At 68.5% G+C, this 56429-nt stretch carries 50 protein-coding genes (2 of these 50 running past the window's edge); 26 read left to right on the top strand and 24 right to left on the bottom strand.

Annotated elements, in window-relative coordinates; all coding sequences use genetic code 11:
• The 5 genes from rodA to N911_RS0111505 form a co-directional block, all read right to left on the bottom strand.
• On the bottom strand, positions 1 to 327 hold the 5' end (the start) of the coding sequence (gene rodA, locus N911_RS0111525) for a rod shape-determining protein RodA (protein WP_029897286.1). Its footprint begins 789 nt before the window's first position; the window shows 327 of its 1116 coding nt (coding positions 1-327); its start codon is at positions 325 to 327; its stop codon lies off the left edge, out of view.
• The gene (mrdA, locus tag N911_RS0111520; RefSeq protein WP_051694239.1) at positions 327 to 2219 is read right to left on the bottom strand and encodes a penicillin-binding protein 2; all 1893 of its coding nucleotides are present in this window, start codon (positions 2217 to 2219) and stop codon (positions 327 to 329) included. Before mrdA ends, rodA begins: the two co-directional genes overlap by 1 nt.
• Positions 2197 to 2673 carry a hypothetical protein gene (locus N911_RS0111515; RefSeq protein ID WP_029897282.1) on the bottom strand — a complete coding sequence of 159 codons (477 nt, stop codon included), beginning with the start codon at positions 2671 to 2673 and terminating at the stop codon, positions 2197 to 2199. Before N911_RS0111515 ends, mrdA begins: the two co-directional genes overlap by 23 nt.
• A gap of 1 nt (position 2674) precedes the next feature.
• Complete coding sequence (mreC, locus tag N911_RS0111510; protein ID WP_051694237.1) at positions 2675 to 3595, bottom strand: rod shape-determining protein MreC; 921 nt, start codon at positions 3593 to 3595, stop codon at positions 2675 to 2677.
• A gap of 66 nt (positions 3596 to 3661) precedes the next feature.
• Positions 3662 to 4702 (bottom strand): rod shape-determining protein, encoded by a 1041-nt coding sequence (locus N911_RS0111505; protein ID WP_029897278.1) that lies wholly within the window; start codon positions 4700 to 4702, stop codon positions 3662 to 3664.
• Positions 4703 to 4823: 121 nt separating this feature from the next.
• Here N911_RS0111505 and mnmL point away from each other — a divergent pair, with 121 nt between their 5' ends.
• Both mnmL and N911_RS0111495 read left to right on the top strand, forming a co-directional pair.
• The gene (mnmL, locus tag N911_RS0111500; protein ID WP_029897276.1) at positions 4824 to 5771 is read left to right on the top strand and encodes a tRNA modification radical SAM protein MnmL/YtqA; all 948 of its coding nucleotides are present in this window, start codon (positions 4824 to 4826) and stop codon (positions 5769 to 5771) included.
• 11 nt (positions 5772 to 5782) lie between these two features.
• The gene (locus N911_RS0111495) at positions 5783 to 6250 is read left to right on the top strand and encodes a methylated-DNA--[protein]-cysteine S-methyltransferase (RefSeq protein WP_029897274.1); all 468 of its coding nucleotides are present in this window, start codon (positions 5783 to 5785) and stop codon (positions 6248 to 6250) included.
• An 84-nt stretch (positions 6251 to 6334) separates the two neighbouring features.
• Here N911_RS0111495 and sppA read toward each other — a convergent pair whose 3' ends face one another.
• From sppA to rimO, 3 genes are all read right to left on the bottom strand, one after another.
• On the bottom strand, positions 6335 to 7174 hold the full coding sequence (gene sppA / locus N911_RS0111490) for a signal peptide peptidase SppA (protein ID WP_237559948.1): 840 nt from the start codon (positions 7172 to 7174) through the stop codon (positions 6335 to 6337).
• A gap of 31 nt (positions 7175 to 7205) precedes the next feature.
• The gene (locus N911_RS0111485) at positions 7206 to 9065 is read right to left on the bottom strand and encodes a 30S ribosomal protein S1 (RefSeq protein WP_051694235.1); all 1860 of its coding nucleotides are present in this window, start codon (positions 9063 to 9065) and stop codon (positions 7206 to 7208) included.
• A gap of 111 nt (positions 9066 to 9176) precedes the next feature.
• Positions 9177 to 10481, bottom strand: coding sequence for a 30S ribosomal protein S12 methylthiotransferase RimO (gene rimO, locus N911_RS0111480; RefSeq protein ID WP_029897267.1), 1305 nt, complete (start codon positions 10479 to 10481; stop codon positions 9177 to 9179).
• 85 nt (positions 10482 to 10566) lie between these two features.
• Between rimO and N911_RS0111475 the strand changes: the two genes are divergently transcribed.
• A complete protein-coding gene (locus N911_RS0111475; RefSeq protein WP_051694351.1) occupies positions 10567 to 12072 on the top strand; it encodes a two-component system sensor histidine kinase NtrB in 1506 nt (501 codons plus the stop codon).
• A 3-nt stretch (positions 12073 to 12075) separates the two neighbouring features.
• On the opposite strand, the gene N911_RS0111470 is transcribed toward N911_RS0111475, so the two are convergent.
• A complete protein-coding gene (locus N911_RS0111470; RefSeq protein WP_029897262.1) occupies positions 12076 to 12798 on the bottom strand; it encodes a hypothetical protein in 723 nt (240 codons plus the stop codon).
• 152 nt (positions 12799 to 12950) lie between these two features.
• On the opposite strand from N911_RS0111470, the gene N911_RS0111465 reads away from it, so the two are divergent.
• Positions 12951 to 13565: an XTP/dITP diphosphatase gene (locus N911_RS0111465; RefSeq protein ID WP_029897260.1), complete on the top strand. Its 615-nt coding sequence runs from the start codon at positions 12951 to 12953 to the stop codon at positions 13563 to 13565.
• 16 nt (positions 13566 to 13581) lie between these two features.
• The gene (gene glmS, locus N911_RS0111460) at positions 13582 to 15408 is read left to right on the top strand and encodes a glutamine--fructose-6-phosphate transaminase (isomerizing) (protein ID WP_029897259.1); all 1827 of its coding nucleotides are present in this window, start codon (positions 13582 to 13584) and stop codon (positions 15406 to 15408) included.
• An 83-nt stretch (positions 15409 to 15491) separates the two neighbouring features.
• Here the strand turns inward: glmS and N911_RS0111455 are convergent, their stop codons facing one another.
• The gene (locus N911_RS0111455; protein ID WP_029897257.1) at positions 15492 to 15854 is read right to left on the bottom strand and encodes a hypothetical protein; all 363 of its coding nucleotides are present in this window, start codon (positions 15852 to 15854) and stop codon (positions 15492 to 15494) included.
• Between the two features lie 248 nt (positions 15855 to 16102).
• Between N911_RS0111455 and N911_RS0111450 the strand changes: the two genes are divergently transcribed.
• From N911_RS0111450 to N911_RS0111440, 3 genes are all read left to right on the top strand, one after another.
• Positions 16103 to 17848 (top strand): N-acetylmuramoyl-L-alanine amidase, encoded by a 1746-nt coding sequence (locus N911_RS0111450; protein ID WP_029897255.1) that lies wholly within the window; start codon positions 16103 to 16105, stop codon positions 17846 to 17848.
• 183 nt (positions 17849 to 18031) lie between these two features.
• Positions 18032 to 18610, top strand: a complete 579-nt coding sequence (locus N911_RS0111445; RefSeq protein WP_029897252.1) for a DedA family protein — start codon at positions 18032 to 18034, stop codon at positions 18608 to 18610.
• Complete coding sequence (locus N911_RS0111440) at positions 18597 to 19679, top strand: ATP-grasp domain-containing protein (RefSeq protein WP_051694234.1); 1083 nt, start codon at positions 18597 to 18599, stop codon at positions 19677 to 19679. Before N911_RS0111445 ends, N911_RS0111440 begins: the two co-directional genes overlap by 14 nt.
• On the opposite strand, the gene N911_RS17645 is transcribed toward N911_RS0111440, so the two are convergent.
• Positions 19676 to 21307, bottom strand: coding sequence for a GAF domain-containing sensor histidine kinase (locus N911_RS17645; protein ID WP_051694232.1), 1632 nt, complete (start codon positions 21305 to 21307; stop codon positions 19676 to 19678). The genes N911_RS0111440 and N911_RS17645 overlap by 4 nt on opposite strands.
• Before the next feature lie 128 nt (positions 21308 to 21435).
• On the opposite strand from N911_RS17645, the gene N911_RS0111430 reads away from it, so the two are divergent.
• Both N911_RS0111430 and N911_RS18480 read left to right on the top strand, forming a co-directional pair.
• Positions 21436 to 22230 (top strand): SDR family NAD(P)-dependent oxidoreductase, encoded by a 795-nt coding sequence (locus tag N911_RS0111430; protein ID WP_029897247.1) that lies wholly within the window; start codon positions 21436 to 21438, stop codon positions 22228 to 22230.
• Positions 22227 to 22385, top strand: coding sequence for a hypothetical protein (locus tag N911_RS18480; protein WP_161781624.1), 159 nt, complete (start codon positions 22227 to 22229; stop codon positions 22383 to 22385). Before N911_RS0111430 ends, N911_RS18480 begins: the two co-directional genes overlap by 4 nt.
• Here the strand turns inward: N911_RS18480 and N911_RS0111420 are convergent.
• Complete coding sequence (locus N911_RS0111420; RefSeq protein ID WP_029897245.1) at positions 22382 to 23275, bottom strand: DMT family transporter; 894 nt, start codon at positions 23273 to 23275, stop codon at positions 22382 to 22384. The genes N911_RS18480 and N911_RS0111420 overlap by 4 nt on opposite strands.
• A 77-nt stretch (positions 23276 to 23352) precedes the next feature.
• Positions 23353 to 24240 (bottom strand): DMT family transporter, encoded by an 888-nt coding sequence (locus N911_RS0111415; RefSeq protein WP_029897243.1) that lies wholly within the window; start codon positions 24238 to 24240, stop codon positions 23353 to 23355.
• Positions 24241 to 24354: 114 nt separating this feature from the next.
• On the opposite strand from N911_RS0111415, the gene zupT reads away from it, so the two are divergent.
• From zupT to N911_RS0111385, 6 genes are all read left to right on the top strand, one after another.
• Positions 24355 to 25164 (top strand): zinc transporter ZupT, encoded by an 810-nt coding sequence (gene zupT, locus N911_RS0111410; protein ID WP_029897241.1) that lies wholly within the window; start codon positions 24355 to 24357, stop codon positions 25162 to 25164.
• A gap of 199 nt (positions 25165 to 25363) precedes the next feature.
• The gene (locus N911_RS0111405) at positions 25364 to 25597 is read left to right on the top strand and encodes a phage regulatory CII family protein (RefSeq protein ID WP_029897239.1); all 234 of its coding nucleotides are present in this window, start codon (positions 25364 to 25366) and stop codon (positions 25595 to 25597) included.
• Positions 25598 to 25771: 174 nt separating this feature from the next.
• Entirely contained in the window at positions 25772 to 27712 is a 1941-nt protein-coding gene (locus N911_RS0111400; RefSeq protein WP_035104724.1) for a polysaccharide biosynthesis protein, read from the top strand.
• Positions 27709 to 28623 carry an NAD-dependent epimerase/dehydratase family protein gene (locus N911_RS0111395; RefSeq protein ID WP_029897236.1) on the top strand — a complete coding sequence of 305 codons (915 nt, stop codon included), beginning with the start codon at positions 27709 to 27711 and terminating at the stop codon, positions 28621 to 28623. Before N911_RS0111400 ends, N911_RS0111395 begins: the two co-directional genes overlap by 4 nt.
• A gap of 87 nt (positions 28624 to 28710) precedes the next feature.
• On the top strand, positions 28711 to 30012 hold the full coding sequence (locus N911_RS0111390; protein ID WP_029897234.1) for a cyclic di-GMP phosphodiesterase: 1302 nt from the start codon (positions 28711 to 28713) through the stop codon (positions 30010 to 30012).
• 89 nt (positions 30013 to 30101) lie between these two features.
• On the top strand, positions 30102 to 30968 hold the full coding sequence (locus N911_RS0111385; RefSeq protein ID WP_029897232.1) for a hypothetical protein: 867 nt from the start codon (positions 30102 to 30104) through the stop codon (positions 30966 to 30968).
• Between the two features lie 485 nt (positions 30969 to 31453).
• Here the strand turns inward: N911_RS0111385 and N911_RS0111380 are convergent, their stop codons facing one another.
• The 5 genes from N911_RS0111380 to rlmD form a co-directional block, all read right to left on the bottom strand.
• Entirely contained in the window at positions 31454 to 32089 is a 636-nt protein-coding gene (locus N911_RS0111380) for an ABC-type transport auxiliary lipoprotein family protein (RefSeq protein ID WP_029897230.1), read from the bottom strand.
• Entirely contained in the window at positions 32086 to 33051 is a 966-nt protein-coding gene (locus N911_RS16985) for an MlaD family protein (RefSeq protein WP_035104722.1), read from the bottom strand. The genes N911_RS0111380 and N911_RS16985 overlap by 4 nt, the downstream gene beginning before the upstream one ends.
• Before the next feature lie 3 nt (positions 33052 to 33054).
• Positions 33055 to 33831: an ABC transporter ATP-binding protein gene (locus tag N911_RS0111370; RefSeq protein WP_029897227.1), complete on the bottom strand. Its 777-nt coding sequence runs from the start codon at positions 33829 to 33831 to the stop codon at positions 33055 to 33057.
• A 2-nt stretch (positions 33832 to 33833) separates the two neighbouring features.
• On the bottom strand, positions 33834 to 34952 hold the full coding sequence (locus N911_RS0111365) for an ABC transporter permease (RefSeq protein ID WP_029897226.1): 1119 nt from the start codon (positions 34950 to 34952) through the stop codon (positions 33834 to 33836).
• Between the two features lie 61 nt (positions 34953 to 35013).
• The gene (gene rlmD, locus N911_RS0111360; RefSeq protein WP_029897224.1) at positions 35014 to 36378 is read right to left on the bottom strand and encodes a 23S rRNA (uracil(1939)-C(5))-methyltransferase RlmD; all 1365 of its coding nucleotides are present in this window, start codon (positions 36376 to 36378) and stop codon (positions 35014 to 35016) included.
• 17 nt (positions 36379 to 36395) lie between these two features.
• Here rlmD and N911_RS0111355 point away from each other — a divergent pair, with 17 nt between their 5' ends.
• Positions 36396 to 36704 carry a hypothetical protein gene (locus N911_RS0111355; protein ID WP_029897222.1) on the top strand — a complete coding sequence of 103 codons (309 nt, stop codon included), beginning with the start codon at positions 36396 to 36398 and terminating at the stop codon, positions 36702 to 36704.
• On the opposite strand, the gene N911_RS0111350 is transcribed toward N911_RS0111355, so the two are convergent.
• Positions 36705 to 37973 carry a glycosyltransferase family 2 protein gene (locus N911_RS0111350; protein WP_051694231.1) on the bottom strand — a complete coding sequence of 423 codons (1269 nt, stop codon included), beginning with the start codon at positions 37971 to 37973 and terminating at the stop codon, positions 36705 to 36707.
• A gap of 43 nt (positions 37974 to 38016) precedes the next feature.
• Here N911_RS0111350 and N911_RS0111345 point away from each other — a divergent pair, with 43 nt between their 5' ends.
• From N911_RS0111345 to N911_RS0111330, 4 genes are all read left to right on the top strand, one after another.
• Complete coding sequence (locus N911_RS0111345) at positions 38017 to 40581, top strand: cobyric acid synthase (protein WP_029897218.1); 2565 nt, start codon at positions 38017 to 38019, stop codon at positions 40579 to 40581.
• A 58-nt stretch (positions 40582 to 40639) separates the two neighbouring features.
• Complete coding sequence (locus tag N911_RS0111340) at positions 40640 to 41305, top strand: ABC transporter ATP-binding protein (protein ID WP_029897216.1); 666 nt, start codon at positions 40640 to 40642, stop codon at positions 41303 to 41305.
• A complete protein-coding gene (locus N911_RS0111335) occupies positions 41302 to 42081 on the top strand; it encodes an ABC transporter permease (RefSeq protein WP_029897214.1) in 780 nt (259 codons plus the stop codon). Before N911_RS0111340 ends, N911_RS0111335 begins: the two co-directional genes overlap by 4 nt.
• Positions 42082 to 42164: 83 nt before the next feature.
• Positions 42165 to 42401 (top strand): hypothetical protein, encoded by a 237-nt coding sequence (locus N911_RS0111330; RefSeq protein ID WP_029897212.1) that lies wholly within the window; start codon positions 42165 to 42167, stop codon positions 42399 to 42401.
• Between the two features lie 164 nt (positions 42402 to 42565).
• Here the strand turns inward: N911_RS0111330 and N911_RS0111325 are convergent, their stop codons facing one another.
• From N911_RS0111325 to N911_RS0111310, 4 genes are all read right to left on the bottom strand, one after another.
• Positions 42566 to 43477 (bottom strand): AMIN domain-containing protein, encoded by a 912-nt coding sequence (locus N911_RS0111325; protein ID WP_029897211.1) that lies wholly within the window; start codon positions 43475 to 43477, stop codon positions 42566 to 42568.
• Positions 43478 to 43602: 125 nt separating this feature from the next.
• Positions 43603 to 44937 carry a ferredoxin reductase family protein gene (locus tag N911_RS0111320; RefSeq protein ID WP_029897210.1) on the bottom strand — a complete coding sequence of 445 codons (1335 nt, stop codon included), beginning with the start codon at positions 44935 to 44937 and terminating at the stop codon, positions 43603 to 43605.
• A complete protein-coding gene (locus tag N911_RS16980; protein ID WP_029897209.1) occupies positions 44934 to 45338 on the bottom strand; it encodes a hypothetical protein in 405 nt (134 codons plus the stop codon). Before N911_RS16980 ends, N911_RS0111320 begins: the two co-directional genes overlap by 4 nt.
• Before the next feature lie 13 nt (positions 45339 to 45351).
• A complete protein-coding gene (locus tag N911_RS0111310; RefSeq protein WP_029897208.1) occupies positions 45352 to 48063 on the bottom strand; it encodes a glycoside hydrolase family 15 protein in 2712 nt (903 codons plus the stop codon).
• 224 nt (positions 48064 to 48287) lie between these two features.
• On the opposite strand from N911_RS0111310, the gene N911_RS0111305 reads away from it, so the two are divergent.
• The 5 genes from N911_RS0111305 to N911_RS0111285 are packed head-to-tail and all read left to right on the top strand — an operon-like array spanning position 48288 to position 55736.
• Positions 48288 to 48902 carry a (2Fe-2S)-binding protein gene (locus tag N911_RS0111305; protein ID WP_029897206.1) on the top strand — a complete coding sequence of 205 codons (615 nt, stop codon included), beginning with the start codon at positions 48288 to 48290 and terminating at the stop codon, positions 48900 to 48902.
• Between the two features lie 3 nt (positions 48903 to 48905).
• A complete protein-coding gene (locus tag N911_RS0111300; RefSeq protein ID WP_029897204.1) occupies positions 48906 to 51260 on the top strand; it encodes a xanthine dehydrogenase family protein molybdopterin-binding subunit in 2355 nt (784 codons plus the stop codon).
• Entirely contained in the window at positions 51257 to 52240 is a 984-nt protein-coding gene (locus tag N911_RS0111295) for an FAD binding domain-containing protein (protein WP_029897202.1), read from the top strand. Before N911_RS0111300 ends, N911_RS0111295 begins: the two co-directional genes overlap by 4 nt.
• The gene (locus N911_RS0111290) at positions 52241 to 53359 is read left to right on the top strand and encodes an XdhC family protein (protein ID WP_029897200.1); all 1119 of its coding nucleotides are present in this window, start codon (positions 52241 to 52243) and stop codon (positions 53357 to 53359) included. It abuts the gene before it with no gap.
• A 52-nt stretch (positions 53360 to 53411) separates the two neighbouring features.
• Positions 53412 to 55736 carry a PAS domain-containing hybrid sensor histidine kinase/response regulator gene (locus N911_RS0111285; RefSeq protein ID WP_051694229.1) on the top strand — a complete coding sequence of 775 codons (2325 nt, stop codon included), beginning with the start codon at positions 53412 to 53414 and terminating at the stop codon, positions 55734 to 55736.
• 79 nt (positions 55737 to 55815) lie between these two features.
• Here the strand turns inward: N911_RS0111285 and N911_RS0111280 are convergent, their stop codons facing one another.
• Positions 55816 to 56429 carry the final stretch of a HAMP domain-containing methyl-accepting chemotaxis protein gene (locus N911_RS0111280; RefSeq protein ID WP_029897196.1) on the bottom strand. It continues 1405 nt past the right edge of the window, so 614 of the gene's 2019 nt are visible here — the last part of the coding sequence; the start codon falls outside the window, past its right edge; the stop codon is at positions 55816 to 55818.

Raw genomic sequence — 56429 nt, 5'->3', positions numbered from 1 at the left:
GCCCAGGGATATCCACCGCTGGGAGCCGCCCGCCACCTTGCCCATGAAGAGCACGTACAGAAGCAGCGCCACGGTGAGCCAATACAGCGGCCAGGAGAGCACCTTCAGATGGCGGTAGTCGAGGATGACGAAGGCCAGCATGCCGCCCAGTCCCACCAGCCCCCAGACAAGCTGCTTCTGGTAGTAGGGGGAGACGGACAGCCCGGCCTCCAGCCGGAAGCCCGAGGCGGAATAGAGGTTCAGCACCCCCAGGCCGAAGAGCACGGCGGTCAGGCCCAGCAGCGTCCAGTTGACGTGCAGAAGCAGCCTGCGGTCGATGGGAGTCATCAGCCCTGGCCTCCCGCTTCCTCATCCGGATCTTCCCGATCCACCCGCAGCACCTCCGGGGGGTCGGGGGTCACGTAGGGCCAGGTGGGCCCCATGGCCGCGCCCTCGTCATACAGAAAACGGTACATGGCCTTGGCCACGGGCAGGGAGGACTCGCTGCCGTGGCCGCCGTGCTCCACCATGACCACGATGACCACGGCCCGACCGTCCTTGATTCCCCAGGTGGCCACCCAGGAGTGGTCACGGAAGCGGTACTTGATCTCCTCGGTCTCCGCCCCCCGGTCCTCCTCCTTGAGCCGCACCACCTGGGCTGTGCCGGTCTTGCCGCCGATGACCGCGCCATCCATCTCCAGCCTGCGGCAGGTGCCGCGCGGCGACTCCACCGTGTCCCGCATGATGTCGAGGATGGCCAGGCGCTGTCTCCTGTCCAGCGGAACGGAGCCGCTCTTTTCCGGCTCGCCCCCGGCCAGCAGCCTGGGGCGGAGCAGGTCGCCGCCGTTGATGAGCCCGCCCAGGAAGCGGGCCACCTGCAGCGGCGTGACCAGGGTGTAGCCCTGGCCGATGGCCATGTTCAGGTTCTCGCCGCCCTGCCAGCGCTGGCCGAACCGTTTTCGCTTCCACTCCCGCGAGGGAATGAGTCCGCTGCGCTCATGCGGCAGGGAGATGCCAGTCCTTTCGCCGAAGCCGCAGGCCTTGGCGAATTCCTCGATGCGGTCCACGCCCAGCCTGTGGCCCCATTCGTAGAAATAGACGTCGCAGGACTGCACCAGGGCCTGCTCCAGGTCCATGTGGCCGTGGCCCCGCTTCTTCCAGCAGCGGAACACCCGCCGCCCCAGGCGGTAGTGGCCCGGGCAGTAGACGGTCTCCCCCGGGTCCATCTTTTCCGCCCACATGGCCGCCCCGGCCATGATCAGCTTAAAGACCGAACCCGGCGGGTAGGCGGACTGGATGACCCGGTTCTGCATGGGATGGCGGGGGTCGTCGCGCAGCTCGGCCCACTGTTTGGTGGAAAGGCCGGTGGCGAAATCGTTGTTGTTGTAGGAGGGGTTGGTGACCAGGGCCAGAACCTGCCCGGAGAACGGTTCCAGGGCCACCACGGATCCGGTGTGGTTGCCGGAACGCAGCAGGTCGGTGGCCTTGCGCTGCAGGTCCAGGTCGATGGACAGGGTCAGGTTCCTGCCCGCCCGGGGCGGCTTGACCACCAGATCGTTGAGCCCGCGGCCGGAGGCGTCCACCTCCATCTGCCGCAGCCCCTTGGTGCCGCGCAACCGGTCCTCCAGCACGTATTCCAGGCCCTGCTTGCCCACGGTGTCGCCCAGGTCCAGCTCCGGCCGCTCCTCGAGTTCCTTTTCATCCGCCTCGGCCACGTAGCCCAGCACGTGGGCCAGCAGCTCGCCCTGGGGATAGTGGCGCTTGGGCCGGACCACGATCTCCAGGCCCGGCCAGCGCAGGGCCAGGGCCTCCACGCGGGCCAGGGTGTCGAAAGCCAGGTCCGGGGCCAGCACCATGGTCTCGAAGGGCTTCACGCGGCGGCGGAGGCGGTCGTACTTCTCCCGCAATTCGGCCCGGGGGACGCCGGTCAGCCTGGAGACCTGCCCCAGGGTGGCCTCAAGATCCTCCACGTCCTCGCGCACCAGTCCCAGGGCGTAGGCTGGTTCGTTGACCGCTGTCAGACGGCCGTCGCGGTCGCGGATGAGGCCGCGCGGGGCGTACATGGGCTCCTGCCGCAGGCGGTTGTCCATGGCCTTTTCCGCGTAGTACGCGCCCTTGTGCACCTGCAGGTACCACAAGCGCAGGGCGAAGACGCAGAACAGGCCCACGATGAGGACCTGCAGCAGCACCAGCCCCTGGCGGGGCGCGCTGTTGGCGTCAGATTGGAACCGTGCGAGCACTCCGTTTTTCCCCGTACTTGGCGAACAGCCTGGACAGGACCAGCCATTCCACCGGCGTGAGCACCGCCTGCATGAACCCCAGGCGCAGCAGGCGTTCCACCGGCGCCACCGCGTCCTGGAGGGTGGCCATGGTCAGGTTCAGACCGGCCATGACCAGGGCGTAGCCCACGCCCAGCAGACAGACGAAAAGAAGATTCTTGGCCTCGAACAGCCACCGCCCGACGGCGTACATGATGCCCAGCGAAGCGTAGAGCAGGATGACCGTGCCGAAGGCCAGGCTGCCCATGCCCTCCTGCACCAGCACCCAGGCCAGGGCCAGCCACAGGGTCCTGCCCGGACGCTGTTCCTGCAGGCTGACGATGAGCCCGGCGGCCAGGAAGTCAAGGCCCGGGGCGAAGTGCTGCGCCCAGACCCCGGCCACGGTGAAAGCCAGCCAGAAGAGCCAGGAGCGCACGTCAGCCCCCGTCCGCGGCCGGGAGGAGGGCTTCGCCCCCCGCGGTAGCGTTGCCGGGAGCCGTGGCGTTGGCGGATCCCACGCCGGCCACCTCCGGCGGCAGCCGCAGCAGCAGCAGCACCTCCTCCAGGTCGCGCAGGTCCACCACCGGCTCGGCCGAAACGTCCTGGAAGAGGGAGATGTCCGAACGCCGGATGCCCGTCACCCGGGCCACCGGCAACCCCTTGGGGTAGATGTCCGCCAGGCCGGAGGTGACGAGCACCTCCCCCTCGGCCAGGGGCTCGTTGAGGGGCACGTAGCGCACCCGCAGCGGCTCGCCCGGCCCCTGCCCCACCAGGATGCCGGTGGTGCGGGACTTTCGCCCGGCCACGGCCACCCGCGAGTTGGGGTCGGAAAGCAGCAGCAGGGTGGAGAAGTGCGGCGCGGTGCGCAGCACCCGCCCCACAACGCCGGTTGGCGTGATGGCCGGCTGGTCCAGGTCGGCCCGTTCGGCCGAGCCCCGGTCCACCAGCATGGTCTCCAGGCTGCCCACCGGGCCCAGCTTGTGCGCGATGACCCGCGCTCCCAGGCTCTCCCAGCGCGGCGGCGGCCGAAAGCGCAAAAGCCGCTCCAGCCGTTCCACCCGCTCCTTGGACTCCCGCAGGCGCACGTTTTCCAGCACCAGCTCGTCCACCCTGTCCTTGAGGCGCTCGTTCTCCCCCTCCACGCCCACCAGGTGCACGTAGCGGTCCCACAGGGCCAGCGACTCGCGGTGGACCCATTTGCCCGGGGCGAGGACCACGCCGGTGAACTCCAGGCCGGTGTTGCCGGCCAACTCGTCCAGAACGCCGCTCTTGAGGTTCCAGGTGTAGAGCGTGAGGTAGGCGAGAAGCAGAACCAGAAAGAGGAAGATCAGGCGCTTGATTCCGAAGCCGCCCTTCATGCGCGACCGCCCCGGGAGCCTTGGCGGGTATGGGAGGTGGCGGGCACGAGCATCTCCATCAGCGGCCTAGTCGATGGTGACTTCCTTGTAGATGTCGATGTTGTCCAGCGCCTTGCCCGAACCCAGCACCACCGCCGAGAGGGGGTCGTCCACCACCACGATGGGCAGGTGCGTCTCCTCGCGCAGGAGCTGGTCCAGTCCCTTGAGCAGCGCACCGCCGCCGGTGATGACGATGCCCTGGTCCACGATGTCCGCGGCCAGTTCCGGCGGGGTCTGCTCCAGGGCGATGCGGCAGCCCTGGACGATGGACTCCACCTGCTCGGAGATGGCCTTGCGCACCTCCTCGGAGGTGATGGCGATGTTCTGCGGGATGCCCGAGACCAGGTCGCGGCCTTTGACCTCCATCTCCTCCACTTCATCGGAGGGGTAGGCGGAGCCAATCTGGATCTTGATCTGCTCGGCGGTGGATTCGCCGATGAGCATGTTGTACTTGCGCTTGACGTACTGCATGATGGCCTCGTCCATCTTGTCGCCGCCCACGCGGACGGACTTGGAATAGACGATGCCGGAGAGGGAGATGACGGCCACCTCGGTGGTGCCGCCGCCGATGTCCACCACCATGTTGGAAGTGGGCTCGGTGATTGGCAGGTCCGCGCCGATGGCCGCGGCCATGGGTTCCTCGATGAGGTAGACCTCGCGGGCGCCCGCGCTCTGGGCGCTCTCCTTTACGGCCCGCTTCTCCACCTGGGTGATGCCCGTGGGCACGCAGATGATGATGCGGGGGCGCACCAGCCGCCGGGAGTTGTGCACCTTGGAAATGAAATGGCGCAGCATGGCCTCGGTGACCTCGAAGTCGGCGATCACGCCGTCCTTCATGGGTCGGATGGCCACGATGTTGCCCGGCGTGCGGCCGAGCATCCGCTTGGCGTCCGTGCCCACGGCCAGGACCTTGTTGCCGCCGCGGGCGTCTTTTTTCACGGCCACCACGCTGGGCTCGCGCAGCATGATGCCGCGGCCCTTGACGTAGACCAGGGTGTTGGCGGTGCCCAGGTCAATGGCCAAATCATTGGAAAAGTAGCCTAAGGCTTTGTCGACGATCTTCGGCATGGGGGGATAGCCGCTCCTTGGGGAAAGTCGCGCTTGGAACGCGGTTCGGCTGGTGGTAGCAAATACCGGTACCACCCGCAACAGAAATGGACATGCAAATCCCCCGCCAGGGCGGGCAATCATGAACAGATACCATACCCTCTCCGTCCACTTCCGCAACAAATTCGGGCACCGCGTGCAAAAAATCCCCCTGGACGCCGCCTCTTCCTGTCCAAATCGCGACGGGACGATTTCCACAGGAGGCTGCGTTTTCTGCAATCCCAGCGGCTCCGGCACCGGCCGGGGCGACGAATCCCTGACGCACCAGTGGAACGCCTGGCGGGAACGGTACGAGCGGAAATTCGGCCCCGGCAAGGCCGGGTACCTAGCCTATTTCCAAAGTTTTTCCAACACCTACGGCCCGCCGGAACGATTGGCCGCCATGCTGGACGAGGCGGCCACGCTGCCCGGCTGCATGGGCGTGGCCGTGGGCACCAGGCCGGACTGCCTGGACCCGGAAAAAATCGACCTGCTGGCCGAGGCGCCGTTTGCCGAAAAATGGCTGGAGCTTGGCCTGCAGTCGGCCAACGATTCGACGCTTGAGCGCATCAACCGGGGCCACGGCGCGGCCTCTTTCGCGGAAGCCGCGCGGGCGGCGGCCGAGGCCGGACTGGGGGTATGCGCCCACATGGTCGCCGGGCTGCCGGGCGAAGGAGAGGCTGAGTTTCTGGAGACCATCAGTTTCCTGGCCTCCCTGCCCGTGGCCGGGGTGAAGCTGCACTCCTGCTACGTGGCCCGGGGGACGCCCCTGGCCGAATGGTGGCGGGAGGGCCGCTACACCCCGCTCGAGCGGGACGAGTACGCGGCCATGGCCGCCCGCGCCCTGACCCTGCTGCCGCCGGAGGTGGTGGTGCAGCGGCTTACCGGCGACCCGGCCCCGGACGAATTGCTGGCTCCGGATTGGGCGGCGGACAAGGGCAAGACCATGCGAGCCATCCAGGAGCTTCTGCGCGAGCGGAGTCTGTGGCAGGGAAAGAAGAACGGCGCGCCCGGCGGACCGCCCCCCTGGTTCCAACCCGAGGCGCGCTGAGCGGAGGAGTGATGTACGAATACCTCGTGGCCCCGCCCCTGGCCCTGACCTTGGTCTGGGAGGACGGGCGGCTGGCCTCCATCAGCCTTGAATGGTCCGGCGGCCGCCCCCGCCGCGCGCCGAGCACCGAGGCGGGCGGACGGCTTCTGGACGCCCTGCGTGACTATGTGGACGGGCGGGCCTGCAGGTGGCCCGACCTGCCCCTTGCCTGGGAACGGCTGACGCCCTTCCAGGAAAAGATTCTGCGCGCCCTGGCCGCCACCGAGGCGGGCCGCACCCTGACCTACGGGGAGTTGGCCGCCCGGTGCGGCAGCCCCGGAGCCGCCCGGGCCGTGGGCCGGGTCATGGCCACCAATCCCTGGCCCCTGGTAGTCCCCTGTCACAGGGTGGTGGGCTCCAGCGGGCTGACCGGCTTCGGCCCCGGACTGGCCATGAAGCAATGGCTGCTGGGCCTGGAGCGGGATTTGGCCTCTCGCTAGGCCGCTTTGCCTTCCACCATTCCGCACGAAAAAACCCCGCGCACCTGGGTACGCGGGGTTTACAAGCAGGTGTAACGTCCGGCTCTATCTGGCGGTGAGGCGCAGGCCCCCGCCCTCCGAAAGCTCCAGTGACAGCTCGCCGAGAATGCGGCGCAACAGCCCGGCGGACTCCTCGGGCGGCCCCTTCAGCACGGGGACGCCGGGGCCCACCTGGGCCTGGGAGCGAACCCAGGCCGCGGCGTCGCGCAGGCCGCCAAGCTGGTCGACCAGCCCCAGCTCCTTGGCTTGGCGGCCGGTGTAGGCCTGCCCCCGGGCCAGCTTCTCAACCTCCCCCCGCTCCATGCCCCTGGCCTCGGACACGTCGCCCACGAACTGGTCGTGGATGTCCATGACCATGCGAGTCAGCATCTCGCGCTGGCGGTCGGTCAACGATTCGTAGGGAGACCCGGCGGTTTTGTAGGGGCCGGAGGCGATGACGCGCATGGACACGCCCAGCTTGTCCAGCAGTCCCTTGATGTCCGGCAACTCCGCCTTGACCCCAATGGAACCTGTCAGGCTGCCCGGATTGGCGAAAACGCGCGACCCGCCGCAGGCCACGTAGTAGCCGCCCGAGGCGGCCACCGAGGCCATGGACACGGCCGTGGGCTTCTCCTTGGACAGGCGGCGCACGGCCCGGAATATCTCCTGGGAGGGAGCCACCACGCCGCCGGGCGAGTTGACGCGCACCACCACGCCCTTGACCGTGTCGTCGCGGGCCAGGCGGGCGATCCAGTCCACCACGTCCTCGGAGGAGGTGATCATGCCCTCCACGCGGACCAGGCCTATCTTCTCCGAGGCCATGCGCTCCATGCCGCCGAAGAGCCACAAACGCACAAGGGCCGTGGCCCCCGTAAGGAGGACCACGGCCACAAGAATAAGCGCCACCCCAAACAGGAAGGGGTGGCGCTGACTGAAGCTAGGCTTGCTCGTCGTCATCCGTCTGGGTGGACCCCTCGGACTCCGGAGCTTCCGGCACTTCCTCGGGCTCGGGTTCGGACGGTTGCTCAACGGTCTCGGGCTCGCCCGCCTGGCTGAGCTGCTGCTGCATCACGTCGCCCAGGGTGAAGCCGCCTTCGGAGGGGCCGCGGCCACCGCCGCCACCACCGCCGCCGCGGAACTCGCGGGGACGCTTGCGCTCCTCCTCGTCCTTGAGCTGCTTGATGGACAGCCCCAGGCGGCGCTCGTCGGCGGAGACGTGGATGACCTTGGCGGTGATGGTCACGCCCTCCTTGAACATCTCGGAGGGGTCCTTGATCTTCTTACTGGAGATCTCGGAGACGTGGACCAGACCCTCGATGCCTTCCTCGACTTCGACGAAGAGGCCGAAGTCGGTGATGTTGGTCACAGTGCCCTCGACGGTGGCGCCCACGGGGTAGTTGTCGGGCACCTTGTTCCAGGGGTCCTCGTGCAGCTGCTTGATGCCCAGGGTGAACTTCTCGTTCTCCTTGTCCACGGTGAGCACCTTGGCCTGCACGGTGTCGCCCACCTGGTACATCTCGGAGGGGTGGCGGATCTTCTTGGTCCAGGAGATGTCGGACACGTGGATGAGGCCGTCGATGCCGTCCTCGATGCCGATGAAGAGGCCGAACTCGGTGATGTTCTTGACCGCGCCCTCGAGGATGGTGCCCTCGGGGTACTTCTCGGCCACCACGTCCCAGGGGTTGGGCTTGACCTGTTTCATGCCCAGGGAGATGCGCTTCTTGTCCTGGTCAACGCCGAGGATGACCACCTCGACCTCTTCCCCGGCGGAAACCATCTGCGAGGGATGGCGCAGCTTGCGGGTCCAGCTCATCTCGGAGATGTGCACCAGGCCCTCGACGCCGGGCTCCAGTTCCACGAAGGCGCCGTAGTCCACCAGGTTGGTGACTTTGCCGGTGAAGCGGGCCCCCTCGGGGTACTTTTCGGCGATGTTCTCCCAGGGGTCGGGCACGAGCTGTTTCATGCCCAGGGAGACCTTGTTGGAATCGCGGTCGAAGGAGAGGATCTTCAGCTCCAGCTCGTCGCCGAGGGAGACCATCTCCTTGGGATGCTTGATGCGCTTCCAGGACATGTCCGTGATGTGCAGCAGGCCGTCGAGGCCGCCGAGATCCACGAACACGCCGTATTCGGTGATATTCTTGACCTTGCCTTCGACCACCTGGCCCTCGTCGATGGTCTCCAGGAGCTGCTTTCGCATCTCCTCGCGCTGCTCTTCCAGCAGCACGCGGCGGGAGACGATGACGTTGGAGCGGCGGCGGTTGATCTTGAGCACCCGGAACTCGAACTCCTGGCCGACCAGGGCGTCCATGTCCGGCACGGGGCGCAGGTCCACGTGGGAGCCGGGCAGGAAGGCCTCGATGCCGTCCAGATCCACGGTGTATCCGCCTTTGACGCGCCGCACGATCTTGCCGGTGATGATCTCTTCGCGCTCCTGGACTTCCTCCAGCTTGTCGAAGAGCTTCATGCGTTTGGCGCGCTCGCGGGAGAGGGTGATGGTGCCCTCGGACTCGTTCTTGTTGAGGACGAAGACATCGACCTGGTCGCCCACCTCGACGGTGACGTTGCCCTCGCCGTCGGTGAACTCCGATACGGACAGTTGTCCTTCGGACTTGAAGTTGACGTCTACCAGCACGTGGTCTTTGCCCACGCGCACGATTTCACCCCGGACGATACTGCCCTCTTCGAGTTCGCCGAAGTCGGCGTTGAGGTAGTCCTCCAGGGCAGATTCAAAATTAACTTCTTCAAGTTCCATGTCAGCCGATGCCTTTGTGTCGTTTTGCTGTTGCGAAACAGTCATTTGGGTTTCCTCCAATCGACTCCTCAGCCGAAAATTTTTCTGGCCCTAGCACAGGGCAGGGGGGTTGGCAACCGTTGAACCCCCGTGAGACGTGGTTTTTTCCGCTTTTCCTCACTCCGCCAGGGCGACAAGATCGTAGGTTTTTGCCTCATCGATCCGCGCCCGAACCATAGCGCCCGGGCGCACGCCCGGCCCGCTTATCCAGGTTACGCCGTCCGCCTCCGGGGCCTGGAACCAGCAGCGTCCCACGTGCAGCCCGGGCCACTCCGGAGAGGGCTCGTCCACCACCACGTCCTGGGCGGTACCCACAAGCTCCCCGAGTATCTCCTCCGAAATCCCCGCCTGCAGGGACATCAGTTCCTCCCGCCGTGCCTCGGCCGTCTCCCTGTCCACCCGTCCGGACAGCTCCGCCGCCGGCGTGCCGTCCTCGGGCTCGAAGACGAAGACCCCCATATGATGGAAGCGCGTCTCGGCCACGAAATCGCGCAGCGTCCGGAAAGCGTCCTCCGTCTCGCCGGGATAGCCGGTGATGAGACTGGTGCGCAGCGCCGCGTCCGGAAAACGGGCGCGGATGCGCTCCACCACCCTGCGGGGGTCGCGCGCGAAGGGCCGCCCCATGGCCGATAGAACGTCGGCATGGGCGTGCTGCAACGGAACGTCGAAGTACGGTGCGAGGGGCGGTCCTACTTGGGACAGCCTGGAGAGGAACCCGTCGGTCAGACCGGCGGGGTAGAGATACATGAGGCGTAATCGGTCGAGTCCCTGAAGCCCGGCCAGGGATTCCACAAGGTCGGCCAGGCGCGCTTCCGAGCATAGGTCTCTTCCGTAGGATGTCAAGTCCTGCGCCACCAGGACCAGTTCGGCCGCACCCTGTTCCAGCATGGAGCGGGCCTCGGCCAGCAACTCCTCGGGCGGCCTGGAGCGAAGCGGGCCGCGGATGTCCGGTATGGTGCAGAAGGCGCAGCGCTGCGGGCAGCCCTCGGCGATCTTGAGGTAGGCGTAGCCCGGTCCGGTGGAGAGAAGCCGCCCAGCCGCGCCGGACCCGGCCCGGCCCAGCGCCTCGAGGACCATTTCCGGCCAGCGGTGGCGCTCGGAGAGGTCCAGCCACAAATCCACCTCGGGCAGCTCGGCGGCCAGGTCCCCGGCGCCGTAGCGGGCCACCAGGCAGCCCGCCGCGGCCACCAGCGCGCCGCCCCCGCCCTCGCGGGCGGCCTCGGCCGCCTCGATGATGGTCTGGGCCGACTCCTCCACCGCCGGGGCGATGAAACCGCAGGTGTTGATGAAAATCAGTTCGGCCCCGGCCGGGTCGTCCACCGGGGCGAAACGCCCCGGCCCCAGCCCGCCGAGGAAGGCTTCCGTGTCCACCCTGGTCTTGGGGCAGCCCAGGGAGACTGTGTAGATTTTGATTCGCTCCATGAAGGCCTCCGCCTACCCCATCCGGCGCGGTCTGAAAAGAGCCTCCCCTTGCATTTCGGTTATCGCGCGGCTACATCCAATATATATGTGCGCCCAACCGCTCACCGTCCTGGGGCCGGAAAAGGCTTACCGGGCCGCCCTGGCCGGGTCCGGCCCCGAGTTCGAGCAGGCGCTTCGCTTTCTGCACAACGGCGCCGGCGAGGACGTCCCTTTGCGCCTGGTGGCCGTGGCCTGCCCCGGCGGCAGCCTGCCCGAACACGTTTCCCCCTCCGGCCTGGACGTCTACCCGGACGCCCTGTCCATGCTGGCCGGCCAGCCCGGGCTGGACGTCATTCTGGACTTCGAGTCCGACCCTGCCGATCGCGCCCTGCGCCAGCAGGCCCCGGACGAGGTTCTGGTTTTCGGCCCTTCGGAGAGCCTCTTCCTGCTCACCCTGCTGGACCCGGAAACGGTCTGCCGCACCTGCCGCACCGACCTCACCCGCACCAAGCACCTGCTGAACACGGTCATCGACGAGCTGCGCGAGGACGTGCTGCTTCTGGACACCGAGGGACGCATTGTGGACTGCAACCGCAACGTCTGGGAACGGCGGGGACGCAAGCGCGAGGACTACGTGGGCTATTACTTCTGGGAGGCGCTGGAGGAGGAGGAGAACCTCTGCCGCGCGCCGGAGTACGACTGCCCCTTCGGCAAGACCGTGCACACGGGCAAGAAGTCGGAGTCGCTCTACACCATGGTGGACGACGACGGAAAGCTGCACTACTACCGCGTCTACACCTACCCGGTGCGCAACGACCTGGGCCAGCTGACCCACGTGGCCGAGATGCGCCGCGACATCACCCGCCGCACCCACATGGAGCAGCGGCTGCAGCAGTCGGAGCGGCTGGCCAGCATCGGCGAGCTGTCCACCTACATCGCCCACGAGATCCGCAACCCGCTCTTCACCATCGCCGGGTTCGCCAACTCCCTGCAGCGCAACGGCAACCTGGACGAACAGGCGGCCGAGAAGGTCTCCATCATCCTCAAGGAGTCCCAGCGCCTGGACGCCATCCTCAAGTCGCTGCTCAACTTCACCCGTCCCACAGAAGGCGAGACCGGCCGCATGGACGTCAACCAGCTGGTGCGCGACACCCTGGAGATCATGTCCATGAACGCGAGGCAACTGAAGATCCACACCGAGTTCCTGCCCCAGGAGGACCTGCCCCTGGCCAAGGGCGACCCGGAGATGGTCAAGCAGAGCCTCATCAACCTGGTCAAGAACGCCAAGGAAGCCATGCCCGAGGGCGGCGAGCTGACCCTGCGCACATACCTGCGCCGCGGCTACGTGGCCGTGGAGGTGACGGACACCGGGGTGGGCATTCCGGCGGAAAACCTGCCCAAGGTATTCAACCCCTTCTTCTCCACCAAGGACAAGGGCGCGGGGCTGGGCCTGGCCATGACCAAGAAGATCCTCGACGACTTGGGCGGCGACGTGCAGATAGAGAGCGTGGAGGGGGAGGGGACCACGGTGCGGCTGCTGCTGCCTCCGCTTCTGGGCGACGACGACGAGCCAGCCGGGGCGCTGGAGGGGAAGGACGAGGACGAGGAGTAGCCTCTACCCCTCGCGGCCCATCTTCATCTCGAACTGCATCTTGCGCGGCAGGACCTCCTGGTCCAGCCACAGGCGCACCCCCCTGCCGTCCCAGGCGTCGTCGTCCTCGATGGGCGGCAGTCCCTCCTGATTGAAGGTCTTGGCGATCTCCTCCGGTTTTTGGCCCTGGCGATAGAGTGTGTACAGGCGCAGCAGCACCCGCTCGCGATAGGCCTGTTTCTCGTCCAGGGAAAGACCCTCGGACTTCTTCTTGGCGGCCAGTTCCTCGGCGGTCATATCCGCCAGCCTGGGGCCGGACGACTCCACTTGCCCGCCCTCCCCGGCCTCCTCGGACGCTGGCTGGGGAGGAGGCGGCGATGCGCCCGCCTTGGAGGCGCGCTTCTCGGCCCGCTGTTCGGCCGGGGTCTGTTCGCCCTCGGCCAACAGCCGGGCCGGCCCCACCTCCAGCTCGTCCTCCACCATCTTGCGGATGGACTCCTCGTCGAAGGAACCCGCGATCTTGGTCTTGTCCTGCTTGGCCGCCAGCACCAGGGCGGCGGAGACGATGCAGGAGGTGGGGGTGTCCGGATGCTTGACTTTGAGCCGCAGCAGCGCCTTGTACCCCTCGGCCGTGAGGTTGAGGGTCACGGACTTGGCATCGGCGGCGCCGCCCTCCTGGATGGTCTCCTTCTCCGGTCCGACTTCCTCTGGGTCCACCACCTGGCCCCGGCGCAACAGCTTGGGCATGTCCGGCTCCTGAAAACGGCTTGGTCGCGGCCATCCCGCCGCGTGTGGCGGCGCTTCAGGCCCTCCTTCCACAAGCCCACTATTCCAGAAGATGTTGCGAGCGGCAATCTTTCCCGCTACCCTTCGCGGATTGCCACGCAAAGGAGCTTTCGTTGTCCCGAATCGTTCTGGCCACCCGCAATAAAGGCAAGATTTCCGAACTCCGCGACCTGCTCTCCGGCTCGCGCATCGAGGTGCTCAGCCTGGACGACTTCCCCGGCGCCCCCGAGGTGGCGGAGGACGGGGAGACCTTCGAGGAGAATGCCCTGAAGAAGGCCCGCGAGATGAGCGCCTACACCGGCCTGGCCGCCGTGGCCGACGACTCCGGCCTGGAGGTGGACGCCCTGGGCGGCGCGCCCGGCGTGCATTCCGCCCGCTACGCCGGGGAGCAGGGCGACGACGAGGCCAACAACGCCAAGCTCCTGCGGGAGTTGTCCGGCGTGCCCGAGCAGGAGCGCGCGGCCCGCTTCGTCTGCGTCATGGCCGCGGCCGCGCCCAACGGGGCCGAGGCCCTGGCCCGGGGCGAGTGGGAGGGGCGCATCGCCTTCCAGCCCCAGGGCGAGGGCGGCTTCGGCTACGACCCCCTGTTCATCGACCCGGAGCTGGGCAAGGCCTCGGCCGAGCTGGCGCCCGGTGAAAAGAACGCCCGTTCCCACCGGGGCCGGGCTTTGAACTTGCTGCTGGAAACCTGGGCGGACTTCTGGAAACGCGCCGGTCAACAAGACTGAAACAAGGACTGAGCATATGTGCGGCATCATCGGATACACCGGGCACCGCCCGGCCGTGCCCGTCTGCATCGAGGGGCTGCGGCGCCTGGAATACCGGGGCTACGACTCGGCCGGCGTGACCTTCGCCCAGCAGGGGCGGCTGGAGGTCATCAAGGAGTCGGGCAAGCTGGCCGAGCTGGAAAGGGCGCTGGAGAAGGCGGGCAACGTCTACAACGCCACCACCGCCCTGGCCCACACCCGCTGGGCCACCCACGGCGTACCCAACCAGGCCAACGCCCACCCCCACCTGGACGGCGGGGAGCGCGTGGCCCTGGTGCACAACGGCATCATCGAGAATTTCCAGTCCCTGCGGCAGGAGCTGGCCGACAAGGGCTACACCTTCCGCTCGGACACGGACTCCGAGGTGCTGGTGCAGCTGCTCTCCGAGGGGCTGCACCACCACGGCTCCATGAAGGAGGCCCTGTCCTGGACCCTGGGCCGGGCCGAGGGGGCCTTCGCCATCGTGGTCCTCTCCCTGGACCGCCCCGGACGGCTGTGGGGGGCGCGCCAGCACAGCCCCCTGGTAATGGGGCTTGGCGTGGGCGAGAACTTCCTGGCCTCGGACATCCCCGCTTTCCTGCCCTACACCCGAGAGGTGGTCTTTCTGGAGGAAGGGGAGCTGGTGGAGATCGACGCCTCCTCCTGGCGCGTCTACGACCTGGAGACCCTTAAGGTCCGCGACAAGGAGCCGCAGACCATCACCTGGGACGTGCAGGCGGCCCAGAAGGGCGGCTACAAGCATTTCATGCTCAAGGAGATCTTCGAGCAGCCGCGGGTCATCCGCGACTGCCTCACCGGCCGCCTGGACGCGGCCGCGGGCGAGGTGCGGCTGGAGGAGCTGGACGACCTGCCCGATCCGGAGCGCATCACCGTGGTGGCCTGCGGCACCTCCTACTACGCCGGACTGTGGGGCAAGCACATCATCGAAAAGCTGGCCCGCGTGCCCGTGGACGTGACCATCGCCTCGGAGTTCCGCTACTCCGACCCCATCGTGGGACCGGGGGACATGGTGCTGGCCATCTCCCAGTCCGGCGAGACCGCGGACACCCTGGCGGGCATGCGGCTGGCGCGGGAACGCGGGGCCAAGGTGCTGGGGCTGTGCAACGTGGTCGGCTCCTCGGTGGCGCGGGAGTCGGACGCGGTCATCTACACCCAGGCCGGGCCGGAAATCTCCGTGGCCTCCACCAAGGCCATGTGCTCGCAGCTGACGCTTTTGCTGTGCATCGCCCTGCGGCTGGCGCGCCGCCTGGGGCGGTTCTCGGACGAGGACATGGAGACCGCGGCCAAGGCCCTGGACGAGCTGCCCGGCACCCTGGACGACGCCCTGCCGGAGATGCGCGAGACCGCCCAGAAGTATTCCCGCCTCTATTCCGAGGCGGCCAACTTCCTCTACCTGGGCCGGGGCTGGGCCTACCCCATGGCCCTGGAAGGCGCGCTGAAGCTCAAGGAAATCAGCTACATCCACGCCGAGGGCTACGCCGCCGGGGAGATGAAGCACGGCCCCATCGCCCTCATCGACCCCAAGTTCCCAACCTTCGCCCTGGCCATGGCGGACGAGCTGTTCCCCAAGGTCAAGTCCAACCTCATCGAGGTGCAGGCGCGCGGCGGCAAGATCATCGCCCTGACCAACCCCGGCCTGGACCTGGAGGTGGACCACCCCTGGCCCCTGCCCCACGTCTGGGGCCCGCTGAACGTCTTCATGGCCCTGCCCGCCCTGCAGCTCTTTGCCTACGAACTGGCCGACTACCTGGGCAAAGACGTGGACCAGCCCCGCAACCTGGCCAAGTCCGTTACCGTGGAATAAGACGGAGTTACTCAAGCAACCACGAGAAAGGGCCTCCCCGGAATTCCGGGGAGGCCCTTTTTTCGTGGCGCTTTCAGCGGTTTTCAGCTCTTGGCGGGCACATCCACTTCCTTGTCCATGACGAAGATGCGGTCCTCCTCGAAGTCCGCCGGGGCGCCCATGGTGCGCATGCCTTCGCCGGGAGCGGCCCAGCAGTCGCGATAGTATTTCAGCGCCTCCTCCTTGAAGGCCTCCTCGTCGAACAGGGCCACGGACACTTCGGACAAGGCCACTTTCAGCGGGGCCTTCTGGAACTCGGTGCCCACCTTCTGCATGACGTCCACCGAATCCTCCACCTTGCCCTTCTCCGTTTCCGCCTCGTAGAAGACGGTGGAGACCATCTCCTCGGTGTCTCGCTGGTATTTCAAGGGATAGAGGGTGCAGCGGGTAAAGCGGACGGTAGCCATTGCGCCTCCTTGGTGCGTGAATGCGTCGATTTTCTCGCTTGCCTGCACCATTCCTTCTGCCCCTGGCCCGCGTCCGGGCACAGGGGAGAAAGGGAGAAGAAATCGGGGAGCGGACACCACGGACGAGGCGATTGACTCCCCATGACGACGGGAATACAGTTTCCACAACGCCTTGCGGCCTTGACCCGGGCCGCGCGAGGCCTTACCGGGTTGGTGTTTCGCCCCGAACCGCCGACCCCTGGACTGACATGCTCGGCACACGAACCTTTTTTCCGCACCGCGCCGCGGCCGCCATGGCCGTCCTGCTGCTGGCCCTGTGCCTGGCCGCCCCGGCCCAGGCCGGGCTGGCACAGGACTTCGGCCGCGCCTATCGAGACTTCCACGCCCTGCGCAAGGACGACTCCCGGGGCAAGTACCGCTCCAACTGGAACAAGATCGAGCGGCAGTTCACCTCGGTGTACAAGGCCTCGCCGCGCGGGCCCTACGCGCCCAAGGCGCTGTACTACATCGCCCGCGTCTACGAGGAGCTGGGCCAACGCAGCGGGCTGGACGCGGACAACATCAAGGCCACGGAATACTACCAGCGTGTCGTTTCCCACTTCCCGGACCACTCCTGGTCCGACGACTGCCTGCTGCGCCGCGCCAAGATAAACCTCAACAGGCTGGACCGCCCGGACCGCGCCTACGCCGACCTCCTGCTCATCGACCACCGCTACGAGAAGGGGGACATGCACGACAAGGCCGCGGCCATGCTGCGCGAGCTGGACCTCAAGGCCGCGGAGTCCTCCCCGGCCAAGAAGACGGCCGTGTCCTCCGGGGCCACGCCCAAGACCGCCACCAAGCCCGCGGACAAAAAGCCGGGCACATCCTATCTGGAGCAGGTGCGCTTCCGCTCCTCGGACGACTACACCCGCGTGGTCCTGGACCTCGATTCCGAGGCCAAGTTCAAGTACCAGATGCTCAAGCCCTCGGAGGAGGTCAACCGGCCCCACCGGCTCTACATCGACCTTCTTGGCTCCCGGCTGGGCCAGGACGTCTCCCACGAAATCTCCGTGGCCGACGGCATCCTGCGCCGCATCCGCTCCGGCCAGTACACCCACGAGACGGCCCGCGTGGTGCTCGATTTCAACGATTTCGAGGACTACAAGATTTTCCACCTCTACAACCCGTATCGGGTGGTGGTGGACGTCTACGCCCCGGACAAGACTTCCAGGCTGGCCCAGTCCCTGCCCCGGAACAAGAAGGGCAAGGAAGGCTACTCCGCGCCCAAGGGCAGCGAGAAGCACATGGGCGAACTGGTGGAGCAGCTGGGGCTGACCATCGACACCATCATGATCGACCCCGGCCACGGCGGAAAGGACCCCGGGGCCATCGCCCACGGCCTCAAGGAAAAGGACATCACCCTGAAGATGGCCAAGATCCTGGGGCGCAAGCTGAAGAAGGAGGGCTTCAAGGTCCTCTACACCCGCAGCACGGACAAGTTCATCCCCCTGGAGGAGCGAACCGCCATGGCCAACGTGCAGAAGGCGGACCTCTTCATCTCCCTGCACTGCAACGCCATCGACAACCGCTCCGTGCACGGCCTTGAGGTCTACTCCCTGAACCTTGCCCGCACCAAGTCCGCCGTGCGCGTGGCCGCGCGGGAGAACGCCGTCTCCACCAAGCGCATCTCCGATTTGCAGGTTATCCTCACCGACCTCATGCTCAACTCCAAGACCCGGGAATCCAAGGACTTGGCTTCGGACGTGCAATCCTCCATCGTCAGCAACGTTGGCCGGGAGTACCCCATCAAGAACCGCGACACCCGCGAGGCGCCCTTCTACGTGCTCATGGGCGCCAAGATGCCGGCCATCCTGGTGGAGGCGGGCTTCATGACCAACAGGACCGAGGCCCGCCGCCTGAACAACACCCACTACCTGGGCTATCTCACCGAGGGCATCGTCAAGGGCGTCAAGGCGTACAAGAAGCAGATTTCCCGCTACGCCAGCCTCTAAGCCCGCACGGGTTGCCCTCCTGCGCCAAAAAGGGCACACCCCGCCTGTCGCCAGACAGCCAAACCGCCCCCGCGCCGGGCAACAGGTCCGTCCGTCCATGCCACGCAGCCAAATACGCCTCTTCGCCCATCCCCGGCCGCTCCGTCATGGAAGCGACGCCGGCGGCGTGCTACGGGCCGCCTGATGCTGCAGGAGTTCATCGCCTACCTGGCCACTCTGGCCGACCTGCCGGTGGTGCAGGCCCTGTTGGCCGGGGCCGCCTCCCTGGTGCTGGAGGACCCGGTCACGCTGGCCTGCGGGCTGCTGGTGGCCGGGGGGTCCATGTCCCCGTGGGCCGCGGCCCTGGGGCTGACCGTGGGGCTGGCCGTGGGCGACCTGGGGCTGTACATGCTGGGCCGCTACCCCGGCCGCATGCTCTCCAAGCGCATCCTGGAAAGGCCCCGCTTTGAGAAGTCGCGGCAATGGCTCTCCCGCAACCTGATCACGGCCGTTCTCACCGCCCGCTGCATCCCCGGCATGCGTTTCCCCACCTACGTGGCCGCCGGGCTGGCCCGCGCGCCGGTGTGGAAATTCGCCCTGGTGGCCGTGGGCGCCTCCGCCCTGTGGACCCTGACCATCCTCTACCTCACCGTGCGCCTGGGAGCGGCCGTGGGCGAGTACCTGGGGCCGTGGCGCTGGGTGGCCGGAGTGGGGCTGGTGGTGCTGGCGGCCGGGGTGCAGATTTGCATCTCCCGCCGCAGGAGGGACCTTGGCGGCGAATAAGCCCGGACGCACCGCCTCCCTCTTCGAGTTCTGGCCGCCGTGGCTGTTCTACGCACCGGTGGCTGCCTGGTGCTGCCTGCTGGCCCTGCGCCACCGGGGAGCCACCCTGCCCGCCCTGGCCGACCCCCTGGTGACGCCCCTGGGCGGGCTGGTGGGCGAGAGCAAGGCGGCCATCCTGGACATGGTGCGCGGCGAGGCCAGAAAGCTGCTGCTGCCCTACGCCCTGGTGGACCTGCCCGACGCCTCACCGACCCGGCGGCTGGACCGCTGCCTGGCGGCCATGGACTTGGCCGGGCTCGACTTCCCGGTGGTGGCCAAGCCGGACGTGGGCGAACGCGGGGCAGGTGTGCGGCCCGTGGCCAGCGAGACCGAACTGGCGGACTACCTCGGGGACTTTCCCGGGGAGCCGGGCCGGGGGCTGCTGCTGCAGCGCCTCTCCAGCCACCCCGGGGAGGCCGGGGTTTTCTGGGCCCGTCCCCCGGGCGCTGAGCGCGGCTACCTTCTCTCCATCACCGGCAAGGAGTTTCCCTGCGTCACCGGGGACGGCCGGGACACCCTGGAAACCCTCATCCGCGCCCACCCGCGCTTCAAGGCCGCCGGGCCCATCTACCTGGAACGCTTCGCCGGCCGCCTTGACGACGTGCCGGGCGAGGGAGAGCGCGTCCCCCTGGTCTTCGCGGGGAACCACTGCCGGGGCGCGGTCTTTCGCGACGCGGCCGACCTGGCCACCCCGGAGCTTCTGCTCGCGGTGGAAGGGATCTGCTCCTCCATGGAGGAGTTCCACTTCGGGCGGGTGGATGTGCGCGCCCCTGACCGGGAATCCCTGGCGCGGGGAGAAAACCTGGAAGTGGTGGAGATCAACGCTTTGGGCAGCGAGGCCACCCACGTCTGGGACCCGGACATGAGCCTGCCGCGCGCTTGGCGCGACCTGTGCCGCCAGTGGTCCCTGGCCTGGGAGATTGGCGCTGCCAACCGCGACCGGGGGTTCCGGGCGCCTCCCCTGCTGCCGTCCCTCCGGGGAATCTTCTCCGCCCTGCGCGGCCGTCCGACCTGCCCGCCCACCCGCTAGCCGCGGGCCAGGGGCAGATCGAAGATAAAGGCCGCCCCCTCGCCCTCCACGCCTTCCGCGCGCAGGTCGCCGCCGTGCCGTTGCACGATGCGGCGGCAGATGGCCAGCCCCATGCCCGTGCCTTCTTTCTCGCTGCCATGCAGCCGCATGAAGGGCAGCAGAATGCGCTCCGCCCGATCCTGGGGGAAGCCCAGGCCGGTGTCCGAAACAGTGAACACGGCCCGGCCGTCGGACTCCCCGGCGCTTACTTTCACCCGCATGGGAGCGTCCTCCCGCCGGTATTTCAAGGCGTTGCCCACCAAGTTCTGGAAGAGCCGCCGCAGCTGGTCCGGGTCCGCCTCCACCAGGGGCAAGGGGGAGACGGCGATCTCGGCTCCGGCCTCCTCCACTGTCAGCGAGAGGTCCTCCAGGGCCTCGGCCAGAATCCCGGCGGAGTCGACCGCCTGATGCACCCGCCGCCGGGTGGACACCCGCGACAACTCCAAAAGGGAGGAGAGCATGCCCTGCATGCGGTCCACGGCCGAGTGCATGATCTCCACGGCTTGCCGCCCCTCACCGCTCAAGCCGGTCTCGTCCAGCAGAATGTCGCCGAACCCGGCGATCTTGCGCAGGGGCTCGGCCAGGTCGTGCGAGGCCACGTAGGCGAACTCGTCCAGTTCGCGGTTGGAGCGCACAAGCTCCTGGTTGCGGCGCTCCAGCTCCCGCTCCAGCCGCACCTGGGCGGTGATGTCGCGCACGGTGGCTATGAGATAAGTCTGCCCGTCCACCTCCATGGAGCCGCCCCGCACGTCGGCCTGAAAAACACCTCCGTCCTTGCGCCCGCCCACGCCCTTGTCGCGGAACACCTCGCCCCGCAGCACGGTCTCGCGAAATTCCTCGAAAAGGTTGCCGCTGTCCGGGTGGATGAAGTCCGAGGGCTCCATGGCCAGCAGTTCCTCGCAGGTGTAGCCGTGCATGGCGCAGCCCGCCTCGTTGACGTCCACCAGGCCGCCCCGGTTGTCGTAGACGAATATCCCGTCCTGCATGTTCTCGAACAGGGCGGTCAGGTAGGTGGAGACTTCCCGGGACCGCTTGCGCTCCTCGGCCAGACCGCGCCGCAGCGACTGCTGCCGCAGGGCCAAGGCCAGCAGCTCCGCGGCCAGCTCCAGGGTGCGGACCTCCTCGCGCGCAAATGACGCTGGCTCGGCGGAGTCCAGGCTGAGCAGGCCCAGCTTGTCCGCAGAATGGTAGAGGGGGGCGTCCACCATGGCCCGTATGCCGCCTTTCCTGGTGGCATGCCGCAGCGGGGCCACCATGGGCTCGTTCTCCACGTCGCCGATAAGCACCACGGCGTTGTTGCGCAGGGCGTCCAGGTAGTCGGGCGCGGCCGACAGGTCGGTATCCTGCCCGGCCAGGTCGGGCATGCCTTGCGGGCCGCTGGAATACAGCGGCCGCAGCTTGCCCGCCTCGTCCACCACCGAGTAGGCCGCCCTGTAGGCGGGAAAGGCACCGGCGAGACGGTCCACGGTCAGTTCCACGGCCTTTTCCGACTCCAGGCCCACCACGATGCTCGTGGCGATGTCCAGGAGCACGTTGGCCGAGCAGGTGGAGCAGCCGGTCAGGGGATGGCGGGAAACCAGATCGCGCATACCCGACCGCTACGCACTCCCGCACGCACCGGGCAATGATATTTCCCGCCCCTCCCCTTTCCGCCCTTGGGGCGGGTGCGCGGGCGGATTGAATCTGGTAGGCTGTCGGGAAAACCCACGGAGGGCGCATGGATCTGCGACTGCAAGGCAAGCTGGCGGTGGTCACCGGCTCCACCAAGGGCATCGGCCTGGCCACGGCCAGGCTTCTGGACCAGGAGGGCGCGCGGGTGGTCATCAACGGCCGCTCCCGCGAGAGCGTGGACCAGGCGCTGACATCCTTCGGCAAGCACGCCAGTGGCGTGCCCGCGGACCTGTCCACGGCCGAGGGGTGCGCGGATTTCGTCAGCCACGTCAAGGCGCTGGGGCGGCCGGACATCCTGGTCAACAACATGGGCATCTTCGAGCCCAAGGACTTCTTCGACATCCCGGACGAGGACTGGGAACGCTTCTTCCGGACCAACGTCATGAGCGGAGTGCGGCTGGCCCGCGCCTTCATGCCCGCCATGCTGGAGCGCGGCTGGGGGCGGATCGTCTTTCTCTCCTCGGAGAGCGCGGTGAACATTCCCGAGGAGATGATCCACTACGGCATGACCAAGACCGCGTATCTGTCCATCGCGCGCGGCCTGGCCCAACTGGCCACGGGAACGGACGTCACCGTCAACTCGGTGCTGCCCGGCCCCACTTGGTCCGAGGGCGTGGGCGGCTTCGTTACCGAGCTGGCCGAGGGAGAGGACATGGACGTGGAGGAGTTCAAGGAGGAGGTCTTTTTCGAGGAGGCCCGGCCCACCTCCATCCTCCAGCGCTTCACCCGGCCCGAGGAGATCGCCTCCATGATCGTCTACCTCTGCTCGCCGCTGGCCTCGGCCACCACGGGCGGAGCCATCCGCGCGGACGGCGGCACGGTGCGGTCCATTCTGCCATGAGCGGCGACAACGAATCCCGGCCGCGCGAGGGCCGCTCCGCCTTGCGCGAGTTCCTGCGCGACCCGGGCATGCGCCGCATGTGGCTGATGATGGCGGGGTTGTTCCTGGCCTCTTGCGGCCTGTTCGCCGCCCTGGAGGCGCTGGGGGCCTTCTAGCCTCCCGCCGCCCGGGCCAGCCGCCTGGCCCGCCGCACCGAGTGCAGCCCCAGCCAGGAGTGGAAGGCCAGGGTGGCGAAGAGCAGCCCCCCGCCGATCATGGTGGCCGGGGGCACGGTCTCGCCCACCACCCACCAGACCAGCAGCGGTCCCAGCACCATTTCCAGCAGCATGATGAGGTTGACCTCGGGCGAGGGAATGTAGCGCGGGGCCAGAAAGAGCATGCCGAAGGAGACGGCCAGCACCCCGAAGCAGAGCAGGACGAGCAGGGGCAGCTTGTCCACGGGCACCACCACGCCGCCGCCCTGGGCCATGGAGAACAGGGCCACCAACGCGCCGGAGATGACCATGCAGGGCAGCATGTTCACCTCCGCCCGCTTGCGCACCAGCACGAAGGCCCCGGCCATGCAGGCCGCCTGGGCCAGTGCCACCAGGTCCCCGGCCAGGTGCGAGCCTTCACCGCCCACGTCGCCGCCCACGATGATTCCGATGGCGGCCATGCCCAGCAGGCAGGCCCCCCAGGTGCGGGCGGCCAGCCGCTCGCCCAGCAGAAAGCGGCTCATGAGCGCGCCGAACAGCGGCGCGGTGGAAATGAGGGCCAGCACGTTGGCCACGCTGGTCAGGTAGAGGGCGTTGACGAAAAGGATGGAGGCCGCGCCCTGGGCCACCGAGGCCAACAACCCCCAGCGCCCCACGGCCCGGAACACGGCGAAGGTGGACGCGCCGTACACCGCGGCCACGCCCAGGCCGATGCCGCCGCACTGACCCAAACCCCGCCAGACCTGCAAATCCCACTGCGGCATGTCCAAAAGCCGCACCAACAGCGTGTCCGGGCTGAGCACCAATATGCCGGCGAAGGCCAGCAGCATTCCCTTGCCCTGATCGGTCATGTCGCCTCCTTGCGCGAAGAGGAGGGACCTTCCCCCATCCCGGCGCGTCTGGCAACCCCCCGGGACATACCGCACCGTCAGTCCGGGCCGGCCAGCCGCCGGGCCGCCCGAGCCTGCCGCAGCCCCAGCCAGGAGTGCACCGCCAGCACGGCGAAGAGGACGGAACCGCCCGCCAGAGTGGCCGGGGGCACGGACTCATCCACCGCCCACCAGACCAGCAGCGGCCCCAGCACCATCTCCAGAAGCATGATGAGGTTGACCTCGGGCGAGGGAATGTAGCGCGGGGCCAGGAAAAGCAGGGTGTAGGCCGCGGGCAGCACCCCGAGACAGAGCAGCAGGAACAGGGGGAGCTTGTCCGGGGGCGCGGCCACCCAGCCGCCCTGGGCCAGGGAGAACCCGGCGATGAGCAGTCCGGAGAGGATGAAGCAGGGCAGCATGTTCACGGCCGCCCGCTTGCGCACCAGGGTGAAGGCGCAGGCCAGGCAGAGGGCCTGGGCCAGGGCCAGCAGGTCCCCGGCCAGGTGGGAGCCCTCCCCGCCGGCGTCGCCGCCCACGATGACCGCGATGGCGGCCATGCCCAGCGCGCAGGCCCACCAGGTGCGCCTGGGCAGCCGCTCCCCCAGGGCGAAGCGGCTGAGCAGGGCGCTGAAAAGCGGGGCCGAGGAGATGAGGGCCAGCACGTTGGCCACGGTGGTCAGGTAGATGGCCGCCACGAAAAGGATGGAGGCCGCGGCCTGGGCCAGGGCCATGACCAGCCCCCAGCGGCCCATGGCGCGCATTGCCCCGAGCAGCCCGGAGCCGTACAGCGCGGCCATGCCCGCGCCCATGCCCACGGTCTGCCCCAGCCCGCGCCACAGCTGCAGATCCCACTGCGGCGCGTCCAGCAGGCGCACCAGCAGGCTGTCCGGGCTGAGGACGAGGATGCCGGTGAAGGCCAGCAACACCCCCTTGCCCTGATCGGTCATGCCGCCTCCCTGAGAGAGATGGAAAGGGGTCAGCTTTCCCCATCCGCCCAGTCCTGGCAAGCCCGTCCGGAATTCCCCTCCCCAAGAGCGGTCCGGTGCGTTAGACTGGCCGCCATGCCGGACAACGTCCTCTTCGCCTTCGCCCTGACCCTGTTCGCCGGGCTGTCCACCGGAGTGGGCTCCGCCCTGGCCTTTTTCAACCGCCGCCACAACGAGAAGTTCCTGGCCTCGGCCCTGGGCTTCTCCGCCGGAGTCATGCTCTACGTCTCCTTCATGGAGATCATGCCCAAGGCAACCGAGGCGTTGGCGCGGGACATGCCCGGCGGCTCGGCCTCCTGGCTGTCCGCCGCGGCCTTTTTCGGCGGCGTGCTTCTGGCCGGGGTCATCGACCGGCTGGTGCCCTCCTACGAGAATCCCCACGAAATCCATCGCGTGGAGGAGATGGACGACCCTTCGGAGCGGGCCCGCTTCCAAAAGCTCTACAAGACCGGCTTGTTCACCGCCCTGGCCATCGCCATCCACAATTTTCCCGAGGGGCTGGCCACCTTCATCGCCGCCCTGGACGACCCCTCCCTGGGCGTGCCCATCGCCGTGGCCATCGCCATCCACAACATTCCCGAGGGCATCGCCGTGTCCGTGCCCATCTACTACGCCACCTCCAGCCGCCGCCGCGCCTTCTTCCTGTCCTTCGCCTCCGGCCTCTCCGAACCCCTGGGGGCGCTCGTTGGCTTCCTCCTGCTCATGCCTTTCCTGAACGGCATCATGTTCGGCCTGCTCTTCGCCTCGGTGGCCGGCATCATGGTCTTCATCTCCCTGGACGAACTGCTGCCCGCCGCCCGCGAGTACGGCGAGCACCACCTCTCCATCTACGGCCTGGTGGCGGGCATGGCCGTCATGGCCGCCTCCCTGCTGCTTTTTCAGTGAACAGCCGGTCAGCCCAAGACGACCCTCGCACCCCTCGTAAAAAGGTGGGGTTTTCATGTATTTTCCCGGCAGGCCCGTTGACATTGGGCCAGGACCTGGTGAATCATATGAACAACTGTTCAACTTTGCTAGCGCGAAGAGCGGCCCGGCCCGGCCCATGGGGGGACGGCACACGGGCCTCGCAACCGAGGGGGTTGGCATGCGCGTCACGGAAATCCTTCACCAGCGGATCGTCACCAGAGAGGGACTGGCCAAGCGGGTAGCCCAGTCCATAGGCAAGCCCTACCCCACCCTGCTGCGGGAGCTGAACCCCTTCGACAGGGGGGCCAAGCTCGGCGTGGACGATCTGGCGGCCGTCATCAAGGCCACGGGCGACGAATCCGCCCTGCGCCACATCGCCGAGGAACTCGGCTACCGCCTGGAAAAATCCTGACCCCCTCCGCCCGCCCCGGAACCACGGCATCCTCCCCTCGCCCAAGCCGGGGCGGGCATGGAATACCCCCGCTTCAGCCCTGACGAGCGGCGGTGAGGCCGCACACCGTATTTGCATTTCCAGGCCGCCGGGAGTACCTTCCGGCCGATTCACCACACCGTGGTCCGGACACCCATGCACAGGCAGCTTCGCAACCCCAATTTCTACGCCATGCTTCTGGCGGACGCGGTTCTCTTTTCCGCGGCCCTGAGCCTGGCCTATCTCATCCGCTTCGAGTTCTCCCTAAGCCCCTACTACGCCGACCAACTCTACACCTTCCTGCCCTTCGTGACAGGCGCCAAGCTGGCGGTCTACTTCGCCTTCGGCCTGTACCGGGGCATGTGGCGCTACACCAGCTTCTACGAGCTGTGGCGGCTGGTGAAGGCCGCGGTGCTGGCCACCGTGCTGCTGGCCACGGCCGCCCTCTTCATCCTGGGCTTCGAGGGCTACTCCCGCTCGGTGCTGCTGCTGGACTCCATGCTGGCCATCGTCTTCACCGGCGGCCTGCGCATCGCCATTCGCCGCGCCTTCGAGCACGGCTCCTTCACCGCCGCCCTGCGCTCCGCCCTCTCCTCGCGGGTCAGCGAAGCGGGCAGGCGCGTCCTCATCGCGGGCGCGGGGGACGCCGGGGAACAGCTCCTGCGGCAGGTCTCGCGCGACCCGGAACTTGGCCTCACCGTGGCCGGGTTCGTGGACGACGACCCGGATAAGATGGGCCGCAGCCTGCACGGCGTGCCCGTGCTGGGCGAAATCGGGGACCTCCCCCTGCTGGCGGAAAAGGAGGAGGCTGACGAGATCATCATCGCCCTGCCCCAGGCCACCGGCGAGCAGATGCGCCGCGTGGTGGCCGCCTGCGAGGAGACCGGCCTGCCCTTCCGCACCCTGCCCGGCTACTCCGAGCTGCTGGGCGGCGAGGTCACACTGCGCTCCCTGCGCGAGGTGAACATGGAGGACCTCCTCGGCCGCGAGCCCGTGGCCCTGGAGACCGACCGCATCGCCTCCTGCCTGACCGGCAAGGTGGTGCTGGTCACCGGCTGCGGCGGCTCCATCGGCTCCGAGCTGTGCCGCCAGATCGCCCCTTACCGCCCGGCGCGAATGATCCTCCTGGATTCCGGGGAATACAACCTCTACACCGTGCAAATGGAGTTGCACCACGAGCTGGGCTTTGAGGACTACGTGCCCGTGCTCGGCAAGGTGCAGGACCAGGGGCTGCTGGACCGCGTATTCGCCACCCACGCCCCGCAGGTGGTTTTCCACGCCGCAGCCTACAAGCACGTGCCGCTTATGGAGATCAATCCCTGGGAGGCGGTGCACAACAACATCCAGGCCTCCCGCCGCCTCATGGAGACGGCCGTGCGCTTCCAGGCGGAGCGGTTCGTGCTGGTCTCCACCGACAAGGCGGTGCGCCCCACCAACGTCATGGGCGCGTCCAAACGGGTCACCGAACTCCTGTTGCAGAGCCTCACCGGCGGCCGAACCCGCTTCATGTCCGTGCGATTCGGCAACGTCATCGGCTCCTCCGGCTCGGTCATCCCCCTGTTCATGGACCAGATACGCCGGGGCGGCCCCGTCACCGTGACCCACCCCGACGTGACGCGCTACTTCATGACCATCTCCGAGGCGGCCCAGCTCATCCTGCAGGCGGCCACCATGGGCGAGGAAGGGGAAATCTTTCTGCTGAAGATGGGCCAGCCGGTGAAGATCGCGGACATGGCCCGCGACCTCATCCGCCTGGCCGGCAAGGTCCCGGACAGGGACGTGGAAATCCGCTACACCGGCCTGCGCCCGGGGGAAAAGCTCTTCGAGGAGCTCATCACCGCGGGCGAGGACGTGACGCCCACAGGGCACGAAAAGATTCTACGGCTGCGGGCCGACGACTCCTGGTACGGCCTGGGCTCCCGCGAGGACATGCGGACCTGGCTGGTCCAGCGGCTCGAGGAGCTGTACGGGCTGGCCGAGGCCTTCGACCACTGCGGCATCAAGGCCAAGCTGGCCGAGGTGGTGCGGGAGTACGAGATGCGCGAGGAGTCCTGCGTGCTGGAAACATCGCCGGACGCGGCCGCGGAGGAAGCATGAAGGTGACTGTATTCGGGGGGGCCGGGTTCCTGGGCTCCCACGTCTGCGACAAGCTGGACGACGCCGGGTACGAGGTGACGGTCTTCGACCGCGCCCCCTCCCCTTGGCTGCGACCCGCAATGACCATGATCACCGGCGACATCCTGGACGAGGAGGCCGTGGCCCGGGCCGTGGAAGGCGCGCACGCGGTATTCAACTTCGCCGGCATCGCGGACATCGACGAGGCTAACCAGCGACCCACCGACACCGCGCGCTACAACATCCTGGGCAACACCATCATCCTCGACGCCTGCCACCAGGCCGGGGTCAAGCGGTTCGTCTTCGCCTCCTCGGTCTACGTCTACTCCTCCTCCGGCGGCTTCTACCGCTGCTCCAAGCAGGCCAGCGAGCTGTTCATCGAAACCTTCCACGAGAACCACGGCCTCGACTTCACCGTGCTGCGCTACGGCTCCCTCTACGGCCCCCGGGCCGACGACCGCAACGCCATCCACCGCTTCGTGCGGCAGGCCATGGTAGAGGGCAAAATCAGCTACTACGGCAGCCCCGGGGCCCTGCGCGAGTATATCCACGTGGAGGACGCGGCCGACGCCAGCGTGGAGATCCTGAAACCGGAGTACGCCAACTCCCACATCATCCTCACCGGACATCAGGCCATGAAGGTGGGCGACGTGCTGAAGATGATCGCCGAGATGCTGCCCCACCACGTGGAGTTCGAGTTCGAGACACATGAATCGGCCGCCCACTACGAGATCACGCCCTATTCCTTCAACCCGCGCATGGGCAAGAAATACTCCCCGCCCCTGCACATGGACCTCGGTCAGGGCGTGCTGCGGGTCATCGAGGAAGTCCACCGCCAGAGCCACCCGGAGCTGGACGACCGCGACGGCATCCTGGTCAGCCGCGACGATTGAGCGCTTGCCCGGGACCGGGCCGGAGCGTATCTTTCCCCATTCCCGATACGTCTGACAGGATAGGACAGTTTCGTTTCGAGCACGCGTATGGCCAAGTTCTCCATCCCGGAATACAAGGTCAAGATCGACCAGCTACAGCCCGGCGTCTACATCCGCCTGGAGGGGCACTGGTTCGAGCACCCCTTCCTCTTCACCCGCTTCAAGATAAAGAGCGAGGAGCAGATCAGGGTTTTGCGCGACTCCGGCGTGGAGGAGGTGACTTGCGTCCCGGCCAAGAGCGACCGACTGCCCATCTCCCGCTCCAAGTCCGCCGAGCGGGCCGAGGCCGGAGAGCCCGAACCCGCCAAAAAGCAGGCCAAGGACCCGGCCACCGAGCGCTTCTGGAAGCTCAAGAAGGAGCGCATCGAGAAGCTCAAGACCAAACGCGACGAGATAAAGGCCTGCGAGGAAAAGTACCGCAAGTCCGCCAAGGCCGTGCCCGGCATGATGGACGGCGTGCTCACCGGCAGCGCCGAAAGCGTGGAGCAGGCCGGGGACATGATCGCGGACATGGTGGACGTGCTGCTCAACGACCGCGACGCCGTGGTCCACCTCATGGGCAGCGAGGAGGACGAGAGCCTCTACTACCACTCCCTCAACGTCTCGGTGCTGGCGCTGATGCTGGGCAAGGACATCGGCCTCGGCCAGGAGGATATGTCCGCCCTGGGCCTTGGCTGCCTCTTTCACGATGTGGGCAAAAACCGCATCGACAAGAAGATCCTCAAGAAAAAAGGCCCGCTGACCAAACCGGAGCAGGAGCTCCTTCACCTCCACCCCCGCTACGGCGTGGAGATCGCCCTCAAGACCGGCGCTTTCCCGGAAGGCGCGCTGCGCGCCATCTTCCAGCACCACGAGGCCGCGGACGGCTCCGGCTACCCCAAGGGCTTCACCAAGAAGAAAACCCACCGCCTGGCGCGGGTGGCCTCCATCGCCAACGTCTACGACAACCTGGTCAACGACCCGCTCCGCGAAAAGGCCATGACCCCATACCAGGCCATGTCCTTCATGTTCGCCAAGCTCAAGAACAAGCTGGACATGGACATCTTCTCCAGCTTCATCCGCTGCCTGGGCATCTACCCGCCCGGCACCATCTGCCAGCTCTCCAACGAGGCCATCGGGCTGGTCATCTCCGTGAACCAGCGCAACCCCCTCAAGCCCTCGCTGCTGCTCTTCGACCCCGAAGTCCCGCGCGAGGAGGCGGTCATCTTCGACATGGAGGACGACCCCGAACTCGGGGTGCTCAAGTCCATCCACCCCCAGGACCTGCCCAAGGAAATCTTCGACTACCTCAACCCGAGCACCGAGGTGGCCTACTTCACCAACAACGCGGGCGAGAAACCCTCCTCCTGATTCAGGCACGCTCCCTGCACGCCCTCAGGTACAGAAAATAACCGGCAGGAATTGCCCCCGAGGCCATTCCGCCCTATACCGGAGGCACCATGCGCACCAGTATCGCCCTCCTCATCGCCCTGTCCCTGACCCTAACGCTGGCGGCCGAAACCCGCGCCCAAAAACAGGACCTGCGGGTCCGCATCACCGGCTCCGGCGTGGCCCGCTCCGACTTCGACCAGACCGACGGCCGCGTGCAGGAAACCCGCGCCGCGCTTGAGGCCCGCTACTCCCTGCTCAAGATCGGCTACGAGGGCCGCTTCTTCGACTGGAACGAGACCGAGAGCATCGCCTTCAGCCGCGGGGAAACGCCCTGGCAGACCCTGCACCGCCTGACCGCCGGAATCACCTACGGCGGCCGCCTCACCCGCGACTGGAACTGGTTCGCCGGAGCCACCGGCCACTCCTCCTTCGAGGAGCAGCTCGACGACTCCTACGGCGGCGCCTTCCGCCTGGGCGGCACCTACCAAGCCTCCGACAACGTCTCCATCGACGTGGGCGCGGGCCTCTTCGCCAACGCCGTGGAAATCAAGGGGCTCCCCCTGCTCAGCGTCAACTACGACGGCCTGGACCAGTCCGGCACCGGCTGGACGGCCCGCCTGGGCACCGGCGGCACCTTCCTCTCCTACCGCCCCATGCGGAACCTGGGCATCGTCGGCCAACTCGACCTGGAAAACGACACCTACCGCATGGCCGACGACAGCGACGTTCGGCCGGAAGGATACGTCAAAATCAGGCACTTCGTGGGCTCCCTCTTCCTGGAAATCGAACCCACCGACAACCTCTCCTTCACCGGCGGCCCCCAATACCACTTCGGCCGCGAATACACCTTCTACAACCAGGACGGCGACGAACAGAATACCTTCGATGTAGACCCGGCTTTCGGCGGTCTCATCGAAGCCAAGTACAAGTTCTAGCAGGCTGCCCATAAGGCATTGTTTGGCGGGCGTGGAGCGGGGCAGACCCCGCCCCACGCCCGTTTTTATGTGTGGAGGCGGGGAATGGATGGTGGCAGGCGGTGGTGTTTGTTCAGGGCAGTGGGGGAAGAGGAAACTTTTTTTCTGGCGACAAAAAGTTTCCTCTTCCCCCACACCCCCAACTCCTTCAAAAAATTCGCTTGTCACTCGCTTCGCTCGGGGGCGTGGTACTGACACGGTGCAGCCGGGCGACCGCCGCCCAATTCCGCGCGCAACGAATCTGAATCCATACTGCCCAAGCGAGGATGTACCGGCATCCCACCACCCCGCAATCGCCAATTCGCCGGAGTACTCCCCGTTCGCAACCCCACCATGCGCCATCCCGCGAACACACATGCAAAGTTACTTTGCCTCGGGTCCAGGGCCGAGCAGGCCCTGGTCGCCCGCCAGGGCGAAATCTTCCCTTCTTCCTCTTCCTCTTCTTCCTACTCTTCCCCACTCCCGTTCCTGCCCATGCGGCGGAGGGTCCAGGACACGGAGTCTTTGAGGGTGTCCCCAAGGGCCCTGTCGAAGGCCTGGATGACGGATTTCATGGTGTTGTGTTCGGCCTTGGTGCGGCTTTCGAAGGTTTTGGCGGCGATGATGCGTTGTTCGGGCTGGTGGATGAGTTTGAGGTTGAGGCGGACGTTGGCGGTGGGGGGGCCGGAGGAGAAGCGGTCGGCCTGGAACTCCCGGATTTCGGTGAGGAGCTGGTAGTCGGGTCGCAGAGTGATGGCCTCGCGCCCCACAGAGGTGATTTTGCCGGTGTTTTCGAAGGATTCCAACATGAGGGTCTGGACCATGTAGGGCAGGTTGGAGATCCAGCGGGCGCCCTTGAAGTATTTGATTTCCTCGGGGATGGGGCGCAGTGCGATGCGGTCGGACTGCAGGGCGCGCCCGGCGGTGGGCAGGGAGATGACGAGCTGGCCTTCCACTTGGGGCAGATCGTGGGGGAAGGTGTTCTTGGGGGTGAGCACGTAGAGGCTGGGGGCTGGGCCGGAGCCGGGCAGGCCGCCGCATCCCGTGGCCAGGAGGACCAGGAGGAGCAGGGCGGCGAGGGCTGCGTGGGGGCGGCGGATCATTGCAACTCCTCCTCGGGCACGGATTCCCCGAAGATGATGGCTTGCGGGTTGGACTCGAAGCGCTGGGCCACGCGGTCGAGGGTGGACATGAGGCGGCGGGCCTCGTCCAGGAATTGCCTGAAGGAGAGCAGTCCCTCGTTGGTGAAGGCGGTTATGCCCGGCCCGGCGCTCCGCGTGAGTTGATCGATGCTGGCGGCCATGTTGTGGAGTTGCTCGGTGGTTCTGGCGAGGTCCTGGTCGATGTAGGTATTGGCCGCATTGAAGGCGCGGTCGGCGCGGTCGAGGGTGGCGTCGGCGTGCCCGGCCAGTTGTTCCAGGCGGGAGGCTGCTCCGGTGAGGTCTTCCATGAGCCTGGTGGCGTCGGCCAGGGCGCGGTCTATGCGCTGGCTGTTGTCGGCCAGTGTGGCGGCGAAGATTTCGGCGTCCGCCAGGATGTTGCCCATACGTTGGCGGTTCTCCTCGTTGACCAGCTTGCTCAGCCTGTCCATGAGTTTGACGCCCTGTTCCAGAAGCTGGGGCGCGCGGGCGAATACTTCCTGGATGTCCGATGACTTGGAGGTGATGACGGCCACGTCCTCCCCCTTGTCCGGTGTCAGGGCCGGGGCGTCGGCGGAGCCGCCCTCGATCTGGATGTAGGTTTCGCCGGTGATGCCCTTGGGCTCCAGGGTGGCCACGGCGTCGCGCCGGATGGGCGTGTTGGCGGCCACCTGGATGCGGACCCGAACCCGGGAGGGATTGTCCGGGTCCACGACGATGTTGTCCACGCCGCCGACCTTGATGCCGTTGAACTGCACCTGGGAGGCGGGGGTGAGTCCGGCCACGGTGTCCTGGAAGTAGATGTCGTAGTGGGTAAACTGCTGTTCCACGTGCAGCCTGGCTTTCCAGAGCACGAACCCGAAGGCCGCCAGGACGACCGCCAGGGTGAAAATGCCTACGGCGATGAAGCGTGCCTTGATTTCCATTGGTTATCCTTTCGAGGCTGTCCTGGCGGCGCGTCCGCGCGGCCCATGGAAGTAGTCCCGTATCCAGGGGTCGTCCGAGGCCGCCACCTCGTCAACGGTTCCGATAGCACGGATGCGTCCTCCCGCCAAAACCGCAACCCGGTGGCAAACGGTGTAGAGGGAGTCGAGGTCGTGGGTGACGAGAAAGACGGTGGGGCCCAGGGACTGGTGGAGGTCGCGCAGCAGTTGGTCGAAACGGCCCGCGCCGATGGGGTCCAGGCCGGAGGTGGGCTCGTCCAGGAAGAGCAGCTGCGGGTCCAGGGCCAAGGCGCGGGCCAGCCCGGCACGCTTGCGCATGCCGCCGGAGAGTTCCGAAGGCATCTTCAGGGCGGCCTCGGGCGTCAGGCCCGCCTGGCTGAGCTTCAGCCCGGCCAGCTGGTCCATGAGGTCGCGGGGCAGGTCGAGGTATTCCCGCATGGGCGCCTGGACGTTCTGGCGCACGTTGAGGGAGGAAAAGAGGGCCCCGTCCTGGAAGAGCACCCCCCAGCGGCGTTGCAGGACGCGCATTTCCCGTTCCGAGGCGGTGGTGATCTCGGTGCCCAGCACCTTCACGCTGCCGCCCTGGGGGCGACGCAGGCCCGTGATGGTGCGCAGCAGCACGGACTTGCCCGTGCCGGAACCGCCCACCACGCCGAGAATCTCTCCCCGGCGCACGTCCAGGTCCAGGTTCTCGTGCACGGCCTGGTCGCCGAAGCGGTTGAGCAGCCCGCGCACTTGGATGACCACGTCTTCGCCAGCCATGGTCACACCCGCACCAGGGAGAAGAAGGCGGCGAAGGCCGCGTCGATGACGATGACCCAGAAGATGGCCTGCACCACGCTGCTGGTGGTCTTTCTGCCCACGCTCTCGGCGCTGGGCTTGGACTCCAGCCCCTCGAAGCAGCCGATGAGGGCGATGGCCATGGCGAAGAAGGGGGCCTTGATGACGCCCACCCAGAAGTGCCACAGCCAGCCGCTTGCCTGGAAGCGTGTCAAGAAGGAAACGGGCGAGACGTCCAGCACGGCCCAGGACATGAGTCCTCCGCCCAGCACCCCGGCCATGTCCGCCAGAAAGGTGAGCAGCGGCAGAGTGATAAGCAGGGCAAGCACGCGGGGGACCACCAGGGCCTCCAGCGGGTCGATGCCCATGGCCCGCATGGCGGCCACCTCCTCGTTGGCGGTCATGGCGCCTATCTGGGCGGTGAAGGCGGAGCCGGAGCGCCCGGCCACCACGATGGCCGTGAGCATGGCCCCCATCTCCCGCAGCACGGCCACCTCAATGAGGTTGACCACGTAGATCTGCGCCCCGAAGCGGCGGAGCTGCTGCGCGCCGATAAAGGCCAGCACCACGCCGATGAGGAAAGCCAGCAGGGTGACGATGGGCACGGCGTTGATGCCCGCCCGCTCCATGTGCACCACCGTGGAGGTCAGGCGCAGCCGGGCGGGCTTGAGAACGGTGCGGGCCAGGCAGGCCAGGGTCAGCCCCATGAAGCCCAACTGGCGAAAGACGTGGCGCACCATGGAACAGACCACCAGCCCGATGGTGTTCAGAAGAACCAGGATGTAGCTTCGCTGGACGGGTTCCGGCGGGCAGGGGGCGTCGTTGTCCCCGGCCAGGCGCAGCAGGGCGGCGTGCTTGTCTGCCGCGCCCTGGACGGTCACGTCCGCCCCGGCCTCCCGCCAGCGCTTGGCGGCGCGGTGGACGAGCCAGGCCCCGGCCATATCCAGGTCGTCGATGGCGGAAAGGTCCAGCACGGCTTCGCCGGAAGGGGCCTTCAGGCCGCGCAACTCCTTTTCCGCCGCGCGCGCACGCTCGGCGGTCCAGTTTCCGCTCAGGCGGGCGGCTGTCTTGCCTTCCTCCCGCTGCACATCGATCCGGGCCATCGACTCTCCCCAACTTGCTGAAACCCCACCATCTCTACCCCGCTTGAAGTGGCGGGGCAAGTCAGCGACGGCGCAGCTCGGCCACCGCCTCCACGTGGGCGGCGTGGGGAAAGAGGTCGAAGGCGCGCACGCGGGAGAGGCCGTACACAGGTCCCAGCCGGGCCACGTCGCGGGCCAGGGTGGCCGGGTTGCAGGAGACCATGACCACCTTCTCCGGCAGCTTCTCCCAGATGGCGCGGGCCACGCCCTGCGCCAGCCCAGCGCGCGGGGGATCGGCCACCACCACGCGGGGGGAGCCGGTCTTGGCGGAGGCGGCCAGCTCGGCCGCGTCCCCGGCCAGGAAGCGGCAGCCGGTCAGGCCGTTGGCCTTCATGGCCGCCACGGCGTCCTCCACGGCCGCGCCCACGTTCTCCACCCCGGTCACGCGCGCCCCGCGCCCGGCCATGACCAGGGAGATGGCCCCGGCCCCGCAGTACAGTTCCAACACCTCGTCGCCCGGGTCGGTCACGGCCCAGTCCGCCACCGTGGCGAAGAGGCCCTCCGCGGCCAGGGTGTTGGTCTGGAAGAAGGAGCGCGGCTCCAGCTCGAAGCGCAGGCCGCACAACTCCTCGGAGAGACGGTCCGCGCCCCACAGGGTGCGCACGTTGGAGGGCCGGGCCACGGTGCCCTTGCCCTTGCGCGTGCCGTGGACGATGGAGACCAGCTCGGGACAGGCGGGGAAAAGGTCGTCGGCCATGTCGGACACGGCCTTGTTCTTGCCCGGATTGGTCAGCACCACGGCCATGGCCTGCCCGGCCAGATTGCGCCGCACCACCAGGTGCCGCCAGAACCCCTTGCCGGTGGAAGGGTCCACCGAGGGCAGCCCGGAGTCGCGGGCGAAGCGGCGGGCAGCCTCCAGCAGCGGGCCGACCTCGCCCTCCATCACGGGACACTCGGCCACATCGAAAATTTCGCCCGGGCGACCGCGCTTGTGCAGGCCCAGTCGCAGGCTTTCCCCCTGGCCGGAGAAGGCGAACTCCATCTTGTTGCGAAAGCCCGTGGCGCGCGGCGAGGGCCGGGCGGGCTCGATCTCCAGGGTTTCGGGGTCGCAGGCTCCGGGCGTGCGCAGGAGGGATTCGCGCACCCACTCCGCCTTCCAGCGCAACTGTTCCCCGCAGGGCAGGTCCTGCAGGAGGCAGCCGCCGCACTCGCCGAAATGGCGGCAGAAAGGCTCTGCCTCGTCTCCGCGCGGAACGGCCACCTCCAGGGCCTCGGCCTCGGCCCGGCCCTTGTGTCGCTTGACCACCCGCGCCCGCACCGTTTGGCCCGGCAGGCCCCGATCCAGCATCACGGCCAGCCCGCCCTCGCGGGCCAGCGGCCTGCCGCCCGGCACCAGTTTCTCCACCCGCAGGAGAAGCTCCTCCCCGGGTTGCGGTCCGTTCTCCACCCGGCTACCACCTCCGTATGATCGACAAGGTCAACGCCATCGACACTGTGCTGACCCGGCTGGACAAGCTGGAGCCCGGCCAGGCCCTGGATCTGCGCACCTACAAGCGCAACCGCTCCGTGGTCATCCTCAAACGCGACGCGGAGCGGTTGACCGTGGTGCAGGACGGGTACGAGAAGAACACCTTTGAAATAACCCGCCCCAAGCTGAAAAAGACGCTCAAAACCCTGCTGAAGAAGGAGTTCCCCCGCTCCACCAAGGTGCGCCTCTACACCCTGGACGAGTACACGCCGGGGCAAGAGCGGGTCAAACTGAAAGAGTTGTAGTCAGCCGTTCGCGCCGGCTTCCAGCCACTCCCCGTACAGCGCTGCCAGCCCCTCCTCGCCCCGGGCGGCGAAGTGGTCCCGGTTGGCCCGGGCGCGCCCGGCCAGGATTTCGGGGGCGGCAAGTTTGGCGCGGGCGCGGGCCAGAAGGTCGCGCCAGCGCTGGGCCTCGCCGCCGAACCCCGCCTCCACGGCGGTGGCCGCGGCCCGCTCCAATGCCTCCAGGGCGGGCAGCAGCCCGGCCTGGAGCGCGGCAGCCCTGTGCCGTTCGGCCGGGTCGGCGGCGGCCTCCAGCCAGGCGGCGTAGCCCGGCCGCCACAGGGGGTTCTCCTGCACCGCCCGGCGAGGGTCGCCCACCGCCGCCAGCCGTTCCGCGTCCTCTCCCCGCATGGCCATGTACGGCTCCTGCCAGGGGGTGAGGGCCAGGGTGAAACCCTCGCGTTCGGCCAGCTTGTGCAGGTCCGTGGCGAAGGCCCCCCGGCAGCGCTGGTTGAGCAGCCGGGCGTTGTGCTCCGTGTGCTCGTACCTCCCCGGCGTGAGCGAGGTGTGGTGGTGGACCACGGCCTTGGGCTCCAGCAGGCAGCGCAGTCCCCTCCCGCGCAGCCGGGCGCAGAGGTCCAGGTCCTCGCTGCCGTTGCGAAAGCCCTCGAAGAAGCCGCCCAGTTCCCGGAACACGCCCAGCCCCACCAGCATGGCCGCCCCGCTCACCGCCTGCAGCCGCCTGGGCCGGGTCACGGCCGGGTGGTCAGCCGGGAAAAGGTGAAAGGGGTGGACGGGGTGCAGGTCCGGGTCGAAGCCGATGCCCGCGTGCTGCACGCGCCCCGCTTCGGGCCGTTGCGAGGGCCCGCCTTCCGGCTCCGTTTCCGGGTAGAGCAGCAGCGGGGAGACCGCTCCCGCCCGGGCGTCTTTCCTGGCCGTGGTCAGCAGGGGCCGCACCCAGCCCGGCGTGAGGGTGGTGTCGTTGTTCAGGAAGAGGACGTGCTCCGCCTCGGTAGCCCGCGCCCCGGCGTTGCAGGCCGGGCCGAAGCCCAGGTTCTCCCCCAGGGGCAGGTGGGTGAACCGCTCCCCGAACAGGGCGCGGCCCAGGTCCGGGGCCTCGGCCGGGGTGGCGTCGGTGGAGCCGTTGTCCGCCAGGACGACCTGAAAGAAGTCCCCGGGCGTGTTCTCGCGCAGGGACTGAAGGCAGGCCCGCGTCACGGGCCAGAGGTTGTGCACCGGGATGACCACCGCCAGGGGACGCATGGCCATGGGGTAGCCTCGGCGGGCCGCCATGGCAAGCTTGCCGTGGGGATGGAAAGCACGTAATCACCTGCCCATGGACCAGAGAGGACACGGCGGCGACCTGTGCGGGCTGGCCCGCGAGGCCGGCTGCCGCCCAGAGGACATCACCGACTTCTCCGCCTCCATCAACCCCCTGGGGCCGCCGCCCTGGCTGCGCCACGCCGTGGCCGGAGCCCTGGGCGGGGTGTGCTCCTACCCCGACCCCGAGGCCACCGGGCTGCGCCAAGCCGCCGCCCGGCGCTACGGCTGCCGCGCCGGGGAGCTGGTGGCGGGCAACGGCACCTCGGACCTGCTCTTCGCCCTGCCGCGCGTGCTCAAGCCCGGCCGGGCGATCATCCCGGTGCCCTCCTACCGCGACTACGAGGCGGCCTGCCTGCGCGCCGGGCTGCTGGTGGAGCGCGTCCACCTCTCCCCGGAGCACCACTTCCACCTCTATTTCGCCCTGCTGGAGGACGCCCTGGAGCGCGGCCCGGCCGTGGTCATCCTGGGCAACCCCAACAACCCCACCGGCCGCTCCATCCCCTCCACGGACGTGGTCCGGCTGGCCCGCAACCACCCGGACTCGGTCTTCGTGGTGGACGAGGCCTTCGCCGACTTCGTGCCCGGCCTGGCCCGGCTGGCGGGCGAGCGGCCGGACAACGTGGTGGTGCTGCTCTCCCTGACCAAGTTCTACGCCCTGCCCGGCATGCGGCTGGGGCTGGCCGCGGCCTCGGAACAAATCGCCGCCGACCTGGCCGAGGAGCTGCCCCCCTGGCAGGCGGGCACCCTGGCCCAGGCCGTGGGCGCGCGCGCCCTGGCGGACGACGACTACTTCCAGCGCACCCGCCGGACCATGCTGGAGCAGTGCGGCCACCTCTACCAGCTGCTCACCTCCATCAAAGGCCTGACCGTCATCCCTTCGGAAGCCAACTTCCTGCTCTGCCGCCTGGACGGCGGGCGGTTCAGCGACGCGGGCAAGCTGGCGGGCGAGCTGCTGCGCACCCACAGGCTGGCCATCCGGCCGTGCGCCAACTTCCCCGGCCTGGACCAGCGCTACTTCCGGGTGGCCGTGCGCGGGGCGGAGGACAACGAGCGGCTGGCCCGCGCCCTGGACGAGCTTGCGGGCGGCGGCAAGCCCCGACCGGCCCCGCGCCGCACCCCGGCGCTGATGGTGCAGGCCACCTGCTCCAACGCGGGCAAGAGCTTGCTGGTCTCCGCCCTGTGCCGCATCCTGCGCCGCCGTGGGCTGGCCCCATGCCCCTTCAAGGCGCAGAACATGTCGCTGAACTCCTTCGTCACCCCGGACGGCGGCGAGATGGGCCGGGCCCAGGCCCTGCAAGCCCAGGCCGCCGGGCTGGAGGTGGACGCGCGCATGAACCCGGTGCTTCTCAAGCCCTCCTCGGAGACCGGCTCGCAGGTCATGGTGCTGGGCAAGCCGTGGGAGAGCCTGCGGGCGGCGGAGTACTACCGAGCCAAGTCCGAACTGTGGCCCGTTGTCACCCGCGCCTACGACGAGCTGGCCACCGGGGCCGGGGTCATGGTGCTGGAGGGGGCGGGCTCCCCGGCCGAAGTGAACCTCAAGCCGCACGACATCGTGAACATGGCCATGGCCCGCCACGCCCGGGCCAGCGTGCTGCTGGCCTCGGACATCGACCGGGGCGGGGCCTTCGCCTCGCTCATGGGCACCATGGACTGCCTGGAGGAGGACGAGCGGGCCCTGGTGGCCGGATTCGTGCTGAACAAGTTCCGGGGCGACCCGGCCCTGCTGGACGGGGCCTTCGCCGTGCTGCGCGAGCACACCGGCCGGGAGGTGCTGGGGGTGGTGCCCTGGCTGTCCGGCCTGGGCCTGCCCGAGGAGGACTCGGTCTCCTTCAAGGCGGGCGGAACTTTGGCGGAAAAGCCCGGAGCCGACCTGGACGTGGCAATCATCGACCTGCCCCACGTCTCCAATTTCACCGACCTCGACGCCCTGGCCGCGGAGCCGGACGCGGCCCTGCGGCTGGTGCGCTCCCCGGACGACCTGGGCGCGCCCGACCTGCTCGTCCTGCCCGGCTCCAAGAACACCATCGAGGATTTGCGCTGGCTGCGGGAGAGCGGGCTGGCCCGGGCCGTGGCCGGACTGCGCGGCCGCGCCGTGCTGGCGGGTATCTGCGGCGGCCTGCAAATGCTGGGGCAGAGCGTGGACGACCCCCTGGGCCTGGAGTCCAGCGGGTTGGAGGAGGGGCTGGGGGTGCTGCCCCTGGCCACCACCCTGGCCCGCGACAAGACCCTCACCCGCCGCGAGGCCACCCACGCGGCCACGGGCAGGCGGGTCAAGGGCTACGAGATCCACCACGGCGAGACCGCCCTGCGCGGCGAAGCGGAGGAGCTGTTCGCCGACTCCCCCGGCTTGGGCTGGGCCCTGCCCGACGGCTCGGCCTGGGGCACCTACCTGCACGGCGTGTTCGACGCCGACCCCTTCCGCCACGCCGTGCTGGACGACCTGCGCGCCCGCAAGGGGCTGCCGCCCCTGGCCTCGCCCCGCGCCGCCTACGAGATCGAGTCCGCCCTGGACCGGCTGGCGGACGAGGTGGAGCGCGTCCTGGACATGGACCGCATCCTGGAGCGGCTGGGATTGTAAGGAGCGGGATCATCCACTCGTTCACTGGACCGACACGTTTTTCCGCCACCCTGGCCCCATGACACGGTTGCTGGAACTCGACGGTCTTGGCTTCGCCCATCCTGGCAGGCCCCCGCTTTTCTCCGGCCTCGACCTCGTCCTGGAACGGGGCGACTTCACGCTCATCAAGGGACCGTCCGGCTCGGGCAAATCCACCTTCCTGCGCCTGCTCTGCCGGCTGGAGGACCCCGCGGAAGGGACCATCCGCTTCCAGGGCGCGCCCATCCAGGGTATGGAACCAGCCAGGCTGCGCAGGGAGATGGCCTTCATTCAGCAGACGCCGACGGTGGTGGAGGGAAGCGTGCGGGACAATCTGCTGCTGCCCTTTTCCTTCGCGGCCAACTCCCGGGCCGAGCGGCCCTCCGACCGGGTGCTCAACGAATGGCTGGCCCGCTTCCGCCTGGAGGGGGTCGGCCTCGGCGACCGGGCCGCCACCCTGTCCGTGGGGCAGAAGCAGCGCGTATGCATCATCCGCGCCCTGCTGCTCGGCCCGGCGGCCGTGCTCATGGACGAACCCACCTCCGCCCTGGACCCCGAGTCCACGGCCATCGTGCATGACGAGGCGGAGTGGCTGGCCCGCGAACGCGGCGTGACCGTGCTGCTGGCCAGCCACGGCGACTACCTTCCCTCCCTGGAAACCCACCGCGTCCTGCACATCGAGGGCGGCCGGGCGGAGGTCTCGTGAGCGGCCCGCTGTACGGCATCGGTCCCTGGCAGCTGGCCCTGGGCCTGGTCTTCGTGCTGGCCGCTGGGCTGGCCTCCCTGGCGCACCAGCTGCGGCTGGGGCGCGAGCTGGCGGTGGGCACGGTCCGCACCTTCGCCCAGCTTTTCCTCATGGGCTATGTCCTGCGCCTCGTATTCGACGCGGACATGCTCATCCTCTCCCTGGGCGTCTTTCTGGTCATGGTGGCCACGGCCACGCACATCGTCTCCGGCCGGGCGCGCCAGCCCAAGGTGGGGGTGCGGCTGCCGGTCTTCGCCACCATGCTCACCAGCTACTTCCTGGTGGCCCTTCTGGTCACTTCTGTCATCGTGGGGGCCAAGCCGTGGTGGCGACCGGAATACTTCATCCCCCTCTCGGGCATGGTGGTGGGCAACTCCATGACCGCCCTCTCCCTGGCCCTGGAACGGCTCTTCGCCGACCTGCGCGCCAAGCGGGCCGAGGTGGAGATGCGGCTCTGCCTTGGCGCGGACTATCGCGAGGCCAGCCAGCCCATCGTGCGCGACGCCCTGCGGGCGGGCATGATCCCCTCCATCAACTCCATGATGGGCGTGGGGCTGGTATTCATCCCCGGCATGATGACCGGCCAGATCCTGGCCGGGGCCGACCCCCTGGCGGCCATCCGCTACCAGATCGTGGTCATGCTCATGCTGGTGGGCTCCACCGCCCTGGGCTCGCTGCTGGTGGTGCTGTGGGCCAGGCGGCGATGCTTCGGGGAGGCGCAACGGCCCCTGGTCTGATTCTTTTCCCGGGAAAGGGGCTTTGACAAAGCCGGTCAAAAGAGAAACACTAGGTTCAACGCCAAATCCATGAAAGGAGAACCATGGGCAGCGTAGCACCATTCGATCCGGAACTGCTGTACGTGGAATGCGCCTCCTGCGGGGAACCCGTCATCTGGGAACCCGGCAAGTCAACCGAAATCCTGCACTGGTCGGGCATGAGCATCCTGGAGATCGACGCCACCTGCATGATCGTCTCCCAGGGATGCCCGCATTGCACGCCTGAAGAGGAATTCTTCGACACGCAGATCGTCCGTCTCAGCAACGAAGCCTTCGCCTAGCCGCGAGGGCTTCTTTCCCGACCGGGAGGCCCGGCCTGCCCGGCGCCAACTCCGGAAGCCTTCTTCCGCCGCCTCCGACTCCCCTTCGCTCCGCCACGCGGAGTGCGATAGAAAAAAGGCCCGGCGCGTACGCGCCGGGCCTTTTGCTTCCATTGCCGGGCGGGCTATTTAGAAAAGACGACCACGATGCCCTTGGCCGTCCGCACCGTTTCGCTCTTGGTTCCGGCGCTCTTGTCGATGTCGAAGACCACACGCAGATGCTCTGCGTGGCGGCCGATGCGCACGCTCCGCAGTCCCATCTCGCCCACCTTCACCTCGGATGGCCCCCTGGGCCGCCATTTGCCGGGCACGTCCACGACCATGCGGTAGGGCTGTTCCAGGAAAAAGGTGGAGAAGTCCGTGGCGCCTCCGGCCAGCCCGATGAGCACGGCCACCTTGCCCTCACGGGACTGGACCCGCACGGTGGCCTCTTTCGGGCCCGGCTCGGATTCGGGCTTGGCCGCCTGTTCTTCCGGTCCGGGCTGGGGCTCGGCGGCCTGCTCCCCTGGGGCCGCGGCCTCGGCGGGCCGCTCCGGCTCCTCCGCGCCGGACGGGGTCTCCGCCTCGTCCGTCGGAGCGGCAGGTTTCGCTCTCGGGGCTTCCCCGACCTTTTTGGCGGACGGCTCCGGCTCGGGCGCGGGCTTGGCCTGGGGCCCGGGCGCGGCCTCCGGGGCCGGAGCGGTCTCAGCCTTGCCCGGAACCCGCGGTGCTTCAGGGCCGGGCACGCCCGGCGTTTCCGGCTCGGCCGGGGCCTGGGGCGCGGTGGCGTTGGGAGCGGGCTCGAAGGGCGGTTCGCCCGGCTCGCGCACCTTGCGCAGGATGGTGTACTCCGACGGGTCCACCTGGGCGTGCAGGGAATGCATCACGTCGCCCGGCGCGACGACCCGCTTGGCGGGCCGGGGCACGGGTGTGGCCTCCTGGCCGTTGGAGGCCACGGAAGGGTCGATGGCCGAGTTGGCCAACAGGCTGGCGGCCAGAAGGATGAGCGCGCCGGCGGCAACGTTGAGGCAGGTGGTGACGAGTCGCGATGATGCCATGGGCGTTCCTGGATTCCTGAAGGTCCGCGCGCTGCTGGGTCCGGCCGATCAGCAGTCCATACCGGGAGCCGGGGGCGGTTGGCAAGCCTGGCGGATATCGGGCGGGCGGAACGCGGCACGGGCGGTCAGAGCGCGAACTCCTCGGTGTGGATGCGCCCGGCGGAGAAGCCCACCCGGCAAAGCTGCCGGCGGGCGTCGGCCATGAGGCTGGGCGGCCCGCAGACGAACACCTCCGCCCGCCGGTCCACCCCCTTGAGAATGGCCGCGTACTTGGCCTCGTCCAGCCGCCCGGAATAGCCGGAGTACTCCGGCTGGCGGGTGAGCACGTAATGGATGGTCAGGCCGGACAGTCGCTCCCGCAATTCCTGCATCCCGCGCGGCAGGATGATGTCCTCCTCGGTGCGGTTGGACCAGATGAGGGTCACGGGCCGCTGGTCGCCCCGGTCGGCCAGATGGCGCAGCATGGACAGGATGGGGGTGACGCCCACGCCGCCCGCTACCAGGACCAGTTCCCCGTCCTCCTCCCCGTGGCGCAGATAGGAGAAGCGGCCGTACGGCCCCTTGACCAGGGCGCGGTCGCCGGGGCGCAGCCTCCCGATGGCGCTGGTGAAGTCGCCGGAGCAGCGGATGCACATGCGCAGTTCCTCTCCCCGCGTGGGGGTGGAGGCTAGGGTCCAGGGGTGCTCCTCGCGGGGCAGGTTCTCCGAGAGGAAGGTCACCAGCCCGAACTGCCCCGGGGCGTAGGGGGCGGCCGCCCCCCGCGCGGGGCGCAGCACCACCTCGAAGGCGTCGCGGGCGGCCTTTTCCACGGCGGCCACCTGGTACTCCCGCCCGCGCCGGGCCAGGGCGGAGCCCAGGTAGATGAGCAGCCCGCCCGCCAGCACCGCTTGGGGCCAGCCCAGGTGGAGGTGGCCATGCACAAAGGCGGCGTGCGTTCCGGCCAGCACGGCCAGGGCCACCACACCGATCTTGTGCAGGCCCCACCAGCGCTGGAAGGGCAGGCCCAGGAACTTCCGCTTCAGGGCCACGGCCACGGCCGTCCACAGGCTCAAAAGGGTCAGCGCGCCCAGCAGCAGCGGCCACTGGGCGGCCAGATCGATGGCCCCCACCTCGCGCTCCTTGGGGGCGAAGAGCAGCAGCGGGTGCAGGGAGAGCATGCAGGCGGCGGCCAGGGCAACCCAGCGGTGGGCCAGAAAGGTGCCGTTGAGGGAAAAGGCGCGGTCCAGCAGAGGCAGCTTGGCTCCTATGGCGTACTGGACGAAGAACAGCCCCACGCCCGCCAGGGCCAGCCCCTTGCCCACGGCCTCGAACCACTTCGGGGAGAAGGCCGGGGCGGGGTGCTCCAGAAACTCGGCCACGGGCGGGGCCAGAACCACGGCCAGGGGAAAGAGCAGCGCCAATGCGGCCCACAGGGCGCGGCGCGGCCCGGACAGCAGGGGGCGGGAAACGTCTTGGCTCATGTCTCGCACCTCGTCCGTCCGCGTGTTTCCTCGTGCGGTCGCACCAGCCGCACGATGGCCCAGGCCAGGGGCAGCTTGCCCCAGAGGATGACGATGTCCGGCAGGGTGGAGCGCAGCAGGAAGGCGTCCAGGTTCCAAGGGCCTGGCCAGGCCACCAGCCAGTGCCAGGCCATGCCCACGCTGCCGAAGATCACCGTGGCCACGGCCGCCAGCCACGCCCAGGCCGCCGTGGACGGGCGGGCGAACATAAACGGCAGGACGAACGTGTTGAGGGCGGCCACGGCCGTTGGGGCCCAGTTATAGATGTTCTCCAGGGGCGGGTGCAGGCGGATGTGCAGCAAAAGCCCGCCCAGGGAAATCCAGAAGTAGGCCAGAATCAGTCCTCGGGCCGTCTTGGGCATGTCTCGCTCCGGTTCAGCGGTTTAGCCGCCAGTCGTACTCCTGGTAGCGCACGGCGCAGTCATCGGCGTGGTCGCGCAGGAAGTCCGCCTCCTCCCCGTCGGCCACGTACGGGGCCATGAAGCGCAGGACATCGGCCTCGTTTTCCCCGAAGTCCCGCCTGTACCACAAAAAGACGCGCGACAGCGAGGCCTCGCCCCGCCCGGGGTCCACCACCACGCCGCCGCCCCCGGCGAAGGCGCGGGCGGCCGCGTCGAGCTGCTTGTCCAGGCTATCCGGCTCGTAGGCCTCCACCGGCGGGCAGGAGCGGGAGGCGCAGACCAGGGCGAAGTGGATTCGCGGGTCCACCTCGCCCACGCACTGTTCCAGGCGGGGGTCGGCGTCGGAAAAGACCGCGCGCGGACCGCGCGGCGGGCGGCGGTTGGCCCGCAGCACGCCGTGCTCGATGTGGTCCGGGGAAAACTCCATGCCGCCCACCTGATAGCGCACCCGGCGGAAGAAGTTGCGCGCTTCGCGCACCGTGTCGCGCACCCCCAGGGCCACAACCCCGTGGATGACCAGCACGTTGTAGAGATTTATCCAGAAGGCGCGCCGCTCGTCCCGGCTTCGCAGATCGGCCGGGTCCAGGCCGCGCAGCCGCCGCGAAAGGTCCTGCAATCGCTGATAAGGCTGGCTGCCGGGCATGCGCTCGTAGGCCACACGCATGCCCTCGGCCTCGAAGAAGGCCCCGCGCAGCAGGTTCATGGTCCGCCGCAACTCCCTGGCCAGCTCCAGAGGGTCGCACCGCTCCCCCGGCGGGCTGTCCGCCCTGTTGAGCACGGCCTTTGGGGCCAACAGCCAGGAGACGATGTCCTCGCCAGCTTCCGCACGCTCCTCCGGCTCCCGCTCCGGTGCGGCCGTCTTGCGCCGGGTTTCGGCCAGGCGCAGGCGGCGGGTGGAGTCCACGAAGCCCAGGTGGGTAAAGGCCTGGGGGAAGTTGCCCAGTTGCTCGCGGAAGGTCAGGCAGTACTCCTCGGAGAACAGCCCCAGGGGATTGGCCGCCTGGGCCACCTGGTTCAGCACATGGCGCGCCTTCTCCAAATCGCCCAGCTCCACCAGGCAGTCAGCCAGCCAGCAGGAGCAGAGCAGGAAGGCCCCCTCCTCGCCCTCCAGCCCGTCCCCGGCGCGGTAGCGGTAGACGAAGCCGTCTGAGGCCAACTCCCGCCGCACCGCTTCGATGTTCGAGCGCACCCGCTCGTCGGAGAAGGGCAGGAAGCCCACCAGCGGAATGAGCAGGCTGGCCGCGTCCAGGGCGCCGGTGCCGTAGTGCATGCGGAAAGCGCCCTTGTCCGGGTCGTATCCCTTGTCCAGCACCTCGAACTTGATGTCCCACAGGGCGCGCTCCCAGGCGGCCCGGTCGTGGGGGAAGCCGTAGCGCTCGGCGATGGCCAGCCCCCGGTCCAGGGCCACCCAGCACATGACCTTGGAGTGGACGAAGTGACGCGGCCCGCCACGCACCTCCCACAGGCCGTAGTCCGGTCGTTTCCAGGCGGATGTCACGTGGTCGCAGAGGGAGCGCAGGAAGGGCCACAGGTCCTCGTCGATCTTGCCCACGTAATCGGACAGCAGCATGGCCGCGTCCAGCAGCTCGCCGTAGATGTCCAGTTGCAACTGCCCGGCCGCCTCGTTGCCCACCCGCACCGGGCGCGACCCCTTGTAGCCGTCCAGGTGGTCCAGCTCCCGCTCCGGCAGGTCCGCCTCGCCCCGCAGGCCGTACATGATCTGCATGGACTCCGCGCCGCCGCCGCCCTGCCGCCGGATGCGCTTCTCGATCCAGCGCAGGAAGGCCTCGGTTTCAACCACGTGGCCCAGGTTGAACAGGGTGCGCAGGGTGAAGGAGGTGTCCCGCACCCAGGTGTAGCGGTAGTCCCAGTTGCGCCCCCCGCCAATGACCTCGGGCAGGGAGGTGGTGGCTGCGGCCGCGATGGAGCCGTCCGGGTGGCGGAAGAGCATTTTCAGGGCCAGGGCGGAACGACGGACCATGGGGGCGAAACTGCCGAAGTCCACCTCCCGCCCGGTTTCGCCGGTCTCCAGCCAGCCGCTCCAGAAGCGCGCGGTTTCCTCCAGGGCGGCCTCGCCGTCCTCCGGGCGGCGGGAAACGCGCTCCTCCCCCCAGCCCAGGGCAAGCCAAACCTCCTCGCCGGAGGCCAGCCGCCAGCGGCCCTCGGCCTCGTCCGGCCCCACCCCGACCATCTCGCGCCGGGTGTACAGCCCGCAGGCCAGCCCGGAAGACTGCCCCCGCGCCAACACGCCCCGCTCCACCTCCTCGATGCGCACGTCGTCCCGGGCGTAGTCGAAGCGGGGGGCGAAGCGGCAGAGCACCTCCATCTCCCCGCGCAGCACCTCGAACTTCCGCCACAGGACGGGGCCGGGAGCGCGCCCCCCGCCGTCGGGGTGGTCCGGCCCGCCCTCCCGCAGGGGCATGAAATCGGTGAGCACGGCCCGGCCCGTGCGGCAGCGGAAGTGCGTCTCCAAAACGTTGGTGTCCTCCAGGTAGCGGGCCTGGGCGTCGAAGGGGCCTTCGGGGCGAACAGCGAAGCAGCCGCCCGAGTCGGCGTCCAGCAGGGCGGCGAACACGGAAGGGGAATCCAGGTCCGGCAGGCAGAGCCAGTCCACGGAGCCCGAGGCGATGAGGGCCACGGTGCGCAGGTCGCCCACCGCGCCGTAATGGCTGATTGGTTTGTACATGCCGGCCCGCTCCCGTTTGCCTAGCTTTTTCCCGGGCTTTCCCTGTACCATATTCCGCCGGGATTGAAAGGACTCGCCTGGATATGCGGGTTTTCCCCTCCCCTTCGCCCGCCGGATTGCTACCCATTTTTTCTCCCTGGCGTTGCTCCGGCGGTCCTGCTTCGGTATAAGGGAATGGCTTGCCCCTGCAGCCCGAAAACGGCCAACCCCACCCGGGAGGAGCCATGCGCAAAAAGTCCACACGCTCCGGCGGCCTCTCCCGCCGCCGCTTCATACAGACCATGAGCGCCTCGGCCGCCTGCCTGGCCGTGGCCGGACCGGCCGCCCGCGCCGGGGCCGAAACCGGGAGGAAAGCCAGAGAGGACAGCCTTGTGGACTGCGGCCTGGACATCAACGGCCGCCGCTACGAACTCCTGGTGGAGCCGCGCTGGACGCTTCTGCACGTGCTGCGCGAGGAACTGGGCCTGACCGGCTCCAAGGAGGGCTGCCACCGGGGCGAATGCGGGGCCTGCACCGTGCTCATGGACGACCTGCCCCGCTACGCCTGCCTGACCCTGGCCGTGGAGGCGCAGGGCCACCGCATCGAAACCATCGAGGGGCTGAAGAAGGGCGAGGACATGGGGCCGACCCAGGAGGCCTTCGCCCGCGAGGACGCCTTCCAGTGCGGCTACTGCACGCCTGGTCAAGTGGTGGCGGCCGAGGGCCTGCTGCGGGAAAACTCCGAGCCCGACCTCGAGGCCGTGCGGCTGGGCATGAGCGGCAACCTCTGCCGCTGCGGCGCGTACGCTAACATTCAAAACGCCGTACACACCGCGGTCCGCCTGAAGAAAGGAGGCTAGGCCATGGCCAAAAACCTCTATTTCGATCCCGTTGCCTCCCACCCCCAGCCCGGCGAGTCGGGCAAGCCCCCGGCCTGGCTGGAATCCACCAGCGTCGTGGGGGAGCGCACCGTGCGCGTGGACGCCTACGAGCGCGTCACGGGCACGGCGGTCTACCCTTCCGACGTGCGGCTGCCGGACATGCTCTACGGCGCCATCCTGGGCTGCCCCCACCCCCACGCCAAGCTCACCCGGCTGGACACGGCCGAGGCGGCCAGGACACCCGGCGTGCGCGACCTCATCAGCCACAAGACGTCCGGGGCCAACCCCAAATGGCCCTGGACCGACCAGGGCGAGGCGGACGACGCGCCCGAAAGCGTCACCGAGGCCCGCCTCTTCGACACCGAGCTGTTCTTCGAGGGCGAGGCGGTCTGCGCCGTGGCCGCGGACACCCCCCAGGCCTGCTGGGACGCCCTGCGCAAGGTGAAGGCGGAGTACGAGAAGCTGCCCTTCGTCTCCCACCCGGTCGAAGCCCTGACCAAGGGCGCGCCCAAGGCGCGGCCGGACAACCCGGACGGCAACCGCGCCTCCCCGCCCCAGACCTATTCCCGGGGCAACGTGGAGCGGGGCTTTTCCGAAGCCTCCGCCGTGGTGGAGCGCGACTACCTGACCCGCTGCCTGCTGCACACCCCGCTTGAGCCCCACGGAGCGGCTGCGGCCTGGGACGGCGACGAGTTGACCATATGGGAGTCCACCCAAGGGGTCTACGCCGTGCGCGAGAAGGTGGCCCAGGTGCTGGGCCTGCCCCTGTCCAAGGTACGGGTCCTCGGCCACTATGTCGGCGGCGGCTTCGGCTCCAAGCTGGAGACCAGCAAATATTCCATCATGGCCGCCCTGCTGGCCAAGCGCACCGGCCGCCCGGTGAAACTCTTCCTGCCGCGCGAGCAGACCTACCTGACCATGGGCAACCGGCCCGAGTCGGCCATGCGGCTGAAGATGGGCGCGGACGGGGAAGGCAGGCTGACCGCTATCTCCTTCGAGGGCACAGGCGCCTCCGGCGCCTTTCCCTCCGGCGGAACCAGCCTGCTGGACTGGCTGGCCAAGGACCTCTACGCCTGCGGCAACGTGGAGACCAGGCTCAACGACGTGCTCATCAACGCCCAGCCCGCCCGTCCCTTCCGCGCGCCGGGCTACCCGCAGTGTTCCTGGGCCGTGGAGCAGGCCGTGGACGAGCTGGCCCGCAAGCTGGACATGGACCCGGTGGAGTTGCGGCTGAAGAACATCCCGGACCGCTCCCAGGGCCGCGAAGGCCAGCCCCCCTACACCACCACCGGTTTGGCCGAGTGTTTGCGGCGCGGCGCGGAGGCCTTCGACTGGGCCGAAGCCAGAAAGCGCACCCGGGAACAGGACCGTTCCGGGCGGTACCTGCGGGGGGTGGGCGCGGGCGCCTGCAACTGGTTCCTGGGCAACGGATTCCCGCCCTCCACGGTCATTGTCAGCCTCAACGCCGACGGCACGGTGGTAGTCAACGCCGGGGCCTCGGACATCGGCACCGGCTCCAAGACGGTATTCGCCGTGGTGGCGGCCGAGGAGATGGGAGTGACCCCGGAATCCGTTCGGGTGGAGAACGCCGACACCGGCACCACCCACTACTCCCGCCCCTCCGGCGGCTCCAAGACCCTGCCCACGGACGGCTCGGCCACCCGGCTGGCCTGCGTGGACCTCAAGCGCAAACTGCTGGACTGGGCGGCCGAGGACCTGGACGCGCCCCGCTCCGGCCTGCTCTTCCGGGGGGCGAACATCCAGACCTATGACGAGACCAAGAAGATCGCCGTCACCGACCTCTCCCACCTCAAGAGCCACCAGACCGCCATCGGCATCGGCCACAAGAGCCCCGGGCCGGACGGCAAGGTGGTGGTGCCCTTCGGGGCGCAGTTCTGCGAGGTGGAGGTGGACCGGGAGACCGGCGAGGTGCGGCTCACGCGCTTTGTGGCCTCCCACGACTCCGGCCGGGTCATCGACCGGCTGACCTACGACAACCAGGTGGGCGGCGGCATCGTCATGGGCATCGGCCTGGGCATGCTGGAGGAGCGGGTGCTGGACGGCCCCACCGGCAAGCTCTGCACCCGCAACTGGCACGACTACAAACTGCCCACCATCATGGACGCCCCGCCGGAGATCCTCTCCGAGCCCATCGAGATGCCCGACCCCGAGGCCAACGCCATCGGCGGCAAGGGGCTGGGCGAACCCGTCACCGTGCCCACGGCCGCGGTCATCGCCAACGCGGTGTTCGACGCCTGCGGCGTGCGGCTGACCGAAAGCCCCGTCAACGCACCGGCCCTGGTGGCCGCCCTGGCCGGGCGGAAGGAGGCGGCATGAACCTCTCCCCCTTCACCTACCACCGCCCCGTCACGGTCAAGGAGGCGGTCAAGCTCCTGGCGGGCGCGGACAACGGCCGCGCCCACGGCGGCGGCACCGACCTTTTGGGCTGCATGCGCGACCACTGCTTCGCCGTGGACGAGGTGGTCAGCCTCTCCTCCCTGGACGACCTGCGCGGCATGGAAAAGACCGCCGAGGGCGGCCTGCGCATCGGCGCCCTGACCACCCTCTCGGAGATCGCCGTCCACCCCGGGGTGAACCGCGCCTACCCGGTGCTGGCCCAGGCCGCGCTGGCCGCGGCCAGCCCGCAGCTGCGCAACCAGGGGACCATCGGCGGCAACCTCTGCCAGGAACCGCGCTGCTGGTACTTCCGGGGCGACTTCCACTGCCTGCGCAAGGGCGGGGGCACCTGCTTCGCCTTCGAGGGCGAAAACCAGTACCACCGCATCCTGGGCAAGGGGCCGTGCGTCATCGTCCACCCCTCGGATCCGGCCCCGGCCCTGGCCGCCCTGGGGGCCGGCGTGACCACCGCCCGGCCGGGCGGCGGACGCACCCTGGCGGTGGACAAGCTGTTCGTACCCCCCGAGGAGGATCCCACACGCATGGTGCGGCTGGAACCGGGCGAGATCATCACCCACGTGACCATCCCCCCGCCCTCCAAGGGGCTGCGTTCCGCCTACCGCAAGGTGCGGGTGCGGGCGGCCTGGGACTTCGCCATCGCGGGCATGGCCACGGCGCTGGACGTATCCGGCGGCCGGGTTAACGGCGGCCGGGTGGTCTTCTCCGGCGTGGCGCCGGTGCCCTGGCGCTCGAGAGAGGTGGAGGAAATCATCATCGGCTCGCGGCTGACCCCGGAAGTGATCGACAAGGCGGCACAAGCGGCCGTGTCCAAAACCGCTCCCCTCTCTGGCAACGGCTACAAGGTGCCCTTGCTGGAGGCTGTGGTGCGGCAGGAACTGACCGCCATCGCGGAGGCGTGAATGGGTATCGAAGCATTGCGGCAAGCGGCGCGGGAACTGGAAGCGGGGCGCAACTGCGCCCTGGCCACGGTGGTCCGGACTCAGGGCTGCACCCCCCGGGGCCCCGGAGCCAGGCTGCTTTTGACCTCCTCCGGACAGGTCGTGGGGTCCGTGGGCGGCGGCGCGCTGGAGGCCTGGATCGTGGAGCAGGCCCGGGACTCCCTGGCCACCGGCAACGTTCACCTGGTGGAGTTCGCCACGGACGACGGCGACTGGGCCGAGTCCGAGGAGACGTGCGGCGGATGGGTGGAAGCCCTGGTGCAGCCCCTGCATCCGGACACCGAGACCAGCAGGGCCCTGGAGACGTTCCTGGCCGCGCGGCACGGGGGCGGTCCCAAGCCCTTGCTGTTCACCGGCCTGGACTGGACGGACCTGCGCAAGCGGCCGCGCTTCCACAGCTCCGGCTCGGCCGGCGAGGCTGCGGCCGGGACCTGCCTGCCGGAAGATTTCCTCATCTCCGAAGCCATGCGCCGGGCGGCCGAGGAAGCCGAGCGCCTGGACTCGCCGGTGCTGGTCACCTGCGGCGGGGACTGCCTGCTGGTGGAACCCTTGCCGGAAAGCCTGGACGTGGTGGTGCTCGGCGCCGGACGCCTGGGGCGGGAGACAGCCCTGCTGGCCCAACGCTGCGGCTTTCCCGTGGCCGTGGCCGACGACCGGCCCGATCGTCTGACCCGGCTGAAGAACGTGGACGCCTTCCGGGTGGCGGACATGAACAACGCCCTGCGGGAACTGGCCGGGCACCGCAACCCGCTCACCGGATCCACCCTGGTGGTCATCACTAGCCGCGACCCCCGCTTCGACGAAACCTTGCTGCGGGAAGCCCTGGCCAGCCCCGCCCCCTACATCGCCCTGCCCTGCACCGAGGGCCAGCGGGACGACCTTTTCCGCAAGCTGCTGGAGGAGGGATACAGCCAGGAGGACCTGGACCGTGTGGAATGCCCCGGCGGGCTGGACCTGGGCGGGCTGAGCCCGGAGGAATTGGCCGTGGGCATCGTGGCCCGGCTCATCCAGCTGCGGGCGAAAGAGCGGGCCAGGGAGACCGCCGACCCCGGCACGCGCGGCCCAGACCCGGCCGGGTGATTATTGCCGTTTCCCGGCTTGCCAACGCGGAGCGCCTGTGTAGACTCCCCCCATGGGGGAAGGAGCACGGCACGAGTCCCACCACCTGGAAGAGGCGCTGACGGCTGACGCCTCGCTGCGCCAGGCCCTTTTCGAGGGCCTGGACCTGCCCATGGCCCTGGTCTCCAGGGACCACCGGGTCGTCATGGCCAACCGCGCCATGGCCGACCTGCTGGGTTCAACACCGGAGGCGCTGCGCGGCGGCCCCTGTCTGCGGAGCAGGGGCGGCGATACCAGGCACGACCCGGGCGAGCGCACCCTGCGCACCGGCCAGCCCGACGAGCGGCTGCTGACGGTCCCCGGGCCGGACGGCTCGCACGTGGTCCTTCTGGTACGCACCTTCCCCATGCGGCCCGATTCCGGCATCGACGGCTACCTGGCCGTGGCCAGGGAAGTCTCCGAGGAACTGCGGCGGGAAAAGCAGCAGCGGCTGCTGGGGGCCATGATGGCCAACACCGAGCACCTAGCCGTGCTCAAGGACCCCAGGCGGCGCTACCTCACGGCCAATCCCGCCTTTGCGCGCATGCTGGGGCTGGACTCCGACGAGGTGCTGGGCAAGCGGGACGAGGATCTGCTGAACGGCGTGGCAACCGACAGCGACCTTTCCGTCTACGCCGAAAACGACCGCCGGGCGCTGGAACTTCCCGCGGGGGAATCCCTGACCGTGGAGGAGCACCTCTCCGGCGGAAAAACCCGGCGCGTATTCCTGTCCAAGAAATTCCCGGTCTACGACGAAGGGGCGCTGCTGGGCGTGGCCACGGTCAGCCAGGAGATCACCCAGCTCAAGCGGACGGAGGAGGAGTTGCGGCGGGTCAACCAGCAGTTGCGGGCCATGTTCGCCAACATCCCCGGCCACCTCAACGTGGTGGACGCGGACTACCGCATCATCAACGTCAGCCGGGGCCTCATGGAGGCCTTCGGCCTGCCGGACGACGCGGACATTCTGGGCCGCCACTGCTTTGAGATCCTGCAGAACCGCCGAACCGTCTGCGGCCACTGCTCCTTGCCCAAGGCCATGGAGGAAAAGCGGCTCGTCACCCGCTTCTCCACCCCGGAGGAGGACGAGCGCACCGGCCGCTCCTTCAAGATGTACTGCGCTCCCATCCTGGACGAAGACGACCGGGTCATCGGCGGCATGGAGTACGTGGCCGACGTTACCGACCTCCGCCAGCTCACCCGAGCCCTGGAGGAGGCCAAGGAGCGGGCCGAGGCCGCCTCGCGGGCCAAATCCGCTTTCCTGGCCACCATCAGCCACGAGATCCGCACACCCCTCAACGCTGTGCTGGGCATGCTGCAGATTCTGGATCAGGCCGATCTCGCTCCGGAACACGCCGAGTCCGTGCGCACCGCCCTTATGGCCGGACGCGGCCTGGCCGGGCTGCTCAACGACCTCCTGGATCTCTCCCGCGTAGAGGCGGGCCGCATGGAGATCGCGGCCGAGCCGCTGCGCCCTGGCGACGTGCTGCGCCAAACCGCCGAGGCACTGCAGCAGCAGGCCACGGACAAGGGGCTGGCCATCTCCGTCGAAGTGGAGGACGGCGCGCCGGAGTGGCTGGACGGTGACGAGCAGCGGCTGCGCCAAATCCTTTTCAATCTGGCGGGCAACGCCATCAAGTTCACCGAGCGCGGCCGGGTGGCCCTGCGGCTGCGGCCCGACGGGGAACGGCTGCTTTTCGAGGTGGAGGACACGGGCGTCGGCATTTCGCGCGGACAGATTCACCGCCTGTTCGAGTCCTTCACCCAGATCGACGACTCCACCACCCGCCGCCACCAGGGCACCGGCCTGGGGCTGGCCATCGTCAAGAACCTGGTGGAACTCATGGGCGGCGAGGTCTGGGTGGAAAGCGAGCCCGGAGAGGGCTCGGCATTCCGCTTCACTCTGCCCCTGCGCCCGACCCAGGACGGGAATCCCGGCGGTCCCGCCCCCCGGTCCGGCACGGCGGAAGAAGCCTCCGCTCCCGCCAAGCGGGTGCTGGTGGTGGAGGACAACGAGATCAACCGCATGGTGGCTCGCAGGCTGCTGGACAAGCTGGGCCACGAGTGCCGGGTGGCCGGGGACGGAGCCGGAGCCCTGGACATGCTGGCGGAACAGCCCTTCGACCTGGTCCTCATGGACATCCAGATGCCGGACATGGACGGCCTGGAGACGGTGCGCCGCCTGCGGGCGGGCAAGGCCGGGGAGGTCAACAGGCGCACCCCCGTGGCCGCCCTGACCGCGCACGCCGGGAGTGGCGACCGGGAGCGCGCGAGGGAAGCGGGCATCGACGGCTACCTGCCCAAGCCCCTGGACCTGAACGAGTTGGACAGCGAGGTGCGGCGGCTGACCGGGGACGAATGATCCGCCCCCGCCGCCAACGCGAAAAAGGCCCGGAACGCGGTGCGTTCCGGGCCTTTTTCATGGCCGTTTCCGGACCAGCCTAGAACCGTTCGAACTCGTCGTCGCCGTCCATGTCGTAGGCGTACCCGGCTCCCCCGCCATCCTGTCCGCCCCTGGCGGCCGGGGGGGAGGCCCGCTTGGCTCCGTTGCCTTTCGCGGCCGTCTCGTCCCCCCGGGGAAGGGCCTCACGTCTGGCGGGCGCGGCCTTCGGCCTGTCCCGGCCGTCGCCCATGCCCAGCTTGAAGAAGGAGATTGATGCGAGCAACTGCTCCGACTGGGAGGACAGCTCCTCCGAGGTGGAGGCCATCTCCTCGGCCGCGGAGGCGTTCTGCTGCACCACTTGGTCCAGCTGCTGGATGGCCTGGTTGATCTGCTCCGCGCCGGAGTTCTGCTCCTCGGACCCGGCGGCGATCTCCTGCACCAGGTCGGCGGTTTTGGAGATGTCCTCGACCACCTGGCTGATGAGCTTGCCCGCTTCCTCGGCGGTTTCCACCGAAGAGGACGAGACCTCGGTGATCTCCCCGGCGGCCTCGCCGCTGCGCTCCGCCAGCTTGCGCACCTCCGCGGCCACCACGGCGAAGCCCTTGCCCGCCTCGCCCGCGCGGGCCGCCTCGATGGCGGCGTTGAGCGCCAGCAGATTGGTCTGCCGGGCGA

It is taken from the genome of Desulfohalovibrio reitneri, from assembly GCF_000711295.1.
Classification (GTDB): Bacteria; Desulfobacterota; Desulfovibrionia; order Desulfovibrionales; family Desulfovibrionaceae; genus Desulfohalovibrio; species Desulfohalovibrio reitneri.
Note: the sequence above shows the minus strand (reverse complement) of the source record. Positions and strands in the feature narration are given on the sequence as shown.

Bases quoted from the DNA above. Each gene is read 5' to 3' on its own strand.
- N911_RS0111290 (WP_029897200.1), top strand. From the start codon at position 52,241: ATGGGTATCGAAGCATTGCGGCAAGCGGCGCGGGAACTGGAAGCGGGG.
- N911_RS0111295 (WP_029897202.1), top strand. From the start codon at position 51,257: ATGAACCTCTCCCCCTTCACCTACCACCGCCCCGTCACGGTCAAGGAG.
- N911_RS16985 (WP_035104722.1), bottom strand. From the start codon at position 33,051: ATGGAAATCAAGGCACGCTTCATCGCCGTAGGCATTTTCACCCTGGCG.
- N911_RS0111365 (WP_029897226.1), bottom strand. From the start codon at position 34,952: ATGGCCCGGATCGATGTGCAGCGGGAGGAAGGCAAGACAGCCGCCCGC.
- N911_RS0111415 (WP_029897243.1), bottom strand. From the start codon at position 24,240: ATGACCGATCAGGGCAAGGGGGTGTTGCTGGCCTTCACCGGCATCCTC.
- N911_RS0111420 (WP_029897245.1), bottom strand. From the start codon at position 23,275: ATGACCGATCAGGGCAAGGGAATGCTGCTGGCCTTCGCCGGCATATTG.
- N911_RS18480 (WP_161781624.1), top strand. From the start codon at position 22,227: ATGAGCGGCGACAACGAATCCCGGCCGCGCGAGGGCCGCTCCGCCTTG.
- N911_RS0111475 (WP_051694351.1), top strand. From the start codon at position 10,567: ATGTGCGCCCAACCGCTCACCGTCCTGGGGCCGGAAAAGGCTTACCGG.
- N911_RS0111405 (WP_029897239.1), top strand. From the start codon at position 25,364: ATGCGCGTCACGGAAATCCTTCACCAGCGGATCGTCACCAGAGAGGGA.
- N911_RS0111380 (WP_029897230.1), bottom strand. From the start codon at position 32,089: ATGATCCGCCGCCCCCACGCAGCCCTCGCCGCCCTGCTCCTCCTGGTC.
- N911_RS16980 (WP_029897209.1), bottom strand. From the start codon at position 45,338: ATGCCCAAGACGGCCCGAGGACTGATTCTGGCCTACTTCTGGATTTCC.
- N911_RS0111400 (WP_035104724.1), top strand. From the start codon at position 25,772: ATGCACAGGCAGCTTCGCAACCCCAATTTCTACGCCATGCTTCTGGCG.
- N911_RS0111450 (WP_029897255.1), top strand. From the start codon at position 16,103: ATGCTCGGCACACGAACCTTTTTTCCGCACCGCGCCGCGGCCGCCATG.
- N911_RS0111320 (WP_029897210.1), bottom strand. From the start codon at position 44,937: ATGAGCCAAGACGTTTCCCGCCCCCTGCTGTCCGGGCCGCGCCGCGCC.
- N911_RS0111340 (WP_029897216.1), top strand. From the start codon at position 40,640: ATGACACGGTTGCTGGAACTCGACGGTCTTGGCTTCGCCCATCCTGGC.
- mreC (WP_051694237.1), bottom strand. From the start codon at position 3,595: ATGAAGGGCGGCTTCGGAATCAAGCGCCTGATCTTCCTCTTTCTGGTT.
- rimO (WP_029897267.1), bottom strand. From the start codon at position 10,481: ATGGAGCGAATCAAAATCTACACAGTCTCCCTGGGCTGCCCCAAGACC.
- N911_RS0111330 (WP_029897212.1), top strand. From the start codon at position 42,165: ATGGGCAGCGTAGCACCATTCGATCCGGAACTGCTGTACGTGGAATGC.
- N911_RS0111495 (WP_029897274.1), top strand. From the start codon at position 5,783: ATGTACGAATACCTCGTGGCCCCGCCCCTGGCCCTGACCTTGGTCTGG.
- N911_RS0111285 (WP_051694229.1), top strand. From the start codon at position 53,412: ATGGGGGAAGGAGCACGGCACGAGTCCCACCACCTGGAAGAGGCGCTG.
- N911_RS0111430 (WP_029897247.1), top strand. From the start codon at position 21,436: ATGGATCTGCGACTGCAAGGCAAGCTGGCGGTGGTCACCGGCTCCACC.
- glmS (WP_029897259.1), top strand. From the start codon at position 13,582: ATGTGCGGCATCATCGGATACACCGGGCACCGCCCGGCCGTGCCCGTC.
- N911_RS0111300 (WP_029897204.1), top strand. From the start codon at position 48,906: ATGGCCAAAAACCTCTATTTCGATCCCGTTGCCTCCCACCCCCAGCCC.
- N911_RS0111485 (WP_051694235.1), bottom strand. From the start codon at position 9,065: ATGACTGTTTCGCAACAGCAAAACGACACAAAGGCATCGGCTGACATG.
- N911_RS0111445 (WP_029897252.1), top strand. From the start codon at position 18,032: ATGCTGCAGGAGTTCATCGCCTACCTGGCCACTCTGGCCGACCTGCCG.
- N911_RS0111385 (WP_029897232.1), top strand. From the start codon at position 30,102: ATGCGCACCAGTATCGCCCTCCTCATCGCCCTGTCCCTGACCCTAACG.
- N911_RS0111325 (WP_029897211.1), bottom strand. From the start codon at position 43,477: ATGGCATCATCGCGACTCGTCACCACCTGCCTCAACGTTGCCGCCGGC.
- N911_RS0111370 (WP_029897227.1), bottom strand. From the start codon at position 33,831: ATGGCTGGCGAAGACGTGGTCATCCAAGTGCGCGGGCTGCTCAACCGC.
- zupT (WP_029897241.1), top strand. From the start codon at position 24,355: ATGCCGGACAACGTCCTCTTCGCCTTCGCCCTGACCCTGTTCGCCGGG.
- N911_RS0111310 (WP_029897208.1), bottom strand. From the start codon at position 48,063: ATGTACAAACCAATCAGCCATTACGGCGCGGTGGGCGACCTGCGCACC.
- N911_RS0111395 (WP_029897236.1), top strand. From the start codon at position 27,709: ATGAAGGTGACTGTATTCGGGGGGGCCGGGTTCCTGGGCTCCCACGTC.
- mnmL (WP_029897276.1), top strand. From the start codon at position 4,824: ATGAACAGATACCATACCCTCTCCGTCCACTTCCGCAACAAATTCGGG.
- N911_RS0111470 (WP_029897262.1), bottom strand. From the start codon at position 12,798: ATGCCCAAGCTGTTGCGCCGGGGCCAGGTGGTGGACCCAGAGGAAGTC.
- N911_RS0111345 (WP_029897218.1), top strand. From the start codon at position 38,017: ATGGACCAGAGAGGACACGGCGGCGACCTGTGCGGGCTGGCCCGCGAG.
- N911_RS0111305 (WP_029897206.1), top strand. From the start codon at position 48,288: ATGCGCAAAAAGTCCACACGCTCCGGCGGCCTCTCCCGCCGCCGCTTC.
- N911_RS0111505 (WP_029897278.1), bottom strand. From the start codon at position 4,702: ATGCCGAAGATCGTCGACAAAGCCTTAGGCTACTTTTCCAATGATTTG.
- N911_RS0111355 (WP_029897222.1), top strand. From the start codon at position 36,396: ATGATCGACAAGGTCAACGCCATCGACACTGTGCTGACCCGGCTGGAC.
- N911_RS0111455 (WP_029897257.1), bottom strand. From the start codon at position 15,854: ATGGCTACCGTCCGCTTTACCCGCTGCACCCTCTATCCCTTGAAATAC.
- N911_RS0111350 (WP_051694231.1), bottom strand. From the start codon at position 37,973: ATGGCGGCCCGCCGAGGCTACCCCATGGCCATGCGTCCCCTGGCGGTG.
- N911_RS17645 (WP_051694232.1), bottom strand. From the start codon at position 21,307: ATGCGCGATCTGGTTTCCCGCCATCCCCTGACCGGCTGCTCCACCTGC.
- N911_RS0111390 (WP_029897234.1), top strand. From the start codon at position 28,711: ATGGCCAAGTTCTCCATCCCGGAATACAAGGTCAAGATCGACCAGCTA.